Source organism: Nocardioides albertanoniae, assembly GCF_006716315.1.
Lineage (GTDB): Bacteria > Actinomycetota > Actinomycetes > Propionibacteriales > Nocardioidaceae > Nocardioides > Nocardioides albertanoniae.
This window is the reverse complement of record NZ_VFOV01000001.1, coordinates 2,825,539-2,880,815: the sequence shown is the minus strand read 5'-3', so window position 1 is coordinate 2,880,815 and position 55,277 is coordinate 2,825,539. Positions and strand designations below refer to the sequence as shown.

Annotated in this window: 58 protein-coding genes and 1 pseudogene (2 of these 59 only partly in view); 21 read left to right on the top strand and 38 right to left on the bottom strand. The window is 66.8% G+C overall.

The genetic code is table 11. From position 1 onward, the window contains the following. The 3 genes in view from FB381_RS13825 to FB381_RS13815 are tightly spaced (at most 11 nt apart) and all read right to left on the bottom strand, a layout consistent with a single transcriptional unit that may run on beyond the window. Window positions 1-689, bottom strand: the 5' portion of a protein-coding gene (locus FB381_RS13825; RefSeq protein ID WP_246088107.1) for a HAMP domain-containing sensor histidine kinase. The gene continues 445 nt to the left of window position 1, outside the view; the window shows 689 of its 1,134 coding nt (coding positions 1-689); the start codon lies at window positions 687-689; the stop codon falls past the left edge of the window. Between the two features lie 11 nt (window positions 690-700). Continuing rightward, window positions 701-1,426, bottom strand: coding sequence for a response regulator transcription factor (locus FB381_RS13820; RefSeq protein WP_141780812.1), 726 nt, complete (start codon window positions 1,424-1,426; stop codon window positions 701-703). A 3-nt stretch (window positions 1,427-1,429) separates the two neighbouring features. Next, window positions 1,430-3,940 (bottom strand): heavy metal translocating P-type ATPase, encoded by a 2,511-nt coding sequence (locus FB381_RS13815; RefSeq protein ID WP_141780811.1) that lies wholly within the window; start codon window positions 3,938-3,940, stop codon window positions 1,430-1,432. Window positions 3,941-4,063: 123 nt separating this feature from the next. Here FB381_RS13815 and FB381_RS13810 point away from each other — a divergent pair, with 123 nt between their 5' ends. The 6 genes from FB381_RS13810 (at window position 4,064) to FB381_RS13785 (ending at window position 7,710) form a co-directional block, all read left to right on the top strand. After that, a complete protein-coding gene (locus FB381_RS13810; RefSeq protein ID WP_141780810.1) occupies window positions 4,064-4,273 on the top strand; it encodes a hypothetical protein in 210 nt (69 codons plus the stop codon). Then, window positions 4,270-5,793, top strand: coding sequence for a multicopper oxidase family protein (locus tag FB381_RS13805; protein WP_141780809.1), 1,524 nt, complete (start codon window positions 4,270-4,272; stop codon window positions 5,791-5,793). The genes FB381_RS13810 and FB381_RS13805 overlap by 4 nt, the downstream gene beginning before the upstream one ends. 64 nt (window positions 5,794-5,857) lie before the next feature. After that, window positions 5,858-6,427: a DUF305 domain-containing protein gene (locus FB381_RS13800; RefSeq protein ID WP_246088106.1), complete on the top strand. Its 570-nt coding sequence runs from the start codon at window positions 5,858-5,860 to the stop codon at window positions 6,425-6,427. Next, entirely contained in the window at window positions 6,427-7,017 is a 591-nt protein-coding gene (locus tag FB381_RS13795) for a class I SAM-dependent methyltransferase (RefSeq protein WP_141780807.1), read from the top strand. Before FB381_RS13800 ends, FB381_RS13795 begins: the two co-directional genes overlap by 1 nt. A 3-nt stretch (window positions 7,018-7,020) precedes the next feature. Continuing rightward, window positions 7,021-7,179 carry a DUF1059 domain-containing protein gene (locus FB381_RS24625; RefSeq protein WP_141780806.1) on the top strand — a complete coding sequence of 53 codons (159 nt, stop codon included), beginning with the start codon at window positions 7,021-7,023 and terminating at the stop codon, window positions 7,177-7,179. A 75-nt stretch (window positions 7,180-7,254) separates the two neighbouring features. Beyond that, the gene (locus FB381_RS13785; RefSeq protein WP_141780805.1) at window positions 7,255-7,710 is read left to right on the top strand and encodes a hypothetical protein; all 456 of its coding nucleotides are present in this window, start codon (window positions 7,255-7,257) and stop codon (window positions 7,708-7,710) included. Window positions 7,711-7,733: 23 nt separating this feature from the next. Here the strand turns inward: FB381_RS13785 and FB381_RS13780 are convergent, their stop codons facing one another. Genes FB381_RS13780 through FB381_RS13770 form a run of 3 tightly spaced genes read right to left on the bottom strand, consistent with a single transcriptional unit; the run spans window position 7,734 to window position 10,962 of the window. Then, window positions 7,734-9,443 carry a type IV secretory system conjugative DNA transfer family protein gene (locus tag FB381_RS13780; RefSeq protein WP_141780804.1) on the bottom strand — a complete coding sequence of 570 codons (1,710 nt, stop codon included), beginning with the start codon at window positions 9,441-9,443 and terminating at the stop codon, window positions 7,734-7,736. Continuing rightward, window positions 9,443-9,895: a hypothetical protein gene (locus FB381_RS13775; RefSeq protein WP_141780803.1), complete on the bottom strand. Its 453-nt coding sequence runs from the start codon at window positions 9,893-9,895 to the stop codon at window positions 9,443-9,445. Before FB381_RS13775 ends, FB381_RS13780 begins: the two co-directional genes overlap by 1 nt. Beyond that, window positions 9,892-10,962 carry an ArdC family protein gene (locus FB381_RS13770; RefSeq protein ID WP_141780802.1) on the bottom strand — a complete coding sequence of 357 codons (1,071 nt, stop codon included), beginning with the start codon at window positions 10,960-10,962 and terminating at the stop codon, window positions 9,892-9,894. The genes FB381_RS13775 and FB381_RS13770 overlap by 4 nt, the downstream gene beginning before the upstream one ends. 536 nt (window positions 10,963-11,498) lie before the next feature. Here FB381_RS13770 and FB381_RS13765 point away from each other — a divergent pair. Then, window positions 11,499-12,365 carry a hypothetical protein gene (locus tag FB381_RS13765; protein ID WP_141780801.1) on the top strand — a complete coding sequence of 289 codons (867 nt, stop codon included), beginning with the start codon at window positions 11,499-11,501 and terminating at the stop codon, window positions 12,363-12,365. On the opposite strand, the gene FB381_RS13760 is transcribed toward FB381_RS13765, so the two are convergent. From FB381_RS13760 to FB381_RS13750, 3 genes are all read right to left on the bottom strand, one after another. After that, complete coding sequence (locus FB381_RS13760) at window positions 12,310-12,909, bottom strand: YciI family protein (protein ID WP_141780800.1); 600 nt, start codon at window positions 12,907-12,909, stop codon at window positions 12,310-12,312. The two genes, FB381_RS13765 and FB381_RS13760, sit on opposite strands and share 56 nt — an antisense overlap. Window positions 12,910-13,049: 140 nt before the next feature. Next, window positions 13,050-14,519 carry an ATP-binding protein gene (locus tag FB381_RS13755; RefSeq protein WP_141780799.1) on the bottom strand — a complete coding sequence of 490 codons (1,470 nt, stop codon included), beginning with the start codon at window positions 14,517-14,519 and terminating at the stop codon, window positions 13,050-13,052. Next, window positions 14,516-14,923, bottom strand: a complete 408-nt coding sequence (locus FB381_RS13750) for a hypothetical protein (protein WP_141780798.1) — start codon at window positions 14,921-14,923, stop codon at window positions 14,516-14,518. The genes FB381_RS13755 and FB381_RS13750 overlap by 4 nt, the downstream gene beginning before the upstream one ends. 311 nt (window positions 14,924-15,234) lie before the next feature. Between FB381_RS13750 and FB381_RS13745 the strand changes: the two genes are divergently transcribed. Continuing rightward, the gene (locus FB381_RS13745) at window positions 15,235-16,305 is read left to right on the top strand and encodes a DUF3644 domain-containing protein (protein ID WP_141780797.1); all 1,071 of its coding nucleotides are present in this window, start codon (window positions 15,235-15,237) and stop codon (window positions 16,303-16,305) included. A gap of 106 nt (window positions 16,306-16,411) precedes the next feature. Here FB381_RS13745 and FB381_RS13740 read toward each other — a convergent pair whose 3' ends face one another. From FB381_RS13740 to FB381_RS13730, 3 genes are all read right to left on the bottom strand, one after another. Then, window positions 16,412-17,854, bottom strand: coding sequence for an SCO6880 family protein (locus FB381_RS13740; protein WP_141780796.1), 1,443 nt, complete (start codon window positions 17,852-17,854; stop codon window positions 16,412-16,414). Further along, window positions 17,851-19,005 (bottom strand): conjugal transfer protein TrbL, encoded by a 1,155-nt coding sequence (locus tag FB381_RS13735; protein ID WP_246088105.1) that lies wholly within the window; start codon window positions 19,003-19,005, stop codon window positions 17,851-17,853. Before FB381_RS13735 ends, FB381_RS13740 begins: the two co-directional genes overlap by 4 nt. Window positions 19,006-19,165: 160 nt before the next feature. Beyond that, window positions 19,166-19,474 carry a DUF6112 family protein gene (locus FB381_RS13730; protein ID WP_179657653.1) on the bottom strand — a complete coding sequence of 103 codons (309 nt, stop codon included), beginning with the start codon at window positions 19,472-19,474 and terminating at the stop codon, window positions 19,166-19,168. A gap of 234 nt (window positions 19,475-19,708) precedes the next feature. Between FB381_RS13730 and FB381_RS13725 the strand changes: the two genes are divergently transcribed. Next, the gene (locus FB381_RS13725; RefSeq protein WP_211352429.1) at window positions 19,709-20,197 is read left to right on the top strand and encodes a DUF6933 domain-containing protein; all 489 of its coding nucleotides are present in this window, start codon (window positions 19,709-19,711) and stop codon (window positions 20,195-20,197) included. A gap of 3 nt (window positions 20,198-20,200) precedes the next feature. Here the strand turns inward: FB381_RS13725 and FB381_RS24280 are convergent, their stop codons facing one another. The 7 genes from FB381_RS24280 to FB381_RS13690 form a co-directional block, all read right to left on the bottom strand. Next, window positions 20,201-20,488 carry a DUF6112 family protein gene (locus FB381_RS24280; RefSeq protein ID WP_141780794.1) on the bottom strand — a complete coding sequence of 96 codons (288 nt, stop codon included), beginning with the start codon at window positions 20,486-20,488 and terminating at the stop codon, window positions 20,201-20,203. A gap of 100 nt (window positions 20,489-20,588) precedes the next feature. After that, window positions 20,589-21,746: a M23 family metallopeptidase gene (locus FB381_RS13715; protein ID WP_141780793.1), complete on the bottom strand. Its 1,158-nt coding sequence runs from the start codon at window positions 21,744-21,746 to the stop codon at window positions 20,589-20,591. 13 nt (window positions 21,747-21,759) lie between these two features. Beyond that, window positions 21,760-22,185: a hypothetical protein gene (locus FB381_RS13710; protein ID WP_141780792.1), complete on the bottom strand. Its 426-nt coding sequence runs from the start codon at window positions 22,183-22,185 to the stop codon at window positions 21,760-21,762. A gap of 293 nt (window positions 22,186-22,478) precedes the next feature. Continuing rightward, window positions 22,479-22,913 (bottom strand): hypothetical protein, encoded by a 435-nt coding sequence (locus FB381_RS13705; RefSeq protein ID WP_141780791.1) that lies wholly within the window; start codon window positions 22,911-22,913, stop codon window positions 22,479-22,481. Window positions 22,914-22,952: 39 nt separating this feature from the next. Further along, window positions 22,953-23,291, bottom strand: coding sequence for a hypothetical protein (locus FB381_RS13700; protein WP_141780790.1), 339 nt, complete (start codon window positions 23,289-23,291; stop codon window positions 22,953-22,955). 113 nt (window positions 23,292-23,404) lie between these two features. Next, window positions 23,405-24,382 carry a ParB N-terminal domain-containing protein gene (locus tag FB381_RS13695; protein ID WP_141780789.1) on the bottom strand — a complete coding sequence of 326 codons (978 nt, stop codon included), beginning with the start codon at window positions 24,380-24,382 and terminating at the stop codon, window positions 23,405-23,407. After that, window positions 24,375-25,334: a serine/arginine repetitive matrix protein 2 gene (locus FB381_RS13690; RefSeq protein ID WP_141780788.1), complete on the bottom strand. Its 960-nt coding sequence runs from the start codon at window positions 25,332-25,334 to the stop codon at window positions 24,375-24,377. The genes FB381_RS13695 and FB381_RS13690 overlap by 8 nt, the downstream gene beginning before the upstream one ends. Before the next feature lie 147 nt (window positions 25,335-25,481). On the opposite strand from FB381_RS13690, the gene FB381_RS23910 reads away from it, so the two are divergent. Beyond that, window positions 25,482-25,649, top strand: coding sequence for a hypothetical protein (locus FB381_RS23910; RefSeq protein ID WP_179657656.1), 168 nt, complete (start codon window positions 25,482-25,484; stop codon window positions 25,647-25,649). Between the two features lie 22 nt (window positions 25,650-25,671). Here FB381_RS23910 and FB381_RS13685 read toward each other — a convergent pair whose 3' ends face one another. The 4 genes from FB381_RS13685 to FB381_RS13670 all read right to left on the bottom strand — a co-directional run bounded on the left by FB381_RS13685 (window position 25,672) and on the right by FB381_RS13670 (window position 28,516). Continuing rightward, window positions 25,672-26,589, bottom strand: coding sequence for a bifunctional DNA primase/polymerase (locus tag FB381_RS13685; protein ID WP_141780787.1), 918 nt, complete (start codon window positions 26,587-26,589; stop codon window positions 25,672-25,674). Between the two features lie 257 nt (window positions 26,590-26,846). Beyond that, window positions 26,847-27,713: a helix-turn-helix domain-containing protein gene (locus FB381_RS13680; RefSeq protein ID WP_141780786.1), complete on the bottom strand. Its 867-nt coding sequence runs from the start codon at window positions 27,711-27,713 to the stop codon at window positions 26,847-26,849. Between the two features lie 51 nt (window positions 27,714-27,764). Further along, a complete protein-coding gene (locus FB381_RS13675; RefSeq protein WP_141780785.1) occupies window positions 27,765-28,292 on the bottom strand; it encodes a DUF6879 family protein in 528 nt (175 codons plus the stop codon). A gap of 5 nt (window positions 28,293-28,297) precedes the next feature. Next, window positions 28,298-28,516, bottom strand: a complete 219-nt coding sequence (locus tag FB381_RS13670; protein WP_141780784.1) for a hypothetical protein — start codon at window positions 28,514-28,516, stop codon at window positions 28,298-28,300. 229 nt (window positions 28,517-28,745) lie between these two features. On the opposite strand from FB381_RS13670, the gene FB381_RS13665 reads away from it, so the two are divergent. After that, a complete protein-coding gene (locus tag FB381_RS13665; RefSeq protein ID WP_141780783.1) occupies window positions 28,746-29,465 on the top strand; it encodes a TetR/AcrR family transcriptional regulator in 720 nt (239 codons plus the stop codon). Between the two features lie 74 nt (window positions 29,466-29,539). On the opposite strand, the gene FB381_RS13660 is transcribed toward FB381_RS13665, so the two are convergent. Next, complete coding sequence (locus tag FB381_RS13660) at window positions 29,540-29,929, bottom strand: heavy metal-responsive transcriptional regulator (RefSeq protein ID WP_006246584.1); 390 nt, start codon at window positions 29,927-29,929, stop codon at window positions 29,540-29,542. A gap of 106 nt (window positions 29,930-30,035) precedes the next feature. On the opposite strand from FB381_RS13660, the gene merA reads away from it, so the two are divergent. The 5 genes from merA to FB381_RS13635 are packed head-to-tail and all read left to right on the top strand — an operon-like array spanning window position 30,036 to window position 33,895. Beyond that, complete coding sequence (gene merA / locus FB381_RS13655; RefSeq protein ID WP_141780782.1) at window positions 30,036-31,460, top strand: mercury(II) reductase; 1,425 nt, start codon at window positions 30,036-30,038, stop codon at window positions 31,458-31,460. A gap of 47 nt (window positions 31,461-31,507) precedes the next feature. Continuing rightward, on the top strand, window positions 31,508-32,167 hold the full coding sequence (gene merB / locus FB381_RS13650; RefSeq protein WP_141780781.1) for an organomercurial lyase MerB: 660 nt from the start codon (window positions 31,508-31,510) through the stop codon (window positions 32,165-32,167). 19 nt (window positions 32,168-32,186) lie between these two features. Continuing rightward, window positions 32,187-32,492, top strand: a complete 306-nt coding sequence (locus FB381_RS13645; protein ID WP_246088104.1) for a hypothetical protein — start codon at window positions 32,187-32,189, stop codon at window positions 32,490-32,492. Beyond that, window positions 32,489-33,013 (top strand): TlpA family protein disulfide reductase, encoded by a 525-nt coding sequence (locus tag FB381_RS13640; RefSeq protein WP_141780780.1) that lies wholly within the window; start codon window positions 32,489-32,491, stop codon window positions 33,011-33,013. The genes FB381_RS13645 and FB381_RS13640 overlap by 4 nt, the downstream gene beginning before the upstream one ends. Before the next feature lie 3 nt (window positions 33,014-33,016). Next, window positions 33,017-33,895 (top strand): cytochrome c biogenesis CcdA family protein, encoded by an 879-nt coding sequence (locus FB381_RS13635; protein WP_141780779.1) that lies wholly within the window; start codon window positions 33,017-33,019, stop codon window positions 33,893-33,895. Between the two features lie 48 nt (window positions 33,896-33,943). On the opposite strand, the gene istB is transcribed toward FB381_RS13635, so the two are convergent. The 14 genes and pseudogenes from istB to FB381_RS13565 form a co-directional block, all read right to left on the bottom strand. Then, window positions 33,944-34,753: an IS21-like element helper ATPase IstB gene (istB, locus tag FB381_RS13630; protein ID WP_141780778.1), complete on the bottom strand. Its 810-nt coding sequence runs from the start codon at window positions 34,751-34,753 to the stop codon at window positions 33,944-33,946. Then, window positions 34,750-36,467 (bottom strand): annotated as a pseudogene (gene istA / locus FB381_RS13625) (IS21 family transposase). Before istA ends, istB begins: the two are co-directional and overlap by 4 nt. A gap of 302 nt (window positions 36,468-36,769) precedes the next feature. Beyond that, window positions 36,770-39,946: a LysM peptidoglycan-binding domain-containing protein gene (locus FB381_RS13620; protein ID WP_141780777.1), complete on the bottom strand. Its 3,177-nt coding sequence runs from the start codon at window positions 39,944-39,946 to the stop codon at window positions 36,770-36,772. Beyond that, window positions 39,943-40,365, bottom strand: coding sequence for a TadE/TadG family type IV pilus assembly protein (locus tag FB381_RS13615; RefSeq protein WP_141780776.1), 423 nt, complete (start codon window positions 40,363-40,365; stop codon window positions 39,943-39,945). Before FB381_RS13615 ends, FB381_RS13620 begins: the two co-directional genes overlap by 4 nt. Continuing rightward, window positions 40,362-40,799 carry a TadE/TadG family type IV pilus assembly protein gene (locus tag FB381_RS13610; RefSeq protein WP_141780775.1) on the bottom strand — a complete coding sequence of 146 codons (438 nt, stop codon included), beginning with the start codon at window positions 40,797-40,799 and terminating at the stop codon, window positions 40,362-40,364. The genes FB381_RS13615 and FB381_RS13610 overlap by 4 nt, the downstream gene beginning before the upstream one ends. After that, on the bottom strand, window positions 40,796-41,200 hold the full coding sequence (locus FB381_RS13605) for a TadE family protein (protein ID WP_141780774.1): 405 nt from the start codon (window positions 41,198-41,200) through the stop codon (window positions 40,796-40,798). Before FB381_RS13605 ends, FB381_RS13610 begins: the two co-directional genes overlap by 4 nt. Continuing rightward, on the bottom strand, window positions 41,178-41,387 hold the full coding sequence (locus FB381_RS13600; RefSeq protein ID WP_218861830.1) for a hypothetical protein: 210 nt from the start codon (window positions 41,385-41,387) through the stop codon (window positions 41,178-41,180). The genes FB381_RS13605 and FB381_RS13600 overlap by 23 nt, the downstream gene beginning before the upstream one ends. Window positions 41,388-41,432: 45 nt before the next feature. Beyond that, entirely contained in the window at window positions 41,433-42,329 is an 897-nt protein-coding gene (locus FB381_RS13595) for a type II secretion system F family protein (protein WP_141780773.1), read from the bottom strand. After that, window positions 42,326-43,042: a type II secretion system F family protein gene (locus tag FB381_RS13590; protein ID WP_246088102.1), complete on the bottom strand. Its 717-nt coding sequence runs from the start codon at window positions 43,040-43,042 to the stop codon at window positions 42,326-42,328. Before FB381_RS13590 ends, FB381_RS13595 begins: the two co-directional genes overlap by 4 nt. 152 nt (window positions 43,043-43,194) lie before the next feature. Beyond that, entirely contained in the window at window positions 43,195-44,712 is a 1,518-nt protein-coding gene (locus FB381_RS13585; protein WP_141780771.1) for a TadA family conjugal transfer-associated ATPase, read from the bottom strand. Then, entirely contained in the window at window positions 44,709-45,254 is a 546-nt protein-coding gene (locus tag FB381_RS13580; protein WP_246088101.1) for a hypothetical protein, read from the bottom strand. Before FB381_RS13580 ends, FB381_RS13585 begins: the two co-directional genes overlap by 4 nt. A 221-nt stretch (window positions 45,255-45,475) precedes the next feature. Then, window positions 45,476-46,135: an SAF domain-containing protein gene (locus tag FB381_RS13575; RefSeq protein WP_141780769.1), complete on the bottom strand. Its 660-nt coding sequence runs from the start codon at window positions 46,133-46,135 to the stop codon at window positions 45,476-45,478. Between the two features lie 27 nt (window positions 46,136-46,162). Next, window positions 46,163-46,630, bottom strand: coding sequence for a hypothetical protein (locus FB381_RS24275; RefSeq protein WP_246088100.1), 468 nt, complete (start codon window positions 46,628-46,630; stop codon window positions 46,163-46,165). A 500-nt stretch (window positions 46,631-47,130) separates the two neighbouring features. Continuing rightward, window positions 47,131-47,745, bottom strand: a complete 615-nt coding sequence (locus FB381_RS13565) for a hypothetical protein (protein ID WP_141780767.1) — start codon at window positions 47,743-47,745, stop codon at window positions 47,131-47,133. A gap of 318 nt (window positions 47,746-48,063) precedes the next feature. On the opposite strand from FB381_RS13565, the gene mobF reads away from it, so the two are divergent. The 5 genes from mobF to FB381_RS13540 all read left to right on the top strand — a co-directional run. Further along, a complete protein-coding gene (mobF, locus tag FB381_RS13560) occupies window positions 48,064-51,603 on the top strand; it encodes a MobF family relaxase (protein ID WP_246088099.1) in 3,540 nt (1,179 codons plus the stop codon). A gap of 94 nt (window positions 51,604-51,697) precedes the next feature. After that, the gene (locus tag FB381_RS13555) at window positions 51,698-52,036 is read left to right on the top strand and encodes a hypothetical protein (protein ID WP_141780766.1); all 339 of its coding nucleotides are present in this window, start codon (window positions 51,698-51,700) and stop codon (window positions 52,034-52,036) included. Window positions 52,037-52,421: 385 nt separating this feature from the next. Further along, window positions 52,422-52,637 carry an AAA family ATPase gene (locus tag FB381_RS24590; RefSeq protein WP_425465458.1) on the top strand — a complete coding sequence of 72 codons (216 nt, stop codon included), beginning with the start codon at window positions 52,422-52,424 and terminating at the stop codon, window positions 52,635-52,637. 4 nt (window positions 52,638-52,641) lie between these two features. Further along, window positions 52,642-54,330, top strand: coding sequence for an ATP-dependent nuclease (locus tag FB381_RS13545; protein ID WP_141780765.1), 1,689 nt, complete (start codon window positions 52,642-52,644; stop codon window positions 54,328-54,330). After that, a protein-coding gene (locus FB381_RS13540; RefSeq protein WP_141780764.1) for a UvrD-helicase domain-containing protein crosses the window boundary here: on the top strand, window positions 54,327-55,277 show its 5' portion. Its footprint extends 810 nt past the window's final position; only the first 951 of its 1,761 coding nucleotides appear in the window; the start codon lies at window positions 54,327-54,329; the stop codon falls past the right edge of the window. The genes FB381_RS13545 and FB381_RS13540 overlap by 4 nt, the downstream gene beginning before the upstream one ends.

Sequence of the window (55,277 nt, the reverse complement as noted above, 5' to 3'; positions counted from 1 at the left end):
TCGAACCGCCCGGCGACCGTGTCCCGTGCGGCCGCGATCAGCTCTGCTGGGATGGCCGGCTCCAGGGTCAGCCGCAGGTGGCCCTCCTCGGCTCGGGAGACCGCGTCGAGGTCCGTGGCGAGGCGTGCCAGGCGTGTCACCTGCTCACCCAGGACGCTGCGCGTGGTCTGGTCCCAATGTCTGACGCCGTCGTCCAGGCCTTCTAGGTAGGCCTGCAGGGTCGCGATCGGCGTACGGAGTTCGTGCGCCAGATCGGACAGGAGACGCCGACGGGTGTCCTCGGTGCTGGCAAGTTGAGTGCCGAGGGTGTTGAACGACTCCGCCAGCGCGTCGAGCTCAGGCCCGGCGTCACCGACGGGGACACGGGTCGCATAGCGGCCGGCGGCCACCTCTGCGGCGGCGCGCTGCAGCCGAGTCAACGGTTCCTGGAACCGTCGGCTCAGGAACCAGCTGACCGCCAACGCCAGGGCCGCGGCGGCGACGATGGCGATACCCAGGGAGATGATGCTCGCCGTCTGGAATGCACGTTCGACGTGCTCGAGTTCGGACGGGTCGGGCGCGTGGTCTGCCTGGAGCATGTGCTCATGGAACAGGGGCGGCCCCACAACAGCGGCGATAACTCCGGCGGTAACAATCGCAGCGAGCAGGACCAACGCCTGCGCCAGGACGAGCCGGGTTCCGATCCGCAATTGCCGTAGCCTCATCGGCTCTGCACTGTCTTGATCTGATCCGTCTTGAACCGGTAGCCGACCCCGCGGACGGTGTCAATGAAGAGGGGCTCGGTGGCGGCCTCGCCCAGTTTGCTGCGCAGGTGAGCGATGTGGACGTCGACGATGTGCTCGTCACCGCCCCATCCTTCGCCCCAGACGGCATCGACGAGTTGGCGTCGGGAGAAGACCCGCCGAGGAGCCTGCGCGAGGGCAACGAGTAGATCGAACTCGGTCCGGGTCAGGTGCACAGGCCCGTCGCTGAGGCTGACTTCACGGGCCGCGAGGTCGAGGGTGAGTCCGTTGAAGCGGAGCAGGTCGCCGGTCTGCGGTGTTGTGAGCTTGCTGAGCCGTGGGCGTCGTACCGCCGCCTGGGCTCGAGCTACGACTTCGCGTGGGGAGAACGGCTTGGTGATGTAATCGTCGGCTCCCACGCCCAAACCGATGAGCTTGTCGATCTCGTCCTCGCGGGCGGTGAGCATGATGATGTAACAGTCAGAGAATGTGCGGATGATGCGGCACACCTCTACGCCGTCCAGTCCAGGTAGACCCAGGTCCAAGAGGATCAGGTCGGGGTCTTGAGTGCGGGCGAGATCGACCGCGTCGGGGCCGTTGTGTACCTGGGTGACGACGAATCCGCCCTTGGTCAGGTAGTCGGCCACGATCTGGGCGAGGGGACGCTCATCTTCGACCACCAGGACCGGGATGGGTGCTGTCATAGGTCAGCTCTCGCTCGTCGCCTGGTGCGGTCTTGTGCCCGATCGGCCGAGGTGCACGCCACGCAGCCGCAAGGCGTTGCTGATCACGCTGACGGAAGACAGGGCCATCGCGGCGGCGGCGATGATCGGGGACAGCAGGAGGCCAGTGACGGGGTACAGGACGCCAGCGGCGATCGGGATGCCGGCGACGTTGTAGACGAAGGCGAACAGCAAGTTCTGCTTGATGTTGCGCATCGTCTTGTCCGAGAGCCGTCGTGCGAGAGCGATGCCCATCAGATCGCCGTTGAGCAGGGTCACACCTGCGGACTCCATCGCCACGTCGGTGCCCGAACTCATCGCGAGCCCGACATCGGCCGCGGCCAGGGCGGGGGCGTCGTTGACACCGTCTCCTGCCATCGCGACCACCTTGCCTTCGGACTGGAGCTTCTGCACGACCTCGGCCTTGCGGTCGGGTAGGACCTCGGCCTCGATCCGGGTGATTCCCAGACTGCTGGCGACGGCCTCAGCGGTGACGCGGTTGTCGCCGGTCAACATGACCACCTCGACGCCCTGTTCCTTGAGGTCGGCGAGCGCCTCGGCCGTGGTCGGCTTGACGGTGTCTGCGATCGCGAACACGGCAACGGGCCGCTGATCGGTGCCCATGAGAATCGCAGTCGCTCCCGTGGACCTGAGCCGATCGGCGACGGCCACCAGAGGCATGGGGTCGATGCCCTCGTCGGCGAGGAAGCGGGCACTGCCCAGTACGACCCGCCTGCCCTCCACGGTGCCAGCGACGCCGCGGCCGACGGGAGAATCGAAGTCGGCCACATCCGCCAGGCCCAACTCGCGCTCCTTAGCAGCATCGAGGATCGCTTGCCCCAAGGGATGCTCCGACGCACGCTCGACCGAGGCGGCAAGGCGCAGTGCGTCGTTGACGTCTCCGTCCCTGTCGGCCAGTTCAATCGTGGTGACTGAGGGCTTCCCTTCGGTCAGGGTGCCGGTCTTGTCGACCACGACCGTATCGACCCTCTCCATTCGCTCCAGCGCCTCGGCGTTCCTGATCAGGACGCCATGCTCGGCTCCACGACCTACGCCGACCTTGATGCTGATCGGGGTGGCCAAGCCGAGCGCACACGGGCAGGCGATGATGAGCACGGCGACCGCGACGACCAGACCGTGGGCCATCCGGGGCTCCGGACCAACCACCGCCCAGACGACGAACGCCAGCACGGCGATCCCGATCACGACGGGTACGAACACGCCGGCGACTCGGTCCGCGGTGCGCTGGATCGGGGCGCGGGAGCGCTGAGCGTCGGCAACCATCGCCACGATCCGCGCCAGCATCGTGTCCCGCCCGACACGTTCGGCACGCACCAACAGGCCACCGGTGGTGTTGATGGTGCCTCCGATCACGTGGTCACCCTCGGACTTGGACACCGGCATCGATTCACCGGTCACCATCGCCTCATCGACCGACGACCTGCCTTCCGTCACTACCGCATCCACAGGGATCTGGTCACCAGGACGTACGCGGAGTCGGTCCCCGACGATGACGTCGTCCAGGCCGATCTCCTCGTCGGTGCCGTCGGCACGCACACGGCGGGCGGTCTTCGGAGCGAGATCGAGCAGAGCGCGAATAGCCCCCGAGGTCTGCTCGCGGGCTCGCAACTCCAACACCTGCCCCAACAGCACGAGAACGGTGATGACGGACGCTGCCTCGAAGTAGACATCGACCGCCCCAGATCCCATGCCGTCGGCCATGTCAGCAGACGAACGGAAGGAGTCGGGGAAGATCTCTGGTGACACCGTCGCGACGACGCTGTAGAGCCATGCCACCCCGGTGCCCATCGCGATCAGCGTGAACATGTTCAGATTGCGGGTTCGAACTGACGCCCACCCCCGCACGAAGAACGGCCACCCGGCCCACAACACCACGGGTGTGGCAAGAACGAGCTGAATCCAGTTCGACACCGACTGCGGGATGGCCTCGCCAATCGCGTCGACAAAATGACCACCCATCTCCAAGACCACTACCGGTACGGCCAGAGCGACACCGACCCAGAACCGGCGAGTCATATCCCGCAGCTCGGGACTTGGGCCCTCCTCGACGCTCGCTATCAGTGGCTCCAACGCCATCCCGCAGATCGGGCAGGCGCCCGGACCGGGACGGCGGATCTCTGGATGCATCGGGCACGTCCACTCAGTGGCAGGCGGCGCGGAAGCCTCCGCGGGTTGGGCCGACGCCTCCGCATGAGGGTGGTGCTCCTCGTGATGGTGTTGGTCGTGATCCGCGTGTGCGTGCCGGTCAGGCGTCTGGTGGCCGTAGCTGGCGTTGTGGTCGTGGTCGGCGGGGGGCGTAGCGTCCCCGGCGTAGGTGACCGGATCGGCCATGAACCGTTGTCGGCAGCCGGCGGAGCAAAAGAAATAGCGCTCGCCGCGGTAGGTCACCGAGTGCGGCGTGTTCGCTGGGTCGACACTCATCCCGCACACGGGGTCAGCGGCATGCGGCGGCGGCTCGTGGGCGTGGCTGCTCATGACCCCATTCTGACTGCCGTCGACGACGATCGCGACCGGCTCAGGTCCTCCGCGAGCCGACCTTCGTCAAACCTTCATGAAATCTGCGAGCCAATCACAAAGGTCGACCTCCAGGCTGGAGCCATGACGGACGGTGCATGGGACGTGACCTGGATCTGGGTGGTTCTCGGGCTCGCGGCCGTGTGGGCTGTGGTCGTCCTCGTCTGTCGCGCGATCATCGGCTCGCGCACCCGAGACGCTGGCCATGATCTGCGGGGCACGCTCGACCACAGGTTCGCAAGCGGCGAGCTTGACCTTGATCCGGACTTCAGCGACGAAGAGCGGCTTTCATGAGGCTCTCGCGCCGTTCGCTCCTGCTCGGCGCTGCGGGCAGCGCCAGCAGCGGCCTGCTCGCCGCCTGCTCGGGCAACCCCGCGATGCAGCCGTCGGGCCTCGCTCTGCCCACCCAGTCACCGATGACTCAGCCTGCGGGGAAACGGGTGGTTGAGCGCACCTTGACACCGCGGGCCACGACGATCGACCTCGGTGGCACGACCATGAACACATGGGCGTACGGCGACACGGTCCCTGGGCCGCTGGTCCGGGCGACCGCGGGAGACCTGGTGCGGATCACCGTTGACAACCAGCTCCCGACCGACACCAGCATCCACTGGCACGGCATCGCGCTACGCAACGCTGCCGACGGTGTGCCCGGCCTCACCCAAGATCCGATCACGCCGCAGTCGCGATTCGTCTACGAGTTTGTCGCCCCCGATCCGGGGACGTACTTCTACCATCCACACGTCGGGGTACAGCTCGACCGCGGTCTGTATGCCCCGATCGTGATCGACGACCCCGCCGAACCGGGCGACTACGACGACGAGTGGATCGTCATTCTCGACGACTGGATCGACGGCACCGGCACGACTCCCGACGACGTCCTCGCCGGCTTGGTCGCCACCAGTTCCGGTTCTGCCGGTCCCATGGGTGGAATGGATGGCATGGACATGGGGTCCGGTTCCTCGATGCCTGGGATGGACGGTATGGACGGTATGGACGGAATGTCGATGGGGTCTCCGGAGTCACCTTTCGGCGACGCCGGTGACGTCGACTACCCCCACTACCTGATCAACGGACGAGTCGGCTCGAGCCCGGACGTCCTGCGCGCCAAGCCCGGTCAGCGGGTGCGGCTGAGGTTCATCAACGCCGCAGCCGACACGATCTTCGCCGTCGCCGTCGGCGACCACACGTTGTCACTCACCCACACGGATGGCTTCCCCGTCCGACCGCAACAAGCCGGTGCGTTCTATATCGGCATGGGGGAGAGGTACGACGCGGTCGTCACCCTCAGGGAGGGTGTCTTCCCGCTCATCGCGAAGCCCATCGGTAAGACCGGGCAGGGATTCGCGCTCATCCGCACGGCCACTGGTGCGGCCCCTACACCAGGCGATGCTGTCGCCGAACTCAACGGTGCGATCCTGATCGGCTCCGACCTGACCCCGGAAGAATCGGCACGCCTACCAGAACGAGACATCGAGCAAGAGCTCACCTTGACCCTGACCGGGCAGATGAGCCCATACGCCTGGGCGGTCAACGGAGCCGCGTACCCCGAGAACCAGCCGCTGACGATCCAGCCAGGCAAACGTATCCAGGTCCAACTTTCGAACATGACGATGATGACGCACCCGATGCACTTGCACGGCCACACCTTCGCGCTGCCAAACGGGCTACGCAAAGACACCGTTCTGCTCAAGCCGATGCAGAAACTAAACATCCAGTTCCAAGCCGACAACCCCGGCAACTGGATGGCGCACTGCCACAACATCTACCACGCCGAGGCCGGAATGATGGCCGCGCTCGTGTACCAGTCCTAGAACCAACGCCAACCAGGGAAAGAGACCAACCTTGCGTACTAAACCACTCGCAGCCGCAGCCTTCGTGGTCATCGGCGGCCTTACCCTGGCCGCGTGCGGCGACAGCGACAATTCGATGCCAGGCATGTCGGGCATGGATTCCTCGACGCCCGCCGAGCCAACCGATTCGAGCCTCAGCATCAACGATGCCGACGTGTCGTTCGCGACCGAGATGATTCCCCATCACCGTCAGGCGGTTGAGATGGCCGGGCTGGCAAAGTCCCGGGCGAAGAACCCCGAGGTCAGGGAGCTCGCCGCGGAGATTAAGGGTGCGCAGGATCCTGAGATCCAGACGATGTCGGAATGGCTGACGTCCTGGGGCGAGCCGGTGCCCGAGGACATGACTGGCATGGACATGTCTTCGTCGATGCCCGGCATGATGAGCAGCGACGACATGGACAAGTTGGCGAACGCCACCGGTAACGAGTTCGACCAGATGTTCCTCACGATGATGATCGAGCATCACGAGGGGGCCATCGAGATGGCCAAGTCCGAGCAGGCCAACGGCTCCTACCCCGACGCGGTCGCCTTGGCCAAGCAGATCGAGGCCGCTCAGACCAACGAGATCACCACGATGAAGGGGCTGTTGGGCTGATGCCGGTGATGTCCGCCATCGAAGGCGCGTTCTGTCGTAGTGATCCGTGGCGGTACCTCGCCAGACGTTGGGTCCTACCTTGGGCGCTCAACGGCCTCGAGCTTCGCGGCGATGTCCTGGAGATCGGTGGTGGTAGCGGTGCCATGGCCGACGGGGTCGCCCGCAGGTTCCCCGGCGTCCGGCTCATCGTCACAGACGTGGACGACGCCATGGTGAGCGCCGCCAGCCGCCGGCTCCAGGATCGCTCCAACGTCAAGGTCGAACAAGCCGACGTCACATCGTTGCCGTACGCCACCGGATCGTTCGACATTGTGACGACCTACTTGATGTTGCATCACGTCGTCGACTGGACCGATGCGCTTCACGAGGCCGCCCGCGTGCTTCGCCCCGGCGGGATCCTCATCGGCTACGACCTCACAGACACCAACCTGGCTCGGCTGACACACCGGCTCGACGGCTCACCACACCGCATGATCGCCCACGACGAGTTGGCGGAGGGCCTAGCTGAAGCCGGATTCAGTGACATCGACGTTGTGCTGTCTGCACGCCGCCATCTCATGCGGTTCCGCGCGACGACGAACGGGCGATGATCGGTGCCCCTCGAACTGGCCTGTGATGCCTGCGACGTCGTTCTCGCCGCCGACACGGACGATGAGTTGGCCGAGCTCGCGACCAGACATGCTCAGAGCATCCATGGGAGCACCCCGACGTGGGATCACGTTCTCGCGCGCATCTACCTGCAAAACGAATGAACGACCGTGGCGCCCGATCCGGAGTGTCCGACTACGTTGACGATCTACGCTGATGAGTATTGGAGGAGTTCAGACATGCTGCTGGCACGCCGACTGGCGATCGGTGGGGTCGCCGCGATTGCAACCGCGCTCGTGGTCGGGATCCCGACAGGGATCATCCAGACGCCCTGGTATCAGCGCATGACCCCAGTCCTCTGGTGGAACTATCCGGTCTGGGCGGCTTCGGCGCTCCTTACGGGTGCGCTCGTTGCAACCTACGTCCGCGATCCGGCGCTTCCCGTTCCTGCTACCCAGGGAGGCAAGACCTTCTTGGGCAGCGTGCTCTCGTTGTTCGCGGTGGGATGTCCCGTCTGCAACAAGCTCGTCGTCATGGCCATCGGGGTCAGCGGGGCTCTCAACTGGTTCGCCCCTATCCAGCCGCTTCTGGCGATCGGATCGCTCGGTCTTCTTGTTTATGCCCTATGGGCGCGACGGCGCGCCGCCCTTGCATGCCGAGTCGGCCCACAACCGACCGCGTCTAATGCTCGTTGAAGTGGACCGCTGTGGGCTGGCGATTAACGGAGCCATCGGGGTGGGCCGGCGCGATCGGTCCAGCGCCGGAGTTCGGTGACGATCGGGGGTGTGCTGCGGAGCAGGACAAGGCCCTTGCCAAAGGGCAGCGTTCGGATCGTTTCTGGGGGCATGACCGGGAGGCGGCGCACGGATCGTTGGAGCGAGCGGGAGCCGTGGTCGCCGACGATGAGGGTGTCGGTGTGTTCGTCGCGTTCGCCGATGAGGGCGGAAAGGTCTTGGAGGTCTTTGGTGGCGGAGGCGCCGCCGAGGATGACCTTGACGATGGCGGCGTCCCAGATGGCGTTGGCGGCGTGGTCGCCCCATTTGTCGCGTGCCTGGGCGAGGGATTGGAGGACGGGCATGGTGGTGATGCCGGTGCCGCCGCCTTCGGCCATGAGCACGGGCATGGAGGGCAAGGGGGAGAGGTTGCCGATCTCATCGAGGGCGAGCAGGAGGGGTGGGTCGAGCCGGGCGCCGGGGGCGGCTGCGGCGAGATGGCGGGCGGTTTCGACGAGGTCTTCGATGAACGCGGCGACCAGGGGCCAGGCGGCTCCGGCTCCGGCGCCGGTGGCGAGTAGGTAGAGGGTGCCGTTGTCGGTGAGGAACTCGGTGGGGTCGAAGGCTTCACCGTTTCGTGGGGTGACTGTGTCGAGAACGCGAGGGTCGGCGAGGGAGGAGAGTGCAAGGGAGACGCCCATCCAGATCGAGTCGCGGGTGCGTGGGTCGGCGCTGATCATGGCCTCGAGCGAGTCGCCCCACCCATCCGCGGCTCCGGTGGAGCTGCGCAGGATCGCGACGGCGTCGTTGGCGAGCGAGGGGTTGAGAGTCCAGGCGTAGAGGTCGGCTGCCGTGCGTTGGTCGAGGGCGGCGGCGTGGAGGAGGGCTTGGAGGGCGGTGCGGGTTTTGCCTTCCCAGAACCCGCCGCTTTCGACGCCGCCGGAGGAGAGGCCCGTAGTGGAGGCCAGCCCGGTGGCGCGGATCATCGCGGTGAGGGGGTCCTCGCAACCGCGTACGGGAGACCAGCGCAACCCCGAGGGGGTGCCCTCGGCCAGGCGCTGGGGGTCGAAGACCGCGACTGGTCCGCGTTCGGCACGGTGATCGATGGTGGCATTGAGGTTGTCTGGTCGGGTGGAGGTGGTTACCACGGGGCCGGGGGCGTCGAGGATCGCGTTGATGACGAGGTGGAGTCCTTTGCCCGAGCGAGGTGGACCGAGGATCAGCATCGAGTCCTCGGCGGAGCTCCACACCTGGTGGTTCCGGGACCTGCCGAGCAGGTAGCCGACATCCTCGGGCCGTGGCTCCGCGAGGCTGGGCCGAAGATTCGCGGCTCGTCGGAGGAGAGCTCGACGGGACGCCGCGGCGCGTACGTCCCGGCTGGTCGCGATGCCCGCGAGACGCCGCGGGTCACGGGCGGTCCGGTGGTGGGTAAGTCCGATCAGGCGCCACGCGAACCAGGCCAGGACACCGAGGACCGCGACGATGGCGGTGGCGATCAGCCAGTACGCGACGGGCTGCTGCCCGGCGGGAAACAACGGATCATTCAGCACGTCGAGGCCGGTGGCCAGACCCTTTCCACGTACCCGCGCGCCGGTGAGGTGACTGGTCACCTCTGCCGCCATCCAGAGGATCGCGAAGAGGCCCGCCAGCGCGGCGATGAGGCCGAGTCCCAGGTTGACCAACGCGTCATCGATGGGCCGGGCGTTCGGGTTCATCAGTCGGCTCCGAGGAAGGTAAGGGTGCCTGAGGAACGGCCCAGCAGCATCACGGTGCCGCCGCGGCGGGCGAGCACGGCCGCCGGTAGACGTACGTGGGTCGTTCCGTCGTCGGAGGCGGGGTGTTCGCTGATGATCACCGCGACGGCGACTGGCTCGCCCGGCAGGAACCCTGACGCGTACGTATCAGGCTCGTCGCTCGTCGAGCCGGATGCCTCCGTCACGTCGTCGGGGCCGAGCACGTCGCTGTAGATGCTGCCGTCTGCCTCGATGATCTCGACCCGGACGGCGCCGAGATCCGTGCGAACGGCGTCGAGGACGCCGCGTACGGACTCGCGGCCTGCCAGTTGAGGGCCGCCAGGGGGTGTGTAGGTGTCGCCGTTGAGCGTGAAGGACGGAGCACCAGCCTCATTGATGTGGATTCGCAGGTGAGGGTGACGCCAGGAGGTCATAGCCCGATCGCCTCACTCGGCTTCACGTGCTGCACGGTGCGTTCGGCCTGCGGTGCTTTGGCGGTCGGCACGCGAGGTTCGAGTCCGGGCGGTGCCCCGGTAGCGGTCTGGTGTGTGTCGAGTCGGTCGAGGATCCCGAGCGCTGCACGGCGTACCCGCTCGGCAGTGGCTTGGACGACCTCGACAGGGTTCGTCTCGGGCACGGTGTTCGCCCAGGTCGTGACGTAGGGGACGGTGTAGGCGGAGGTGTCCATGCTGTGCGCGGCACCGACCATGAGCGCGACACTTTCGGCCTCGACCTCGGCAATCCCGCGATGGAACGGTGCATCCGGGCTATCGGGATCGGTCAGCAGAACATGCCCGAGCTCGTGGCACAGCGACTTGACCTGGGCACTGTCGTCCATGTCGATGCGGACTGAGACCTCCCGGGTCTGGAAGTCGGTCAGCCCGTTGGCGCCGCCGATCGCCGTGGCGTTCGAGACCAGTCGCAGTTCGTATCCCTCCTCGGTGATGAGGTCTGCCAACCCATCCCAGAGCCCTTCGGGTGCCTCGCCTTTCAGAATCTGCGGTGCGGGAGTAGTCGGCAGATCGTCTCCTTCGGTCAAGGAGATGTCCCAGACGTACGCCAAGCGGACCCCGGTCATCCGGGTCCGGACTGTCTCGCCCGGCTGTGCCTTCTCGTTGGTTGCCAGGCGCCGCCACGACGACGGGTCGGACGGAGTGGACGTGGCGAACCGTGCCGTCTTCGGCGAGAGGATCTGGTAGCCGGCCTCTCCTTTGCGAACCTGACGACCGAGGGTGAGCCATTGCTTGTAGCCTGCGACGTAGGTCGGGAACGGGGTCGGAACGCGACCCTGCTCGTATGCCTCGGCATGCTGGACCGCGATGAGCATCGAGTTCCGAAAGCTGCGGCTCCGAAACTTTGCCGAGAACTCCAGCGCGCGGCGCCAGTCGTCGCCGGTCACCAGTTGCTCTACCGCGGTCGTCAGCCGTTGCTGGACCGCTTCCAACTTCGCTTCGCGCTCGGCTTGCTTGCGTGCCTGTCGCTCGGTGAGTGTCGTCGACATCGTCGCCTCCAGCTGTCGTGTCGAACAGCAGGTGCTCCCGCGGGTCCGCGTCAGCGGGTTCGATGCCTTACCGGCACCGAAGAACGCATCTACAACATCGACCTGGAACGGCAGCCTGCGCCTGACGCCCTCGAAACCGGGGACGTCTGAGTGGGAAGGACCTGCGCATGCTGCGCGCACGTCAGGCACGTTCGAGTTGGTGACACGCGTATCCGAACCAGCGTGAGGCGGCATGGTCGGTCTTGTACTGTGGGGACAGGCAAGGAGTTCGGGAAAGCACCTGAACCACCACCGTCGGTCTCGCGGCACGGGGCGTTGGATTGCGCCTGCGCTACCGCCGCCTTCTCGTTTCGTTACTTCAGGCTGTCGCGCACACTGTGTGTGCGATGGCCGCAAGGGAGCCACCTGTAATGACCATCTATTCGCACCATGCCCACCGCGGCAAGGTCCAGATCCTGGCGACGTTCCGTGGACGGTCCTGACTCGCGTCGTCGACCGTCACGAGCGTGGAGTCTGTCGCTCTCGCGGAGCCGATCGTGGACGCACTCAACCGGGTCTCCGCAAGCGCGACCACGCCAGTAAGCACCTGGGACACACGATTCGAACCTGCAGACGACTATCCGCGTGACCACCTCGATGTGCTGTCCAATCCGAAGGAACGCTCGCAGCTTCTCGACTGTGCCCACAGCCTCTGGTACGTCCTGGCAATGTGGCAGTTGCACGACGCCCTCGCCGATCTCGACCAGGAGTTGACGACGGTGCCACCGCCGGTGCGCACGGCCGTTGAGGCCGAGTTGGCGACCGAAGCAAAGTGGCTCCGGGTCGCCCTCGCGGAGGAGGAGGGAGCCGACGTGTCAGAGGAACCTGGCCAGCGCCTTTGGGAACGCGACGAGCCGTTCGTCTACACCGAGGATCTCGGGCTCAAGGAGCGCGACCGTGAGTATCTCGATCAGCACGACGACTACGACACCGACGCGGATCGCCAGGTCGCCGCTGACGATCTCCGCATGATGCTCGACGCCTACACGCGATGCTCACCGGACGCATTCGTATCCATCAGTCTGGAGGGCCTCGACTTCTTCATCGATCCGTTCGACGACGACTCCGGAAACCACGACTTCTATCTCGAGGTCGGGCCCAAGATGTCGGTGAACCCGCTTGGCCTGCCTGGGTGGGGAATCTCGATCGGCCGGTGGGAAGTCGATGAGGTCGATGACGACGGCGAGGCGATCGGAGCGACGGGCTCGACGTTCCTCGATGCCTCGTTCTCGGACCGCCCACGAACCGCCGATCTCACCGCGCTGCTCGAAGCCAGCCACAGCCAGATCGCATCGTGGGCGACGGCTGCTATCGGAGACACACTCGACGGAACGACGCTCGTTGTGACCGCGCGCATGAGGTAGAAGCAACTGGACCGGTCAGCGTCGCCAGATCGCGCGCGACGCTGACGGTGTCCAGTTCCGACAAACCCGTTGTAGATCGATTGGGTCGCTGGAACGCACGTCTTGCTCGACGATGGCTGTCTGATCGCCCGTACGCTGCTGCTACTCGACCGGCATGAGTAATGCGCTGTACATTCGTGGTCCGGTATTGCGACCTGCGGAACCTACAGACTGGCCCGCGGACTTCTTGTGGCCAGCCGCACCCCTCCGCGAGTCGGCCGGCCCAGTACTTGGCGGTCTCGACGTCGGGTACGTCGATGACGACGAAGCCGCCGATGTGCTCTTTGGTCTCGACGTAGGGGCCGTCGGTGACCACGGCGGTGCCGCTGGTGGCGTCGGCGCTGTGGACGGTGTGGCCGTCTGCCAGGCCACCGCCGAACACCCAGACGCCGGCGTCCATCATCTCGCGGCTGACGGCGCTGGACGGCTCCACTCTGCTCTGGAACCACTCTTCGGTGTGGTCGCCGCACCATGGGGCGTTGAAGTAGATGATGTAGTTCGCCATGTCGACTCCTCGAAGGGCAGGGCGGACTGGATGTCCGCTCTCTACTGTTCCACGAACGGGCGCGGCTAGATTCGACAGTCGGGCGACCTCAGTTTCGGGAACGGCACGTTGGTTGGAATGGCAGGTGCAGTCGTAACCAGTTAGCGGCGATCGCGCATGCGCCCAGCGGTGTCGAAGAGGGATAGTTCGGCGGGATGGAGCTGGTGCTGGCAGACGAAGGATCGTTCCTTGATCCGCCACAGCCCCCGACCCGTGCTTAGCGTTGGAAGCAGGCTTTGCTCGGTCGAGGTGAGTCCGAGCGCCGCTGCGGTGTTGCCGAGTTGGTCGGCTTCCTGCCGGTAGATGATCCGGGTTTCGGCGTTGGAGAGCAGGGATGAGGCGAGGGCGCGCATGGCGGTGCCGGAGTCGCCGACGTTGTCGAGGTCGCTCAGCTTGTGGAAGATCAGCATGTTGGCGATCCCATAGTGGCGGGCGAGTCGCCAGTGGGCGTCCATCCGGCGGAGCAGGGCGGGGTGGGACATGAGGCGCCAGGCTTCGTCGTACACGACCCACCGCTGCCCGCCGTCGGGGTCCAGGAGCGCGGATTCCATCCAGGCTGAGGCGCAGGTCATCAGCACGGAGATCAGCATGGCGTTCTCGGTGACGCGGGACAGGTCCAGCGAGATCATGGGCAGCGTGGGGTCGAACCGTACGGTTGAGGGTCCGTCGAAAAGTCCGGCGAGGTCACCCGCAACGAGTCGGCGGAGGGCATGGGCGGCGAGGCGGCCATCGTCGGTGAGCCGGTGGTCCGGGTCGTCGGCGGGGTCGGGGGAAAGAAGCCGGTCGACGACGAGGGGGAGGATCGGGACCTCGTACGACCGGACGACTGCGCCCAGCGCGACGTCGATCGCAGTGTGCTCGAGTGGTGTGAGGGCCCTGTCGAGGACGGTTTCGGCGAGAGCTCCGAGGAGGTCGCGGCGGCGTGCGGTGACCTGAGCGGCCCACTGGACGTCGTCGAGCCCCGCCGGGCGGTGACCCTCGTCGAGGGGGTTGAGGCGGTTGGGCATGCCGTGGCCGAGGGCGATGGCGCGTCCGCCGACGGCTTCGGCCACAGGGGTGTGTTCGCCTTTGGGGTCGCCGGGGACGTACACACGTCTCCCGAACGGGATGGACCGGCTATAGAGGCTCTTGGCCAGTGATGACTTCCCGGAGCCGACGATTCCGGCGAGGACGACGTTGGGGGCGGTGATCTGTCCGCGGGCGTAGAGGACCCAGGGGTCGTAGACGAACGAGCTGCCGGAGTAGAGGTCCTGGCCGACGAAGATGCCGTCGGCGCCGAGTCCGCCCTCGGCGAGGAAGGGGTACGCGCCGCCCCAAGTTGCGGAGGTGTCTTGGTGCTTCGGAAGGCGGAGTCGTCCATGCGTACGCAGCATGGCCGGTCCGGCCTCACCTGCTGGACCGATCATCGGCGGCTCGTGCTCGACATCCGAGGCAAGGTCGGCGGCCCGGTTCCGTGCGTGCCAGTCGGAGAGCAGTTGGGCGGTGGCACGGCGTCGCTTCTTGCGGTCTCGCCGACGCTCGTGGGCAGGAGAAACAAGCGTGGCAGCGTGGAGCCGTTCCTCTCGGGTCACAGTGTGATCCCGTTGCCGGGGATGCTGGTGGTTCGGGCGGTCTGTTCGACGGGACGTGAGTATGCGATTCTGGCCTCGATCTCGTGGGCGTGGTCGACGACTTTGGCAATCTGGCGGGTCATCTCGGCGGCCCGGTGGAGTTCCCACGACACCTGATAGGAGGCGCTGTACCCAGTCCGCGAGCTGTCGGCCACGACGGGCCGGATGTCGTGCCGTTTCAGGGTGTCGTGGAAGCCACCGATCTGGTTGAGCGTCTGCCCCATCGAGGTGATCGCTTGGGAGAGGGCACCCAGCAGGTCGTAGACCACCGAGGGGTCCTCGAGGTTCCTGGTCGCGTGCGCGAGGCCGCGCAGTGCTTGGCGGGCTTCCTCTGCGTCCTTGGTCGGGTCGTTGAAGGTCGGCATCGTGTCCTCCTGCTTTGAAAGGGTGATCAGCAGGCAGGTGCGACCTTGACTCCAGCAGGGACGCCGCGCGGGTCAGACTTGGTCGGTGACGAGATGAGTTCGGCGAAAGCCTCCCGTTCGCCCTCGGCATCGCTCGCGCTGGTCGTCTCGCGGGGATACGTCGCGCGATGAGATCACACCGTGTGTCAGCAGCTCAGTCGATCAAGTCCATCATTTCTGGCTATGTGGCCGCTAAACGCAGAAACCTGATCGCGTGGAAGGCCGTATAAGGGCAAGATCATGTGTGTAGATGAAGATCAGGAGAAGATGCAATGGCGAAGCGACCCGCCTGGTGGCACACCATGCAGGAGGCGCGTCGGCAGGCGTGCCTGGCCGTGGACTTCTACAACCGACCGGGCGACCGCGCGAGCTACCTAGACTTCGTGGTGCACATGCACCTCGCCTGGCAGGACCTGCTCCACGCTGATCTGACGCGACGCGGCGTGAACTTGCACTACCGGCAGAAGGGCAGCCGTCGCTACGAGCGTTTGCCGAATGGCGACAAGAAGTCTTGGGATCTCGCGAAGTGTCTGAAGGAGGAGTTCTCCGCGAGCGACCCCACCCGCGCCAACATCGAGTTCTTCATCGGACTGCGCAACAAGATCGAGCACAGGTTTCAGACCGCGACGATGATCGAGACCGCGCCGCACGCGCACGCATTGGTCATCAACTTCGAGGCCGAGTTAGTCCGGCGTTTCGGTTCCGTGTACAGCCTGGGGTCTGAGCTCCGTTTCCCGGTCTTCGTTCAATCGCTGACGCCTGAAGGGCTCAAGCAGCAGAAGGCGCTGCGCCGCGGTGTTCCCGCAGCGACCAAGTCGTACGTGACTAAGTTCGAGGCGAGTCTCGATCCCGCTGTCTTGGCCGATGAGCGATTCGTGTACAGAGTCATGATGACCCCGATCAAGGGGCCTAAGACCGAGGCTGACATGGCGCTGAGATTCGTGCGCATGGAAGATCTCTCGGCCGAGGACCAGCGCGTGATGATCGAGAGCGAGGGCCGCGCGGTCATCATCGAGAAGCTGCGTGATGTAGCGCTGAAGGATGAGCTTCTGCCAGCCGCGGCGGCGCGGGCAGTGGAGTGCCTGATCCCGTTCAAGTTCAGCACCAACGACTTCACGGCAGCACGCCATCATCTCGGCGTGGGGCCGGACAAGGGTGGCAAAGGACGGCTGCCGAAGAGCACGAGCGAACTGTGCGTTTGGATCGAGTCCACGAAGCAGTGGGTCTACACGCAGAAGTTCATTCGCCAGGTTGCCGACCTCGTTGCGACCGCGGATGGCTACCGAGCGGCTATCGGACGGGGGCCGGTGGTGAAGCCCGCTACAGCAGTTCCTGCGGCTTGAGCGGGTGGCCAAACCCGATCGGCTATGACAATGAGGCCGTGGGCCTCACTCGCCAGGGCATGTCGGACTCGTCTTGGCGAACACGATTTGGGCGACGTCGGATCATCTACGAAAGCCGCCGACTGAGCGGTAGCGCTGTGGCGAAGCTCCGGGCCTGTTGGCCCCAGAGTCGGCGGGTCTCGCAGCATGACTGGATCGCCGCCTGCTCAACGGTGGCGATGGCCTTCTCTAGTTCGTGATCGTCGGGGGCGCTGATGGTGATGAGGCCGGTGGTGCGGAGGATGCCGTGGCCGGCGGTGAGTTCTGCTTCTTGCTGGAGGACATCGCGGTATTCGGCGCTTTGCTGAGCGTCTTCGATCTGGCCGAGTTTTGCGCGTTGGGTGGCGTCGGAGACGTATTCGGTCTTCTTTCTCCGGATGTCGCGGGCGGCGGTGTCGGTGCGGAGCGGTTGGTAATAGAGGGTGAGGGCGCGGCGTATGCCCGAGGTGAGTAGGAGGGGTGCGAGGAAGCCGGGGTAGACCTGGGAGCGTGGCCACTCGCTGATCCAGAGGACGGCGTGGTGGGCGGAGTCGGAGCGCAGCGATCCCCAACTTTCGGAGACTGCGATCGGGCCGGCTTGGGTGAGGTCGCGGCCGAGGTCGGGGTGGCGCTCGCGAGCGGGTGCGGCGTCAAGGTCGTAGGCGGAGCGTAGGACGACGGCGAGGTCGGCCGGGGTAAGCCAGCCCTCAGGGTTTAGCTCGGCCGAGCGCAGCGCCGCGGTGAGGGCGCTCATCTCTTGGCGGAGCACAGCGGCGGCGCCTTTGCGGCCTCCGCCGGCGGCTCGGATTACTCGGGAGGCGGCGCGCATGTCGAGGGCGATGGAGATGGTGGTGGCGTGGCGTTCGGAGGCGGGACCGGCTCGGTCGATGAGCTCGGCGTAGGTGCGGGCGGCCCAGGTGTCGTCGTCGGTGCCGTGGGTCTCCCACCATTCGGTGAGGCTCTTGCCGGAGTCGGGCAGCGTACGTTCGGTGACCTGGACGGCGGCAAGGCGTCCGGAGCGGCAGGCGGTGGCGAGTACGCGGCCCCAGCCGGTGACGCGGCGCTGTTGTTCCGCCGGGTCGAGGAGCACGAAGGCCGGGTGGGTGACCGCGACGATCGCGGTGAGGGTGGCGGCGTGAGGGTCGTGGACCATGACGGCGCCGGTCTCGGCGTCCTCCCACTGCTGGAGGCGGGCGGCGTCGCCGGGGAGGGCGAGGGTTCCGGCCTGACGCGGGCGGGTGAAGTTGCGGCGGTAGTCGAGCTGCCCGGTCATCGAGCGCCGGAGCCACACAGTGCCGATCGGTAGCCAGGCAACCACGGGCCGTCCGGCGACCTTCAGGAACGAAAGGGCCGTGCAGGCGCCGATGATTGGGACTGCGCCGGCGAGGGCGGAGGTGCCGCCAGCGTAGAGGGCGATGACCAGCGTGACCGCCGCGATGCCGACTGTGGCAAGTTGACTGGGGGAGAGGCCGAGGAGTACGCCGCGGCGGGACAGGCGGGAGAACTTGACCGGTGCGAGGTCGGTGGTCATCGCTGGTCACCCGGGGTTGGGTCGGCGGTGTGGGGCATGGGCACGCGAGGTGGTGGAGCGCCGTCACCGGCGGCCGCCTGTTCCTCTGTGGCACCGCCGATGGTCTGGCCAGTCCGCTGGCCGGCGGTTGATGACGACTTCACGAGTTCGGCGCCCGCCACGGCGGCAGCGGCTGGACCCGCGACGGCTGTGGATGTCTCCGGCGCCGCCGCTTCGGGCGTCATGGGGGCTATCTCCGTGGTTGGCCCCTCCACGACGGTCGAACTCGAGCCTGGCTTCGGCGAGTGGGTTGCTGGCGGCGTACCAGCCGATTCTTCTCCGCCACCTTCATCGAGGACCTTGCGAGGCTGGATCCCGGGCGAGCGGGCGGAAAGGGGGACGGGGCGGTTGAGGGCGTTCTTGGCTTCTTGTTCGGCGGACATGGCGTGGTACATGTCGAAGCCGATGAAGCTGATCGCCTTATAGGCGATGTAGGGCGCAAACCCGGCCACGAGCAGGAGCACGATGCCGGAGAGGGGTTCGCTCAGCGACTTCAGATCGGCATCGATCGGTGCAGAGACCTGGGTGCTGGCGATGAGGAAGATGACCACGACGACGAGCTTGGACAGGATCAACGCGATCACGAACGAAGCCCATCGTCCGGCCCACGCGCGGGCGTGGTCCCACGAGGAGCCGGCGAGGGCGACGGGGGCGAAGACGATCGCGACGAGCAGGAGGGCTTTGCGTACGAGCAGGCTGATCCAGATGAAGAAGGTCGCTCCGACGGCGAGGCTGGTGAGGAACACGCTCGCCAGGCTTGCGGCGCCGGGGTTGGCGACGCCGGCGACGGTGCCGACCGCGACCAGGACGGCGATCCGGTCGCCGAGCTCGCTCATGTTCGTGCCGGCGGCGTGGACGATGCCGATGCAGAGCCGGTCGGTGACTTCCAGTGCAGTGCCGACCAGGGCGAGGGCGAGGAAGGAGCCGAGGATCGACTTGCCCAGGCCGAGCGCGGCTCGACTCAGGCCGGCCGGTTCGCGGCGGATCATCGCGGCCATGACCTGGAGCAGGAAGAACCCGATCATGATCAAGAGCGCGATGCCGAAGATCAGGTTGTAGACGCGTGTGTAGCCGCTGGAGGTGACGTCGACATACGTCGTGTCGTCGAGCACCTTCCAGGTCATCTCGAACACCGCCTTGGCCAGTTCACCCATCGCTGTCGCGAGCCAGGTGAAGGAGCCTTCGACGGCGCTGGTGGTGGCCTCCGTGGCTTGGTTGCAGACCTCGTTGGCGCCGGGTACGTCGCACAGACCCATCGCTCGCTCCTCGTCTTCAGACGGCCTGGCCGACGTTCCAGAAGAAGTTGACCAGGCTGACTGAGGCGCCGCAGACGATCGCTGCGCCGAGGGCGATCAGGACACCGAGCTTGCCGCGGCCGGCGAGGTGAGGGTTGGAGGTGTTCGACCCCAGGGCCCACACAACTGCGGAGATGATCAGGGCGAGGACGGCGAGGATCAGGCCGATCGTCATCGTCGCGCCGACGATCTCGCGTAGCTCGGCGATGCCGGGCAAGCCGCTGGAGTTCGGACTGATGTCGATCTGAGCCGCAGGACCCTTATAGGTCGGCGGGTGAATGCTCACGGGTAGCTCCACGAGTGAGAAGGGGCTGGATGCCCAGCAGGTGGGTTGGCTTTCCCGTGATGCTCACGAATCGCCGGTGAAGCCACTTCCGGGCGTGCTGTCACTACGTCGTGCGGTCCGGGCGGTCTCCTACTGGAGCCCCGCCCGGTACTGACGACGGCTGGGTCGTATGTCAGCGGTAGGGGATCGTGGCGTCGCCTCTGGACTCAGACGACGATTGGAGATGATTGCTCCATGCTCGTTCTGCGTGCGACCAAGAAGCTGCGCGATCGCATCGGCGGTCTGCCGCCAGTGGACGGGGAGACGTCGACGACATTGCTCGGTGACTGGTACGCGAATTTTCTGCCGTGGCGTCCCCAGACCGCGATCCTGGTCAACGCGCGCACGCTGCTCCCGGTCCTGACCCCGCTTGCTCCTGCCAAAGGCCTGCCGGGCCGCATCGCGGAGGTGATCGCTGAGGCTCTGATCGACCAGAACGTGCCGCCGGAGATCATCGATGCCGAGATCGAGCAGATGAAAGAGGTACGAGTCGGTCCGACCGTTGATCGGAGCGTGGTCGGGTCAATGAAGGACTTCATCTTCCTCGCCGACCATCGTCGCGATGGTGTCCCCGACCTGCCTCAAGTGTCGAAGGAGCTGGCCCGCGTTCCGTGCGGACCGCTCTTCAAGCGTCACGTACGGCCCGAGGCTGAGCTGGCGGCGTTGATCGCGGCTCAGCGCTGATGCTCACAGGCGAGCTCCTATCCCGACAAGCCAGTTCGCCCAGGCGAGCGTTCCTCCTGCGAGGACCGCGCCACCGAGAGCCACGAGCACACCCACCTTCGCCCGAGAGGCGCCATGCCAGCTTCCCGCCCCAGATGCGATAGCCCACGTGATTGCGCTGATGATCAGCATCGCGACCGAGAGCAGCAAACCGTAGGTGAGAAGTGCTCCCACGATGTCGCGCAGATCCCCAGTCCCGGAGATCGCGCCGAGGTCTGGGTGGACCTGTCCGCGGGGGAGGGTGGGACTCATGGCCAGCAGGTGGGCGTCTGTGCCCGGGAAGGAGGAACCCCGCTGGCGTCTCGGGTCACCAGCGAGGCAAGAGGATGATGGATCATACCCCCAGGCGTTGTCAGCAACTTTCAGAAAGTTCCTCGGACGTGGAATTTGAGCGGCTGGCCGCGCCGTGTTCGGTGAGCCAGTTGTTGGCGTCGACGGGGGAGGCGTACGCGCCTCCGGGCCGAATCTCGAAGTGGAGGTGTGGGCCGGTGGACTTGCCGTCGGTGCCGACGTCGGCGATGTGCTGACCGGCGGTCACACGCTGTCCTTTGCGGACATGGATGCCGGCGGCGTACATGTGGGCGTAACCGGAGTGGACCGTGGCGGAGTTGACGGTGTGCTTGATGAGGATGAGGTGGCCGTAGCCTGAGGTCACGTCGCCGGCGAAGACCACGATGCCGTCGGCGGCGGCGAGGACGGGAGTGCCCTTGGGTGCGGCGTAGTCGGAGCCGGTGTGCAGAGTGTGGGCGCCGGTGACCGGGTCGGTGCGCATCCCGAATGGGCTGGTCGCGGTCCAGGTTCGGGCGGGGAGTGGGAACACGACTTGCCCGGTCTCGGGGACCTGGGGGGAGTTGGCGCCGCGGTCCGCGCGGACGGTCAGTGCGTCGAGGATCTGCTCAGCGACCGGTTCGAAGCGGGCGTAGCGGTCCGGGAAGGCCGAGACCTCCACGGCTTGCGCCGCGGCGCCTTTGGGGAGGCTACGCCAGCCGGGGATGTCGCGCAGGCCGCGGGGTGAGCCATGGTTGGGCCCGTCTTGGCCGCCGAAGAAGGCGCGTGCTTGGTAGGTGGAGTTCATGAGCTCGGCCATGGTTCCCCACCCGGCGCGGGGTCGCATCTGAAAGAGGCCGAGCGAGTCGTGGTCGCCACCGTTCCCGTCGTTGGGAAAACTCGCGGACTGCGGCCAGGCGCTGGTGTTGGCGAGCATCCGGAGGCTGGACTCGGTCAGCGCGGCCATCAACGCGACGAGCACGCCGTCACGTCCGACTCCGGGCGTACGTCCACCGACCTCCACGATGGTCGCGGCGTGGGTGAGCTGAGACCGATCCAGACGGATCTTCACCCCGTCTGCCGCTGTGGCGGTGAGGCTGTTGGGGACAGGTCCGGTCTCCCCGAGGCGGCAGCTCCAGGTGGGCTTGGCAGCGAAAGTCACGGCGAGCGTGAAGGCGCTTGCCTGGGCAGCCGGAGCGATCAGGACCAGGAAGACCACGACCACGATGAGCACCTTCCGCATCTCACCGATCCTTCTAAAGCAGCGGGTGGTCGAGCCGGGAGAGCCGGAGCAGGTAACAGGATGGTTCGCGCGGCACGCAGAGGATGAAGACGGTGAAGCTAACCCGGTGGCGGCTGGTGACCGGTTCGCCGTTCCAGGTGCCGGCGCGGTGGCGGATCCCCGTGATCGTGTACGCGGTCGTGCCACGCTCGAGCCCGTACGCCTCGCCTTCGCGAGCGGTTGCCTCCCAGGTGGAGGGCACCATGGCGGAGGTGATCTCGAGCCACTGACGGGTCTCGTACGCCCGCAGTTCGCGCCACGCCTCCGGGTTCGGCAGGTAGATGTTCAGGTCAGCCACCAGCCCGTCCGACTCGACTCCGCCTGGGTCGGCGATCGCGACGAGACGTGCGAAGTAGCCGTCGGTGTTCGAGGAGGTGGTCGTGTCCCAGTCGAAGACCATTTGTGCCGCTTCGATCGCGAACGCCCGAGCCTCATCGTGACCTGCGCTTGATGGTTCACCCGAGGGCGGAGATGTCAGCGGTTCCGGGGCCTGGCTCGGGCGCTGGTTCGGGGCGTGTGCGCCGTCGGTGGTCGCGATCAGAATGCCGCTGAGAATGAAGAGCACGGCGGTGAGGCCGCCGACAAGGACAGCTGCACGGAGGAGTCGCCGACGTCGGGCGGTGTAGGTCCGGGTTCGCATCATTTCTCCTGAATGAGTGGGTTGCAGGAGAGGTGCGCCGTGACCCCCGAGGTTTACAGGGTCGGCGTGTCCGGCCGAGGTGTCGACCGCGTGTTGGCTTGAGCGGATCGCGTGGAGAGTCGTTCCAGGTCCATCGCGAGGACCTGGAGCTCATCAGAGTTCATGTACGCCGCCTCAGCGATACCTCGGCGGAACAGATGCTGATTCTCCGACTGTCCGCCACGCATCGTGTGGCCGTAAGCCTCACCAGCGGCGGAGACGAACGCAACGAGGGTGGCCAACGCGGCCCGGGCGTCGACGGGAGCGCCGACTCCGGAGTACAGGTCCGTGCCGACGACGGGACCGTCGGGGGAGCCGGTGTCGTCGATCTGGTAGCGGTAGCTGCGGCGGAATCCACCGTCCTCCTCGGGGCTATCGCCGACGTAGCGGACCTGAAGGTGAAGGGACCCGGCGGTGCCTGAGGCACGTTCGTTCGTGGGAGTGTTCATGGGGGCAAGGTGCCCGCAGGCGCCGGCTTCATCGCCTCGTTAATCCAGATCGTGCGAGCCGGCGTTCGCCTCCTTCACGAGGTCGGCGAGCTCACGGCGGGTGCGGTGACGATCGGCGCGGCGCTCAGCGCGAAGGCCAGCGGCGTCGTGGCACATTCCGCAACAGCACGCCATGGTGGTGGTGCCGGTGAAGCGCATGGCCCAGTAGCAGGAGCCGCGAGAGAAGCGACCTCCATCGGTGGCGTACTGGGCGAGGTCGTCGAGATAGGTTGCAGGAAGATCACAGGCGCCGTCGCTGTGGTCGTGAACAGGGACGCGGGTGAGAGTGCCATCCCACAGACGGACGCGGAAGGGCTGGGTCTTGTCGGTACGGGACACGTGACGCTCCGGATTCCTGCGACGGCGTCCATCCCGCGGGATTGCAGGTAGGTCACCGCCGCCTGGGTATGAACCCGGCGTCACGTGGTCTGCACAGCAACATGCTCAGAATTCTAGGACGCAGCCGTGCCCGCTGGCACCTTGGATTCGCGAGCCCGGCGAGCGGCTTCGACGAACGCATCGAGCTCGCCGTATATCCGCTCGAGGAGCTCCCAGTCGCCGTCGTTGAGGTCGGCGCCGATCTCAGCGGCGTCATAGTGGGTCCACCAGCCGTCCAGGTCGGTCCACATCAGGACGAAGGATCGCGTTGACCACTCTGACTTGCGCGGGGTGCCGGACGGGTTCGTACGTCGCGTACGTGGCGCGGAGATGCGCTTGAGTGCTTCTTCGGCGAGGGCGTCGAGGTCGGGGAGGGAAGGGTCGGCGTCGGCTTGGCGGGCGAGGTCCATAACTCGCTCGTACGTCGAGGACACCGGTGCGCCGTGGTCGATCTGGTCGAGCGCTTCGCTAGCGACCTGGCGTACATGCGCCGGTCGAGTGGGGTCGTCAGCGATGTCTTTGATGCGGCCGATGCGTTCGAGACGCTGGTGGGAGTTGGCTCCGGTGACGAGCGTGGCCGCCTGATTGCGGGTGTAACCAGCCCCTGACGGTGCTGATGATTCATCAGCACCGTCTTCCGCCCCGACGCCGGCAGTGGGGTCGGCGCCGAAACGCGTCGCCTCCTGACGTCGCGCGGCGTCCTCGGCGAGCACCTTCTTGAGTTCCCGGTAGAGCGTCTCGGCCTCGGTGGGGGAGAACGGCTTGTGGAGCAGGTTCTCGTCTTGGAGCGCCATCAGCCCCTTGAGTTCGTCGGAGATCCCGGAGCGTACCCAGACGCGCACGGTCCGCCAGCCGATTTCCTTGACCGCCTCCAGCCGTCGGCGTCCGCACAGGAGTGTGCCGTCGGGAGTGACGGTGATGGGCTGGAGCAGGCCGAGGCTCTCGATGGACTCTTTCAGGGTCGCCAGGTCGCCGAGGTCCTTGCGGTGGCGTACGCCGATGGCGATCGAGTCAAGGGTCCGCTCGAGCTCGAAGTGGCCGAGGTCAGACATGGGACCTCCTGCGACGTACGTAGCGGGCTGAGGTCACCAGCGCCCGGCGCAGGGAGGTGTCGGCGAGGACCTGCTCGGTCTCGTGGCCCTTGCAGAACCTCCACCACATGCCCTTGCCAGTGAGGGTCTTGGCTCGGTCGGGGTCCGGTGAGCCCAGAACCGCGCGCAGGAGCGTCCCCCAGACTTCCAGGTCGAGGTCGAACCGGAGCCATGGCTGGCGTTCGCGGCGCAGGCGTTCGTACGCCGCCTGCCTGGTGCCCGACATCATCAGCCGCGATCCGATGTACTCCATCGCCGCGCGTGCGGTCTGCTCCGGCCAGCCGAACTCGACGAGAATCTCGACAATCTGGTCGAGCGCGAAGAACGCGTTCGGGGCTTCCTTCTCGGGCTTATCCTCGACCGGCTCATCGACGTTTCCGACGGCGTCTGCGTCAGGTTCCTCGCCGCCGTCGTGGGCCTCGTGATCTCGGTGAGCCTTGGCTGCGTTCTCCTTCTCCTGTTCCCTCTTCGCCCGCTCGGCATCAGCGAGAAGGATGGCGAGATCGTGGGCGGGCGCCACTTGGAAGGCTGGGTGGTAGTCGGCCAGGGAGTGCTCGCGGTCGCTGAGTCGCTGGGCATCGTGGAACCCAGCCAGGTCAGCCTTCCGCACGCGAGCCTCCGCACAGAGCAGTCCGGCCGCGCGGTCCTCGGCGCTCATCGTGAGCTGAACCGCGTGGGTGACCACGGCCCACGGATCCTCGGCTTTCCGCACGGGACGGGTCCGAAGTACCTCGTAGGCCGCGGCGGCCGCGTCTGCGGGCTCGAACCCGTGGCGGCGGGCCAGAGCGCCGTACTTCTCCATCGTGTACGCCATCAGTTCGGCTACCTCGGGATCATCACGCCAGGCGTCGGGGCCGGCGCCGTAGAGCCGGAAGAGCAGGGACCGCAGTCCCTCGGAGTCGACGAAGCTCATTGCCCGATCCCTCCCAGTCGGTCTGGCGCAGTGTTGCTCGCGGTTTGCGTTCTCGCGATGCGCACACGCGCTATCGCACGCCGTGGTAGCTGGCGCGCCTGCCGCACAGCAGCCTCGTTCGAGGCCACGAGGCGGCGTACATAGCGGTTGGCGACCATCGTGGGCAGCTCGCTGGGCCGCACCCATCGCACCGCGTTCTGGTCCCGCTCGGGTGCGGGCTCGCTTGTCTGCTGGGAGGGGTCGCCGTGGATGGCGAGTTTGGAGACCTCGGCCGGGGGAATGTCGACCGGCTTCTGGCGTGGCGGCATCGCGTGACGCCGGTAGAAGACTCCGCTGTTCACAACGCCACCGCCTCACTGCTCGCTGTCGCCGTGCGGGCCTGGGTAGGGCCCAAGCGGCTCCCCGGACCGAGTCGGGACGCGATCCGGTAGGCCGACCGGATCGTCGACTCCACCTCGTGCTCACCCAGCCCCGCCGACCGGGCGGCATCGCCGAGGACCGAGAGCGTGGCGTCGTAGCGCTGCCCGTCTTCAACCATCCGGCACGCTGCCCAGAACAGGCTGCTGTTCCTGGTGCCCTCGGGGCGGTTGGCCATCCACGCGACCAGCCGGTCAGGGCGTGCCCCGCGAGCGGGCATCCCAACCGGTTCACGCACCTGACGTGGTGGGACGAGGAAGTCTCGGAGTCGGTCGGCGTCGAGCGCCTTGTCGCCATGCTGGGCAATCGCGATCAGTTCGTACGACCGTGTGTTGTCGCCCGGGCCGCGGATCTGTGAGGGCGGTATGACGACGTATCCTCCCTCGCCGCGGAAGTCGACGTGGGTCCCGTTGGCCTGCCAGTTACGTTGGTCTTCGCCAGCGGGGGTGAAGTAGGCGTGAATGCCACCCGAGGGCGTACGGACCAGGAACGACCACTGAGAGGTGATCCCGGCACGCTCGGTCCGCGCGAAGGCGCTGAACCCGTTGCCGGTGGCGTGAACATCGACGTCGACCACGACGACGCCGGAGGTGGTGCCGGTCGGCATCCCGATGTTCGCGGAGGGGGAGCGCAGCCACCAACGCCCGACTTGGCGAGGATCAGTGGTGGCGGCAAGGAATCCGCTGCGGGTCAGCGGCTGCTTGCCATACGGGGCACACGGGAAGACCGGTACGCCGGCATGAGCCAGGATCAGCGCGGCATCACGCAGCTGCTGGTTCTGCGCTCTCCGCATCGCCTCGGCGACCCGTCTCGCGGTGGGCGTGGATTGGACGTTCATGCCTTCCACGATGGACATCCCCCATCACCCGATTCATACCCTCAGGCAGGGGGGATGTTGGGGGAATCTCAGCGTCTCCGCAGGTCAGATGACATTCCCCAAGAAATTCACCGCAGGGTTTTGGAGGCGTTGGCCAGCGGCCTCCGGGCCCATCTTTGTGATGTCTGAAGACATCACTGAGGTCGACGACGTTGCCACTCTTGTGCCGGGTCGGGGTCGATGTGGACCGGGGGACGAGACTCAAGGTTGTATCCCTGCTAGTCGGTGCTGCTTACGTCTCGGGCTGCGAGTTCAACGCATTTGCGTGCGGCGTCGGAGCCGGTGAGTGCGACTGAGGTCAGTGCCTCAGCCCATCGCTGGTACTGCGCAACCTCGATGGGGTCAGCGATCTCGAGATCGCCGGCGGTGGTCTCGATCGTGACGACTTGGTCACGCTGGTCCCAGGCTTGCCCGACCAAGACCGGGAACTGGTCGAGCGGCACGATCCCGACCACCGCCTTCGCGCGGGTCGCCAGACCAGCGAGGTGCTCGAGCTGGGTTCGCATCACGTCTGGGCCACCGATCCGTGGGTACAGCGCGGTCTCGGCGACGAGGACGGTGACGTCGCGCCCGGGTTCGTACAGGATGGCGCTGCGCCGCGTCCGGGCGGCGACCATGTGGGCGATGTCGTCTTCGGATGCGCCGTGCTCGACCGGGCCGCCGATCAGTTTGAGCAGCGCGGCGGCGTAGTCGGCGGTTTGGCACAGGCCGGGGATGACGGTCGGGTGGAAGCTGAACACCGTTGAAGCAGCCCTTTCGGCTGCCTCGTAGGCGCGCTGCACGGCGGCTGGGCCGTCGTCCTGCCCGAAGGTGTCGCGGAACACCGAGTATTCCCAGGATGCGCGTTCCTGGATGGCCAGGAGTCGTTCTGGGTCAGCGCCAACAGCATCCGCCCAGGCGCGGACCTCGTCCTCTGTGGGCATCTGGCGACCGGCCTCGATCTTGGAGACCTTGGACTGTGACCAGGTCTGGCCGGACTGCTGGAGTTGCGCGGCGAGGGCGATGCCGGTGATCCCGGCCTCTCGCCTGGCAGTTCTCAGTGCGTCACCGAGCGCCTCTCGTGCTCGCCGTGTCGCGCTACCCATGGTGGGTTCCTCCTGGTCGTCTTGCCTGACTATTCGTCTTGGTCGTGCAAATTATGCGTCCTTGCGACGATAGCCATTCAACGGCACGGAGAGGCCAAGGGCGGTGTCGCGCCACTTTCGGTAGGTGTCGATCAAGTCAGGGTCCTGGACCTCCTTGACGCCCAGAAAGCGACCCTCGTTGTCGTAGTCCATTGCCCACGCCGACTGACTGGGCTGGCCGTCGTCGAGCAGCCAGAAGTCTGTGCCCTGGGGGAGGTCCTCTGGCCAGTCGCCGGCTGGAACCGACAGTAGGCGGATGTCTTCTCCGGCCTCGTGGTTGCGGACGTACTCGGCGATCTCGTAGCGAACGTAGTCGGTGAGCGGCACCTCGACGACGTGGACCCGTTGCAGAGACCGGCCGGCGGCCACATGCCCGGCGATCATCTCCCGCCACCCAACATCACCGGGCGAGTCGAGCCGCCCGGTGCGCAGGAACTCGGCGAAGGACTCGTGCTCTTCCTTGACGTCGTAGGCCTGGAGCGTCTCCAGGCGGAACCACGAGGTGGTCAGGTTCTGGAACGCGGATCCGAGGTCTGCCACGCCGATCAGGCCCTCCCCTCGAGGGCTCGAGCCGCCTGGAGGATCACCTCGGTCGGGATGGTGACGGCGTCCTCATGGTCGGGCATGCCGACAAGCTCGGTGCGGGTGGCGTCCTCGAGCTTGATGCCCTGGACGACAACGACCGAAGGGTCGTCGGTCGTGTGGACCGAGGGGCAGTTGCCACCGTTGCAGTCGTTACTGACAGCGATACGTGTGAGAGCCATGCCGAGTGCCTCCGTTGTTGTGTGCCCGCCCGAGGTGCTTCGGGGTGGCGTTGGGCTATCCATCATGGTCGCAAGACATGCGTGTTCGCAAGGGTTCCTTGAACGTAATGCGTGCAAGGTCCTTGTAATAGAATGAATATTATTGAAGACTGGGAGAACCCGGGGTCCCGAATGGTTGGCTCCGATCGGTGGCCCCGGGATCCATCCACCACATCTGCGACGGAGCAACATGAGTTCCGCAGCCTCCAACAATCGCCGTCCGGGCCCGGGCCGTCCCCGACACATTCCGGCCTCCGACACCCACGCAGACCCGCGTGACCAGATCCTCGCCGTCTCCGCTCGCCTGTTCGTCGGCCAGGGCTACGCCGGCACCTCCACCCGCGACATCGCCGAAGCGGTCGGGATCCGACAAGCGAGCCTCTACTACCACTTCGCCGGCAAGCCCGGGATCCTCGCCGAGCTTCTCGAGATGACCGTGCGGCCGGCGCTGGACAGGGTCGGCGACCTGGCCCGGATCGAGAGCCCGGAGGCAGCGCTCTACCTCCTCGCTTTTCACGACGCCGAATCTCTTGCCACGCTCATGCACAACATTGGGATGTTGCCCGCATGCCCCGACGTCTCCCAGACGCCCGAAGCTCGGGAGTACGCCGCTGCGCGTGGCCAACTGCGGGAGGCGTACGGGTCGCTCGGCATCTCGTGTGGATCGCAGGCGGTGACAGACACAGTCGCCATGCTCCAACTGGGTGAGTTGATCCTGAATGCTGTCGAGAGCGTCATCGGCACGCGTGCCTCCGGCGACACGGTGACCAACAAGGAGCTCCACGGCGTTGCGGTCTCCAGCCTCCGTATCTGCGGGGTGCCCCAGGCGCAGATCGAGGTTGCGGCAAAGGTGGCAGTTGCCGCGGTGGGGCAGATGTGGCTGTGTCAACCCGATCTGGGACCACGATGACGGTCTGACTCGGACCCACCTGGCACCGGCTAATCACGCCCTTGGTCTCGGTGGTCACTGCCGATTGGCGAGGGCTATAGGTATCTGCAGACCTGATCGGGGCTACAGGTTTCGGGCTCTGGGAGGGCTGCATCGTCGCGGAGCGCAGCCACGTTGTCGCGAAGTGTTGTGAGGTCGGCGATCTGCGCGTCGATGTCGGCAAGGCGCGCGTCCAGCAGGTCACGTACGTGGCCGCAGGGAGCTTGGCCGTGGTCGCGGATGTCGAGGATCTGCTTGATCTGGGCGAGGGTGAGCCCGGCCGCTTGGCCGCGGTGGACGAAGTCGATCCGGCTGACCGCGTCGGGGGTGTAGTCGCGGTAGCCGGCCGGTGTGCGTTCGGCCGGGGGCAGCAGCCCTTGCTCTTCGTAAAACCGCAGGGTCTTGGTGGTCGTGCCTGCCGCCTCGGCGAGTTCTCCGATCCGCATCCCGGCCTCCATCGTGTCGCAGGTCTCGCTTGACCTTCCCCTGTACTGGAAGGTCCATTGTGGCTGCATCAGAAGCGTTTCCCAACACACTCGGTGAGGAATCGGGATGCAGACCAGGTACGACCTCGCGATCATCGGATCCGGCGGCGGTGCGTTCGCCGCGGCCATTCGCGCGACCACGCTGGGCAAGTCGGTGGTGATGGTCGAGCGCGACACGTTCGGCGGCACGTGTGTGAACACCGGCTGCGTGCCGTCCAAGGCACTGATCGCAGCCGCGGAGGTCCGGCACGTCGCCGCGGACGCGTCGAAGCGGTTCCCGGGCATCGCCGCTGCCGCCGACCCGGTGGACATGCCGGCCCTGATCGGCGGAAAGCAGGATCTCGTCGAGGCCCTGCGGGGTGAGAAGTACGTCGACGTCGCCGACTCCTACGGTTGGGAGATCCGCCGCGGCAACGCCGCGTTCGCCGGCACTCCGGATTCGCCCCTGCTCGAGGTCGCCGCGGCGGATGGCAGCGTCGAGACCATCGCGGCCGAGCACTACCTGGTGGCCACCGGCTCCCGGCCCTGGACCCCGCCGATCGACGGACTGGACGAGGCCGGGTACCTGACCTCGACCACAGCGATGGAGCTCGCCGAGGTCCCCGACTCTCTGCTCGTCCTCGGCGGCGGCTACGTGGCGCTGGAGCAGGCCCAGATGTTCGCCCGGATCGGGTCGAAGGTGACCCTGCTGGTTCGCTCCCGGCTGGCGTCGCAGGAGGAGCCGGAAGTCTCCAAGACACTTCAGGAGGTCTTCGCCGACGAGGGCATCCGGGTGGTCCGCCGCGCGGTCCCGACCCGCGCGACCCGCGACGCGGCCACCGGCCAGGTGGCCGTCACAGCGGACGTCTCCGGTGGCGAGCAGGAGTTCCGCGCCGACCAGCTCCTCGTCGCGCTCGGCCGCCGGCCGGTCACCGACGGGCTCAACCTCAACGCGGTCGAGGTTAAAACTGGCGAGGTCGGTGAGATCGTGGTCACCGACCAGCTGCAGTCCTCCAACCCCCGGATCTGGGCGGCCGGAGACGTGACCGGGCAGCCCGAGTTCGTCTACGTCGCCGCCCACCACGGCACCCTGGTCGCCGAGAACGCCTTCACCGACGCCGAGAAGTCCGTGGACTACATGCGGCTGCCGCGGGTCACGTTCACCAGTCCCGCGATCGGCGCAGTCGGGATGACTGAGGCCCAAGTCCTCGCGGCCGGGATCCGCTGCGACTGCCGCGTGCTACCGCTGGAATACGTGCCCCGGGCGCTGGTCAACCGGGACACGCGCGGCTTCATCAAGATGGTCGCCAACGCAGACACCGGCGAGATCCTCGGCCTGACAGCGGTCGCCAAGGACGCCGGCGAGCTCGCCGCCGCGGGCGTGCACATCCTCGGCAAGACCATCGCCGAGGTCGCCGACGCCTGGGCGCCCTACCTGACCATGGCCGAGGGCATCCGGATCGTTGCCAAGGCCTTCACCACCGACGTCTCGAAGCTGTCCTGCTGCGCCTGACCAGCACCCACACAGCGCCCACCCCACTCCTGAAGGAGGCATCCGCCATGTCGGACCTCAGCACGCAACTACCCCAACGACTCACCCGACCCGAGGAGACCGGCCTCAACGCAGGCCTGCTGGTCCCGCTGCTGCGACTGCTCGTCGACGGCGACCCCGTCGCCGTCGAGCAACTCGCCGCGGCCGCCGGACGTCCGATCGACGAGGTACGGCGTGGGCTCGCCGCGGTGCCGGACACCGAGTACGACGACCAGGGCCGGATCATCGGCCAGGGCCTCACCCTGCGCCCCACCCCGCACCGGTTCATCGTGGCCGGTGAGGAGCTCTACACCTGGTGTGCGCTGGACACCCTGATCTTCCCCGCCCTGCTGGACCGCCCGGCACGCGTGGAGTCGGCCTCCCCGGTCAGCGGCGAGCCGGTTCGGGTCAACGTCGACCCCACACAAGGTGCAACCAGCGTCGATCCGCCCACCGCGGTGGTGTCGCTGGTGAACCCGGAGCAGATCACCTCGATCCGTTCCTCCTTCTGCAGCCAGGTGCACTACTTCACCTCCGCCGAGGACGCCGCGGGCTGGCTGGCCGAGCACCCCGTCGCGGAGGTGGTCCCGGTGGCCGAGGCATACCGGATCGGGGCCGCCCTCACCATCGGCCTGCTCAACCGCCTCCAGGCGCCCGCCGCGGCCGACGACAGCCACAGCTGCTGCTGACCCATACCCACTGAAGGGAATGAGAACACCGATGATGTCCAACCACGACGACCGCCCGGGAGGCAGCGGCCTGCTCCTCGGAGCCGGCGCCGCGCTGCTCATGGTCGCCTGTTGCGCCCTGCCCCCCATCCTCATCGCCGGTGGCGCGATCGCCGGTATCGGCGCGTTCCTCCGCAACCCGTGGGTCATCGGCGCCGGGATCGCCCTGGCGATCCTCGCGCTGATTGCCATCTCCCGCCGCGGCGGCGACACCGCCGGCCACGGCTGCTGCCCGCCCATGCCCACCAACGAAAACGTCGACCCGAAGGACGAGCAGAACCGATGAGAATCACCCGCCGCCACCGCGCCGCGCTCTCGATCGCCGCCGTACTCGCCGCCGGATCGCTTGCCCTGACCGCCTGCGGCAACAGTGCCGACCCCGCGACCGCCGGTTCCGGTTCACCCGCCACCGTGACCAGCGTCGATGGCCAGCAGATCAGCCTGCCCGCAAACGGGAAGCCCACCACGGTGTTCTTCTTCTCCGTCGGGTGCGGCGAATGCGTGAACGGCGTCCGGTCCCTCGGCGAGGCAGCCACCACCGCCGAGAACGCCGGCACCGTGGCAAGCTTCCTCGCCGTCGACATGGACCCCGGCGAATCCAAGGCCCTGATCGGCGACTTCATGGAGTCCGTCGACGCCGAACACGTACCGGCCGCAATCGACGATGGCGCGGCACTCTCCCGGCGATTCGAGGTGGCCGCTCTGTCCACCCTGATCGTCGTCGACGCCGACGGCACGGTGACCTTCCGCGCCACCGACCCCGACGCCGCGACGATCACCGCCGAACTGGCAAAGGCCGGAGCCTGATCCATGGGCGGACTGCTCACCCTCGCCTTCGCGGCCGGCATGGTCGCGCCCGTGAACCCGTGCGGGTTCGCGCTACTCCCGGCCTGGATCACCCACACCCTCGGCGACACCGATGCCTCAACGGTCCCGGTGCGGCTGCTGCGGGCGCTGCGGGCCGGTCTCGTGTTGGCGGTGGGGTTCGCCGGCACCCTCGCGGCAGCTGGCCTGGTAGTCAGCGCCGGCGCCCGAGGGCTGATTCGCGCCGCGCCGTCGCTCGGCCTGGCCGTCGGCATCCTGCTGGTGGTTCTCGGCCTGTGGATGCTAGCCGGACGCTCGGTCTCGGTGCGGGTGCCTCGGATCCCCGGCCGGGCAGCCGCGGGACTCCCACCCACTGCCCGGATGGCTGCGTTTGGGGTCGGCTACGCGCTGGCTTCGCTGTCGTGCACGTTCGGGGTGATCCTCGCGGTCATCGCGCAGGCGCAGGCCACCGCCAGCTATGCCGGGCTCCTGCTCGTCTTCGGTGTCTACGCTGCTGGCTCGGCGACCGTCCTGCTGCTGCTCGCCCTGGCCACCGCCGCGGCAGGCAGCGGACTCACCCGCCACGTCGCGCGATTGGCCCGTCATGGCCCAAGGGTCACCGCTGTCGTCCTGTTGCTCACCGGCGCCTATCTGGCCTGGTACTGGTATCCGGCGGCCACCAGCGACGCCCCGGTCGCCGCGGGTCGTGGTGGCGGACTCACTGACGTCTCCGCGGTGGTCTCCAGCTGGATCCAGACACGGACGACACTCATCGGCGCGCTCGCCGCCGCGTCTGTGCTGGTAGTGCTGGCGCTCGGGGTTCTCCAGCGACGCCGCCGGATCCTTCAGGGGCGCCCGATGACCACGCGGGACAGCACGCAGTGACAGCCCACCGGGTGCGGCGTGCGCACGAAGCAGGCTCGGTTGATTGCGTCACCGCGACGCGTTCCCTGACCGGGTCGACGCCAGCCGGTAGGAGTCGGTACCAGTTTCGATGATGTTGCCGCCGAAGGTGAGGCGGTCGACGATGGCCGCGCACAGGCGCGGGTCCGTGAAGGTCTTGGTCCAGCCGGCGAAGCCCTCGTTGGACGCGATTGCCACGCTGTTCTTCTCCTCTCGCTCGGTGAGGACCTGGAAGAGGAGTTCGGCGCCGCGGCGGTCCAGTTCCATGTAGCCGAGCTCGTCAATGCAGAGCAGGTCGACGCGGCCGTAACGAGCGATCGTGCGGGCCAACTGCTTCTCATCGGCTGCTTCTACAAGCTCGTTCACCAGCCTCGTGGCGAGGGTGTACTTTACCCGGAATCCCTTTTCCGCGGCTGCGGTCCCCAGGCCGATGAGCAGGTGAGACTTGCCGGTGCCGGAATCCCCGATCAGGCACAGCGGCTGGCCCTTCCGCACCCACTCGCCGGTCGCCAACTGGTGGATGGTGGCGGGGATGATGTTCGAGTTGGCGTCGAAGTCGAAGTCCGCGAGGAACTTGCTCCGCGGGAACCCGGCGCCGTTCACGCGCCGGATGGTGGACCGACGGTCGCGGTCGTCGCACTCGGCCAGGAGCAGCTCGGCGAGGAATCCGGTGTAGGTCAACTGGTCCTTGTTCGCCGCCGCGACCGCGTCGCCAAGCAGGGCCCGCATGGTCGGGAGCCGGAGCCTCCGGCAGGCCTGGTCGACCGCCGCTACGGCGGCTTCCTCGGTCAGGCCGCGGCGGCGGCGCAAGGTGGTTGTCACGCTGGTGACTGTGCTCATCGGGGTGCTCCGCTCTCATAGGGACTCATCGGGTCGGGGTGGTGGTCGGTGCCGGTGCGGCGGCCGAGCAGTTGCTGGTATTTCTCCATCGACGGCAGCGGCCGGGTGTCGGGCGGGAGGCCGGCGATGACCGCGGCCGGGTCGAGCAGCAGGCGTTCGGTGAGGGACACGACCTTCCGGCTGCGCTTGGTGTCGACATCTCGTCGTTCGCCATCGCTGCGCTGCGCAACGGGATGACGGTCTGAACTGGCCCCGGTGGGCGCTGCGCGGGTGGTGTGCAGGCGTGCTTCGACCGCGACCACGTCAGCTGAGACTGCACCGACGCTCACTGCGGCGAGCAGCCCGGCTTCGACTTCGTCGGCGGCCATGGCGCGGTGCAGTAGGAGCACGTCGATCAGTTCCCGGGTGCCGACCGCATCCCCGAGCCGCTTGCGGGCGTTCGCCCAGAACGCCTCATGCGCAGGCGTGAACGCCCCCGATTCGCGGGCCTGCGCCAACGCGGTGGAGCCTGGCAATGCGCCCGGCTTACCCTTGAGCACCTCGAGGTAGTGGTCGAGGTTCACCGACTGGCCACCCCTTGTGATGACGCGGGGGTGCCGGGCGATCTGGAGTCGGCCGTCGAACACGACGACTTCGGATGCGCGCAAGGAGACGCGGACGCGGCGGTGGATGAACCGCGCCGGGACGGAGTACCGGGCCATGCGGACGGTGATCATCGCGGAGCGGTCGACCATCGGGTTCAGCATCAGCCCGGGGTCGAACCCCTCGACCGGGAGCGGCGCGAGGTTCTCGCGTTCGGTCGCGAAGTCCTCGCCGACGGTCCGGATCCGCGACGAGATCCGTCGGCGGTCGTCGGCGGCGTCCAAGGCACGGACCTTCTCGTTCAGCTCGTCGAGCGAGTCGACGACGGGCATGGGCACGAGGTGCTGGCGGCGGAACCGGCCGACGTCGCCTTCCACGCCGCCCTTCTCATGTGCCCCGGCGATGCCCGGCTGGCAGTAGAACGCGTCGAACCCGAAGTGGGAGCGGAACAGCACCCAGCGGTCGTTCTCTACCCGCTCACGACCGCGCGCGTTGACGACCCGGGTGACTGCGGCGGTGAGGTTGTCGTACCGGACGTGCCGGGTGGGGATGCCGCCGATCTCGTTGAACGCGGCGATGTGGCCCTCGAGGAACGCCTCTTGGCCTTGGGTGGCGTAGATCCGGTGCACCGCCTTCCCGGAGTAACTCAACCTGAATGTGAAGAGGAAGACCTTCGTCTTCACCCCGGCCAGGATGACGTAGAGCTCGCCGAAGTCGACTTCTGCTTCTGCGCCTGGTGCGTGCTCCTGGGGATCATGACTTCGACCCGGCGGCCAGCTTCGAGGCCGATCTGCGTGCGGCGGATGCGGACGTAGTCGCGAACCGTCGAGTACGACACCTCAATGGCGTCGTGTTCCTCGATGAGGCGGACGTGGATCCGGCGGGCGGTGTGCCGTTGCTTCCGCGGCGCCTCAAGGTCGGCGCGGAGCATGTCGTCGATGGCCGACTTGAACGGATCCAACCGGGGCGAGGAACGCACCGGGGTCTTCCGCGGCGGTGGTTCCGCGGACGTGAGGGCCTGGCGAACGGTGCCGCGTCCGACTTGGTGCTTGCGTGCGAGCGCTCGGATCGACATGCCCTCGACCCGGGCGTCCCGACGGATCGCAGCGAACAGTTCCACACGCACCCTCATCCCGAAACCCACTTCCGGTGCCGCGAGGACCGCTGGATGCGGGTCCTCCTGACGCCACGGAAGTGGGTCCAGATCAAGCCGTCACGACGCCACGCCGAAGCCCGGGTGGGTCCGAATCAGACCGTCACACTGGTCCCGAATCAGACTGTCACCGCCAGAGCAGATGTATCGGGAGCGTTGAGGGTGGCGGCATGAAGGACTATCTGCAAGTTCTTGTTGGGCGGGCTGCCTGCGGCATGAGTGGAGAGCGCCTATTCGAGGCTGATGTTTCGGTGGATGGTTGTGCTGAACTCGCACCCTGGTCAAGAACCGCGCCGGCCGTCCCCGCGGATCCAGCCGGCATCGGTAGCGACTGCCCTCGTTCTGGCGGACTCTTCGATCGGGCCTTGGTGATCATCGGTGCGATTGAAAATCTCCTGCCGCACGATCTCCTCGGCGCCACTGATGTCTCCGATGGCATCTTTGACGCGGGCGAGGTCGAGGCGGCAGATCTCGTCGTAGGGGGACGCCTTGGTGGCGATCTGGACGGTGACGAGAGCGAGGTTGGTGTCGTGCTTCTCCAAGGCGTGGGCGGTGACGATGTGGGCGGTGTCGACGATGGCGCATTGGGCGATGTCGTTGGTGCGTAGGTCGTTGAGCCAGGCCCATCCGGCGGGGCGTAGGTGGGTGAAGGGTTCGCCCGTGACGAGGTCGAGGGCGGCGATGAGGTCTTCGATGCCGTCGGCACCGCGGCGTTGACCGCGGGCGCGGAGTCGTTTGAAGAGATCCCAGTCGGTGAGGACGCCATCGACCCGGTAGAGGGACGAGCCGCGGGAGCCGGTGGCGTCGGTCGTGTCGGCTTTGGGCAGGTGGAGTTCGCCGGTGTCTGGGTTGGTGCCGAGCCACTTGCGTACCTCTGCGATGTCGGTGCGCAGGCGCTGGATCTTGAGGCCGAAGTCTTCGGCCATCTGGGCGCCGGTGACACCCTGCGGGTGGAGGACGAGGTACGTCAGGAGCTCGAGGTAGAACGGGCGTCGCCGGGCCACTGCTTTGTGGTCGCCGTGGGTTCGGGCGGCCAGCGGGCCGAGGAGGGTGAGGCGGGGGTAGGGGCAGTCATCGTCATACCAGGTGTCGACGGTGCCGTTGAGGCTCGCGTCATCGTCTTCGGCGGTGCCTCCGGCACCTTCCTTCTCGGACGCGGCAGCAGGATCCGCAGGCGTGTTCAGATCGGTGGGCTCAGCGTCCGCCGACAGGTCTGGACGTGGGTGGGTCGTGACGGGAGCCAGCTGATCGATGTCGTCGGTCGTGGTGGCCGCGGCTGCGACGTACTGCTTGGTTTCCTTTGGGAGGAGTGAACCGGGTCCTGCTGGTTGGTCGATGGGGCGCGCTTCGGTCTGCTCGGGGACGAGTGCGCCGGCCTCGTCGGTGGTGGCCTTCCGGCCGTTCGCGTTCTTGGAGGTGGGCAACGTGATGTTGTCGGGGACCGGGTCGAGAGCGAAGAGGGTGGCACAGGCGGCTGCTTCGGATTCGGTGAGCCCGGCCGCGGTCAGGTCGAGGTCCAGGACGGTCAGGTGGAGGCGTCCGTCGTGGGTGAGTGCGATGGGGGTGCTTCCTGGTGGGATGGTGTCTGCGAGGAGAAGGACAGTGGCGCCGGATCGGGAGGGGTACGCCGCGATGATCTCGGCCACCTGCTGGGCCAGGTCGGCGTGGTCGCTGGTCGCGATGACGGCGTGGTAGGTGTCGATCTCTGAATGAGCGAACTTGGGGTCGAGCACTTGGGCGAGCTCAGTTACGAAGCGGTCGTCGTGGGCCGGGTGGTGGTTGGCCCCGCCCTGGTCGCCTCCTGAGAGGTCGTCGCACCAGAAGGTGACCTCAGAGGCCACGCCGAAGGTGTCGACGGTGGCGACGATCGACCAGGGGTTGAAGGCGAGCTCGGCGCTCACGTACCTCGCGAACGCCGCCCTCCTGGCAGGCTCACCGGTGACGGCGACGTAGGAGTGTTCCTCGAGATTAAGCAGGACATGGTCGCCGCTGTTGTTGGAGCCGATCCCGACGAGGAGGGGGTAAGGGCAGGAGTACTCGGGATCGGATGGGTTCTCTGGCAGCGGGGCCATCCAGATCTTTCCGTCACCGGTCCAGGGGTCTGGAAGGTGCGCGCTCTCCGTTAGGTGCAGGGTCGCGGTGCGTTTCCCGAGGGCGACCCAGCTCAGCGTTGGCATCGAGTCCTCCGTCTTCTCGAGCGTTTCGAGAAGGTGGTTGAGGCCAAGGATGTTCGGGCCGGTGACGCTGCCGGCGAACTGAGCGGTCTTGGCCACGTCGGTGATCTCTGGGGGAGTGGAGAGGATGTGGCCCGGGCGGCGGAAGCGGAGCGCGGTGCGTCGGTAGGAGCGCAGCGCGAGGAAGACCAGGCCGGCGAGGACCGCGCCGGCACCGGTGAGCCCGGGGAGCACCCAGGCTGGAGTGTGTGAGGCGTTGTCACTCGCGTCGTCGGGTGCTTGTGTTGCCGGGACGGGTGAGGGGGATGTCGAAGGTGACGTCTGTGGTGATGTCTCAGGGGTGGGGGACTTCGATGGGGTCGGCGAGATCGGAGGCGGTGCTGCGGGAGGCCCCCCTTTCCTGACCTGGGGTTTCGTTGTCGTGGGGAGCTGCAGCGTCCAGCCTGGGCGGATCAGGTCGGGATCGGTCAACCGAGCGCCGTCGGGCTGAACCGTGTTGGTGGAGGCGTTGAAGATCTGGGTGTATCTCTCGGCATCCCCCAATTCCTCCTCGGCGATCTCCGAGAGAGTGTCACCCGGTTCAACGACGTAAGTGTCGTCGCCGGCGTCGGTGTTCTCGGCCGGTTTCGCGGGAGCGGGAAGGCGAAGGATGAGACCTGCTTCGAGGTAGTCGGGATTCTTCGAGAGGACGTACGTGTTCAAGGCTGCGATCTCCTTGAACCGCTCGCCGCTGCCCAGGTGCTTTTCGGCGATCCGCCACAGGCTGTCGCCGCGTTTGACGGTGTAGGCCACGGTCTCGCCGGAGGCTGTCGCCTTTGGGGTGGGCTGCGCGGCAGTCGGGTTGCGTGGTTCGGGTGGCTCGTCGCCCGAAGGGTCGCTGACCAGTTGAACCGGCACGTCCTGAGGGACGTATGCATCCGCCGGGGGCGAAGTCATCGTCTGCGTCACTGCGGGTGCGCTGATGAACAGAAGCGCGGCGGAGGCGACGAGATGGTTCGCTGCACCCTGAGGAAGGCTGAGACCCGGCAGGCGAGGGACCCGGATCCCTCGCAGCATCGATGCAATGGACACGAAGACCGAGATAGTGAACAGCGCCCAGCAGACCCAGCACGCGACGTAGATGACCGCGAGCGCCACGGTGCCGTCGTCGCGGTCCTGGAGCCGGTCCCAGGTGAAGGCGCTGAAGTCAGGCAGCGACCGGGCATAGACAAGGAAGATTGGACCGCCCATCACGAAGACCGCGAGGGCGAGGGTGGCGGCGAGTCCGCGGAGCCTGGTGATCATCGCTGGTTACCTCCGAGGCTGCGTACGAGGTGGCCGGTCGCTTCGCCATGGACCGTGACCCTGGTGATACCGATGATCCCGAGGAATTTGGTGCGGTAGGTGTCGCGGGTCTCGACGACGATCCGGTCGCCGTTACTGATCGAGACCGTGCCCCGCATGCCGGCGGCGGAGAGGTACGCCTGGGCTGCCTGGCGTGCGGCACTGGTGTCGATCCGGGCGTACCGGCCCTGGACCGCGGGTGCCGCCTGCACTTCCTGGGCGCCGGTGCGCGCTGCCTGGGCGGCGACATCGTGGGCTCGCTGCTGGGCGTGAACCTGCCCACCGAGGTCGACGGCCAGCCCGACAAGAGTGGCCATGACGAAGGCTCCGGTCGCCATCCAGGCTGTGACCGAACCGCGCTCATCGCGGAGGTGATTCATCGTGAATCACCTCGCTCCCGCCAGGTGTCAACTGGCGAGGACATCGTGGCCCGAATCGTGCGACTCCCTGGCACGGGCGCGGACAGGTCGGTCAGATCCAGGCGACAGGTGACGGTGGCGGCCACCGCGCCCGGCTCTCCGACGGCTGTCTGGAATGCCCGGGTGTCGATTCGAACCGAGACCGTACGACAGTTGATTCCTTGGCTCTTGAGGCTCGCTCGTGCCGCGTCGGTCGCGGTTCGCGTCGCGTCGGAGGAGGACCGGGCGATCGAAGCCGTACGCGCGGCCTCCGCTGCGGCCGACTGCACCGACTCGTGCGCGACGGCCATACGTCCACCGAAGATGATCAGGCCGACGAAGAGACCGAAGGCAGGTACGCCGATGGCTGCCTCGATCGCGGAGGATCCACGCTCATCTCGTCGTCTCGAGGTCATGGCGCAGTGAGCCTTTCGACGGTCACGCTCGCAGACTGCCGAACTCGAGGCTGCCACCCGGGCAATACGCTCAGGCTCCGCCCGGTGACTGTCGCTGTGGCTGTTGTCCCGGTTCGGGTGACGTTGACGCGGCTCGACTTCAGTGCGTCTCCGCCGACGTCGGCGAGATAGGCGCGAGCCGATCGCCTGCCATCGGTTGAGGTCGCGCCCTCTGCGCCGGCCGCTCGGGCACCCTCTTGTGCAGCGGCGATCGCGATCGTGCGGGCGTGGTAATAGAGCGCGGCCTGCATTCCGAGGAACATGACCGCGAACAGGGCGGGTAGCAGAATGACGAGCTCGATCGAGGCGGCGCCTCGTTCGTTGCGAGCCCGGCGGTGCCTATCTGATCTTGTTGGACTCATTGGTGACGAAGGTCCTGATCGCGGCGACGACGATGGCGACGATCGCGATCACGGCGACGGCCCACAGGACGTTCTCGATGGTCACCGAGCCGCGCTCGTCGCGCCGCCGGCGACCCTCGATGGCCACGTCCAGATGGTGCTGGCCGATCAGGATGAGTCCGAGGATGAAGGTGATGAGTCGGTGCATGAGGAGATATCTCGTTTCGTGTGTCGGTGAGCCCTTTCGTACGTCTCAGGTGGGCATGACCATCCGGAGCAGTGATGGAGCCAGGAGCAGCCCCATGAAGACCACCCCGAGCAGTGAGCCGGGGATGGACATACGTTCACCGACGGCGTTGGCCTCGGTGATCTCGTCGTTGAGCATGGCGGTGCGCATCGCCGCGGAGCGGGCGCGCAGGGTCGAGTAGACCGACGCGCCCTCTTCACCGGAGAGACGCATGATGTCGGCGAAGTCATCGAGCTCGGGAAGGCCGAGTTCCTCCGACAACGCGTGGAGCGCTTCCCAGGGTGGTAGGCCGGACCAGCGTGAGCGGGTGAGCTCCTCGGTCAGCCGGGTGAAGACCCACGAGTCGCCGATCTCGGCAGCGGCCTCCATGGCCTGGCGTACACCAGATCCGTTGTTGCGCTCGAGCGCGACCAGCTCGGTATAGGCCCCCAATGCCCGGGTGAACTCGAGCCGCGCTGCACGGGCATCGTCGAGCGCGTTGTAGTTCGGAATGAAGAACATCACCACGGCAAGAGCAACCGAACCGATGGCAGGGATTGCGACGGGGAGCCCGAGGCCGATGAGTGAGAGGAAGACTGCGAACACGGGCGCGATGACCAGCCCGAGTGCCGCGAAGATGATCTTCTCGCCGTAGAACCGAGCCAGCGAGAGCCGTAGGAGCGCGAGCTCGCGTGTTGGCGTACGCACCCAGATCGCCGGCGGGAGAGCGCGGATCGCCCAGGTGCCGAGCCGTTCTGTCCGGTTCGCCGGAGTCGCAACCGCCCTGGTTGGTGCCGCCTTGGCAGTGAGCCGGTCAAGCGCGTCGACCGGATCGGGATGCGCCGGCAGTACGCGGGCCAGGAGCAGCACGATGCCGAGCCCGATCAGCGCGCCGGAGGCCATCATGATCTGCAGACCGGTCATGACAGCTCAGCCTTCGCGAGCTCGCGGCGGTTGCCGAGGATTCGGGGCGGCGGCCTGCCCTCAGCCATCCGGCGCATCCACACCAGCAGCGCGGCGTAGGCAGCGAGCAGGATGGTCAGGATGATTTGGCCGAGCGGGGTGGAGTACGGCTCGACGTAGCCGCCGGAGAGCGCCAGGACCAGCAGCACGGTGGCACTGATGATCGTCACCCACCGCGCGGTCGCGCGCGGCTTGGCGCGGTCGGCCTCGACCTGACGCCGAGCGCGTACGTCGGCAGCGACCGACTCGGCCAGCGAGTCGAGCACGGCCGAGAGACCAGCCCCACGACGCCGGGAACCCAGGATGAGGTTCGCCGCGACCAGGTCGCCGGTGGCGTCATCGAGCTCATCGGCGAAGGCCCGGAGCGCATCCTCAGTGCGCCACCGGGCACGCAGGCGAGCTGCGAGGCGCCCGACCTCGCCGGCGATAGGCGCTGGAGTGGAGCGCAGCGTGGCGATGAGGGCCTGTTCCAGGCCGGCCCCGACGGTGAGTACGCCCGAGAGGGACCTGGACCACTCCTCGAGTGCTTCGAGGCGGGCGATGCGTGCCTTGGCGGGCGAGGTGGCCAAGAGGTAAGGGAGTCCGATGACCGCCGCCGGGCCGATGATGAGAGCTAGCAGCCAGCCGGTCACCAGCCAGCCGAGCACGCCGGCCATGAACCCGCCAGCGAGCAATAGGCGAGTCTGGCGGGGGAGTGACTGAATCCGGTTCAACGACCTCGACCGGGTCGGGACGCGCTCGACGACCGGCGCGCGGCGAAGGCCGGCGGTGAGGCCTATGGCCCCGGCGACGATGAGCGCTCCGGAGATCGCGGGAATGAGCGGCGTCATGAGACACCGTCCGGGCGGTAGGGAGTCTGCGTCGCGAGGTACCCGGCATAGTCGAACCCGTACGCGGCGAGGGCACGATACCTGTCCGGAAGGGTCGTAGGCGTTGCCATCCCGGTGGCGGGGTCTGTGGTGAAGACGGGGGTCGTGGCGTACCCGAGCTCGTGCTCGCCGGGCTCGACCGCGACGATCTCTGCGACTCGGCGGGTGCGCTGCCACTCGCCGTCGGCAATCTGGGTGGTGTGCAGTTCCAGGTGGACGATCAGGCGCAGGGTTGCGGCGAGCTTGGCGGTGGCCAGCGTGTGAGTGACGTGAGGCCCGGCCTCCATGGCGCAGGTGACCAGCTTGCGCAGGGCCGCGACGCCATCGGAGGCGTGAGTGGTCGAGATCGAGCCGGGGCCGGACTCCATCGCTTTGATCATCGGCCAGACCTCCTTGCCTCGGACCTCGCCGACGATCTGGCGCGACAGGTTGAACCGGAAGGAGTCATACAGCGCCTCGTCCAGGGTGAACTCACCAGCCTGGCGTCCGTCGGGGCCGTACTCGCCCGAGCCCGGTCGGGCCTCCCACGGGTAGACGATCGGGTGCTGGGTCTTGAGCTTGTGCAGGTACAGCTCGTACTCGGTCTCGAAGGTGCCGAGCACCTCGCGTGGCGGGATCTCGTTGCACAGCGCACGGACGACGGTTGTCTTGCCAGCTCCCTGGACCCCTGAGACGACGATCGACTCCCGGGCTCTGACGGCGGCGCGGAGGAACGAGGCCGCGACAGGGGTGAGCATCTGCATGTCCACCAAGTCATCGAGGGTGACTTCGACCATGCGGTGCAGGCGGATCACCATGGAGGGTCGAGGCATCCGCCAGGCCACGGCGGCGAGGCGGGCGTACTCACCCAAGGTCAGATGCAACGTCGGTCGCGCCGGCGAGAACGGCCGCGAGGACCCTTCGCCTCGAGAGGAGAGGAACACGAGGAACTCGATCAGCTCCTCATCCGAATCCGCCACTGGTGGTCCGGCGAGGAGGGTCCCGTCGACGAGCTCGAGGAAGACCTCGTCACATCCGGTGACCAGGATGTTCTCGACATCCTCACGCTCTACCAACGGTTGCAGCCTGCCGAGTCGAAAGAGCGAGTCAAGCACCGCCTTGAAGACCGCGCGTTGCTTCGCCGCGGTCCAGGTCGGCGCGCCGACGTCCATGTCGTCCGCCATCGCGGCCTCGATCAGGTCCAGCACGATCGCCTTGGCCAGCTCCTCCTGCGACTCTTTGTCCAGACGTACGCCGTCAGCGGCCACCGCCTGGCTCAGCTGCTCCGAAGCCTGAGCACGGAGCGCAGCGACCAGCGACCAGTCAACCTCGACAGAACCGATACCAGTCTCGGAGGAAGCGAGCGGCCCGGACCCCACCCGGTGACCGTTCCGCGGTGCCGTTGATGTCGGCATGGTCCGTTGCGGCGCGAACAGCGGCAACCGGTTCGGATCTGGCGGCTCGATGTTGCTCGTCCGCGGACGGTGGTCGTTCATCGAGTCACCTCCTCGATCAGCTGGGCGCGACTGCGGGCGACGCACGCCTGGATGACTTCTGTCAGTGCGATCAGTGAGCGGACGTACGTCCCGTTCTCGAACTGCGCTGGAGCATGGGCACCGCGGTAGTAGACCGCCGCGGCCTCCGGCTCGTCCGGTAGAACTCCGATCACTGGTATGCCGATCACCCTGGCGACATCGGCCGCCTTGTAGGGCTGGCCCTCACCGATCAGGAGCGCGCCAGGGTTCCGCCATCCGGAGTCTTGGCGGCGTACCGTCGCCGACCACGTACGCGCCGCGGCCAGGGCCGGAAGCGGCGAGCGCGTCACCATCAAGGTCAGGTCCGCGGCATCGAGCAGCGGTTCCGGGTAACCGGGAAGCCCGAGCCGGCCGCCGTCCACGATCACATCCTGGCCCGTCGACTCCAAGGCAGCCAGCGCCTCGGCGAGCGGAGCCCAGAGATCTCGAAGGCCAGTTGCCTGTGCGTGATCGCGGATGCCAGCGACGATCGAGACCGAGGTGCCCTCCAGTCTCTGCGCCACCGTTGGTAGAGCGTCAGCGACACCGAGGGGACTCAGCGCCAGGTCGATCAAGGACAGCTCGGGTGCCCACGTACCGCGGAAGAATCCCGACAACACCCCGGCGGTTCCGGTCGGATCCGCGTCAACGAGTAAGACCGGGCGTGGCCAGGCCAACGCGAGCCCTAGACTCGTGGTCGTGACTCCAGGTGATCCGCCTGCCGACGCGAGCGCGATGACCGCCATCACTCGACCCCGGAGTCGAGCACGAGCGCCACGTTGCCGCTGGCAGCACGTGCTGCCAGCAGCGTCGCCTCGGCATGCGGCACCATCACGCTGACCACCAGCGTCCCATCCTCGCCGCGGTGGGACTCGACGACTTCCGCCTCGGAGAACTGCGGCGTACCGCTCGGCACCTCCTCGCCGACGGCCGGAGCGACCACGACCCGGACGAGATCCCCACTGCGAAGCGCCACCCCCGGCTCCTGCGCCGGAGTCAGCGCCACCCCGACCACCGACTTCCCCTCACCGGGCACCGGGTCATCCGTCGCAGCCTCAGCAGTGATCAGACCCCCGGACAAGATGTCGTACGCCGCTCGCTTGCCCACCACGTCATCCAGAGCATTCGCCGGAAGGGGAGCAAGAGCTGGGTCGGTGGTGATCCGCACCCGCTCGAGGTCGTCGTGCGTGATCAGCGCACCGCGAGGAATCGTTGTACGCGCCGCCAGCACCTCGACCGTGTCCGTGGTCGCCGCCCAGACCCACGTGCCTCCGAACGCGCCGAGCGCGATCGCGGCTGCGGCGGCGACCGATAGCCACGGCCGGCGGCGCAGCTTTGGCGGCGGCAACGCCTTCGGGCCCTCGGACGGCGTGGCTCGGTCGCTGCGTACTGTGGTGCTGGTCATCGGTGGTCCCTCTCCTGCTCACGGGCCTCAGCTCACGAGCACCTGCGCTTCCCCAACCGTGATGTCGACCGAACGGGCCAGGCCGCCCAGCCGGATCGTTCCGGTCTGTCCCGCGCCGGCCCAGGTGATCACCCAGTCCGAGGTCGCCGTCACGGTGTACTTCTCGCCGCGCTGGTGCGCGCTCGACTTCTCATAAACGTGGCCACAGTCCGGCGACTTCCGCTTCCCGAACCTCGGCTCGTACGGCGTCCCCGCGCTCCGGCACACGACCTGCGTGCCATCTCCCATGTCCCAGGTGATCTCATGCACCCGCGCCGTTGCAGACACCGTGATCCCACCGGCCGACGCTGATGCCGTCGCCGGACCGAACGTGGACGGACCCGGGTCGTTCACCCATAGCCACACCGGCATCCCGACCAGCCCGACGCGGTCCTCGCCGGCCTCCGGGGTGATCCCGATGTCGATGGCTCGAAGGTTCATCTTCTCGATCGCCATCAGCGCGACCTCACGTGGCGATGGTCCGGCCTCCGCAGCCTCTGGAGGTGTCTGGGACCAGAAGGTCACCAGCAGCGACGTCTGCGGCTGGTAGCAGTTGTAGACCGCGCCATCATCGGGTTCGTGTCCCTCCCAAGCAGGGTCACCCGGTGGGGGAGGAGGGTCATACGCCTCCACATAGCAGTTGCGGTCATTGCTCCAGGTGCCATAGGACGATGTGCACGGCACCGGACCAGCCGGTGGCCCGCCAACTCCTTGCTTGGCCGGGTCCCAGTAGCAACTGTTCCCCGAGCCGGAGTCCTTCGGTCCACTGGTCGACCCAGCCGGCTTCCCCTCACCACCCGATCCGCCGGCGCCGCCACCAGGCGATCCGGTCTCAACCCAGAGGATGCACTCGCCGGTCGACTTGTTGGTCTGCTGACATCGAGTGTCGGCCGACGCCGTGCCGGTGCCGAGAAGAGTTGCGCCCGCCGCGAGGAGGACGATGATGAAGACGCGTGTCAGGAAACCTTGCATGACGGTTGCTCGAGGTCTTGGCCGTTGGCGATGCGCCAGCCGCCGCTCGGATTCTTGGACCAGTGGTAGTTGGCCACGGTGAAACGTGTCCAGCCGTCATCCGGTCGATCCGGACTCACCACCGACTTCCCGTTCTTGTCGACGACATCAACGTCGGCGACATCCCAGCAGGCATCCACCGTTACCGTCGGCACCTTCCCGGCTTTCGGGTCGGAGTTGTCCAAGCTCACCGACTGCACCTTCATCTCAGCGACGTCGGTACTGCCGGTCTGATGCTGGCCAGCCTTCCGGAGCTGCTCGATCGACAGCTTCTGGGCATTGAGCTGGACGCCGATCGCAACGTTCGCAAGTCCTTCAAGATCCTTGTCAGGATCCTGCTGAAGCTCATCGACCGTCTTGAAGAATGCCCGCACAGCGTCTTCCGCATCGGCCGAGGCGCGATCCTCCTGAGACTCCGGCGCCGTCGAAATCGGCTCCTTCGACGACGAATCCGGCTTGCTCGTCGGACCCGTCCCGTCCGGTGACTGGGCGCAAGAAGTAGCGACGGCGAACAGTAGAACTGCTGTCGTGGCGCTGAACGTTCTTGCCGTGATCCTCATGATGGGGTACCTGCTTCCTCCGGCTGGAGGACGCAGAATGCGCCCCGCTGGTGCCCAGCGGCGACGCAGACTGGTCCTCAGTCTTCACTGACCTTTACCCAAATTGCAACGCTAATCTTTGTTTGCAACCATTAACGGACAGTCGCCGAGCTTGCTCATCTGCTGCTCTCTCTGGCCCAGCCCGCCTCGCTCCAAGGTGCTCCGACCTTCCCAGGTTCCCCTTGCGCCCCTCACGGCAGCACACGATTGGCAGATCGAGGGCACCTCAGTGGTGAGCGGGGTGCAGACACGCATCCCCGGACCCAGAGGAGGGGCGCCGTGGTGGTGTCGATGCGGGTGATGCACGCGGGCGACGGCTACAAGTATCTCCTGAAGAGTGTGGCCGCCGGCGACGGCAACCGAGCGCTGTCCACGCCGCTGACCCGCTACTACGCCGAAGCGGGCACCCCGCCGGGACGGTGGATGGGATCTGGGCTACCGGGCGTCGGCGGAGGCAGGATCAGGCAGGGCGCCCAGGTGACCGAGACACAGCTCGCGCTCTTGATCGGCGCTGGCCGTGACCCGGTGACCGGCGAGCCGCTCGGCCGGGCGTACCCCGAATACAAGCCGACCGAGGAGCGAATCGCTGACCGTGTACGCCACCTCGACTCCAACCTCAGCGACGACGATCGAGCGACGGAGACGGCGCGGATCGAGGCCGAGGAGGCCGCCCAGTCCGGACGGCGGGCGGTGGCGGCGTACGACTTCACTTTCAGCGTCCCCAAGTCGGTCTCAGTGATGTGGGGCGTGGCCGATGCGAACACCCAGGAACTGCTCCTGGCGGCGCACCATGCGGCGGTCGCCGACGTCATCGACTACATGGAGCGCGAGGTGGCCGCGACAAGGGCCGGGGTTGCCAATGCCGACGGTGCCGTCTCGCAGGTCGGCGTTGAGGGCATCATCGCGGCCGCCTTCGACCATTGGGACTCGCGCGCCGGCGACCCTCAACTTCACACCCACGTGGTCATTTCCAACAAGGTCCAAGCCGCGCTCGACGGTCGGTGGCGCAGCCTCGACAGCCGGCCGATGCACGCCGCGGTCACCGCCGTCTCCGCGCACTACAACGCGGTGCTCGCCGACCGGATCACCGGAACCTTCGGGCTCGCGTGGGAGCAGCGGGGGAGGGACGCTGATCGCAACCCGCAGTGGGAGATTGCCGGCGTCGACGAGGCGCTGATCAAGGAGTTCTCCAACCGGTCCCGCTCCATCGAGGTGGAGAAGAACCGGATGATCGACGAGTACGTCGCCCGCCACGGTCGCCGCCCCAGCAACGCCACCATCGTCGTCTTCCGCGCCCGAGCGACCCTAGCTACCCGTCCCGAGAAGCAGTTGCGGTCACTGCTCGACCTGACTACCGAATGGCGCCTCCGTGCCGGACGGCTTCTTCGTTGCGACGCCATGTCCTGGGCGCGCGGCTTGACGCGGCCTTGCCTCCCGGCGATCGTGAGGGCCGAGCAGATTCCGGCTGAGCTCATCGAAGAGATCGGCCGCAGCGTCGTGGCCGAGGTCGAACGGAAGCGGTCGACCTGGCGCCACTGGAACCTATGGGCAGAAGCCTCCCGCCAAACCATGCATTGGCGCTTCCCCAACGCCGCCGAACGTGAATACGTCGTCAGCAAGATCGTCGAAGCGGCCGAAGCCCACTCGGTCGCGCTCACTCCGCCCGAACTGACCCCGAGCCCGCCTGAGTACCAGATGGAAGACGGCACGTCGGTGTTCCGGCCGCGCCACGCCACCAAATACTCATCAACCGCGGTGATGGCGGCCGAGGGCCGGCTCCTGGAACGCGCCGAGTCCCGCACGGCCCCGAGGCTAGGCCCCGAAACGGTCGCCCGCGCCGTACGCTGCAATTACCAGGGCCGTCGCATCACCCGCAACCAAGCCGACGCCCTCGAATCCATTGCCAACTCCAGCAGACTGGTCGACCTCCTTGTCGGTCCAGCCGGCGCCGGGAAGACCACCGCCATGCACGCCCTCCTCACCGCCTGGCGGCGCGAGCACGGCCGAGGCAGCGTCGTCGGCCTCGCACCCTCCGCAGCCGCAGCCGACGTACTCGCCGGAGACCTCGGCATCCGCTGCGAGAACACCGCGAAATGGCTCCACGAACACACCGCCGGCAACGTGCGCCTCCACCGAGGCCAGCTCGTCATCATCGACGAAGCCACCCTCGCCGACACCACCACCCTCGACCAGATCACCAGCCTCGCCGCCATCGCCGGCGCGAAGGTCCTGCTCGTGGGGGACTGGGCACAACTCCAGTCCGTCGATGCCGGCGGTGCCTTCACCCTGCTCGCCGCCGCCAGAACAGACGTCCCCGAACTCGCCGAGGTCCACCGCTTCCGCAACGAGTGGGAACGCGAAACCAGCCTCGACCTCCGGGCCGGTCGCCTTGAGGCCATAACGGCGTATGCCCGACACGACCGCCTCCGCGATGGCACCACCGACGAGATGCTCGAAGCCGCCTACACCGCCTGGCTGAACGACCAGGCCAACGGCCGAGCGAGCGTTCTCGTCACCGAAACCACCGAAACCGTCCACGCCCTCAACGCCCGCGCAAGAGCAGAACGCATCCTCACCGGCCAGACCCAAGCCTCCCGCGAAGTCACCCTCGCCAGCGGGGAACCCGCCTCAGTCGGTGACATCGTGATCACCCGCCGGAACGACCGCCGCCTCCGTTCCCTGCGTGGCGCTTGGGTCCGCAACGGCGACCGATGGTGCATCGACGACGTCGGCAAAGATGGAACCCTCGTCGTCTCCCGCCGGGCCAACCACGCCGCGACCGTCATCCTTCCCGCCGACTACGTCTCCGAACACGTAGACCTCGGATACGCCATCACCGCCCATCGCGCCCAAGGTATCACCGTCGACACCGCCCACGTCCTCGCATCCTCGAGAACAACCAGAGAGAACCTGTACGTCTCCATGACCCGTGGCCGCGACGCCAACACCGCCTACGTCGCCCTCGACCAGCCCGATGACACCCACGCCGGCCACCCCGACGACGGCGAGACGAACGCCCACACCGTGCTCTGCGGCGTACTCCAACACTCCAGCGCCGAGCTCTCCGCGCATCAGACCATCACGGCCGAACACGAGACCTGGAGCTCCATCGCTCAACTCGCAGCTGAGTACGACACCATCGCCGCCGTCGCCCAACGCGACCGGTGGGCCGACCTCGTCCGCCGCTCCGGTCTGACCGATTCTCAAGCCGACGACGTCGTCGCAGGTGATGCCTTTGGGCCCCTGACCGCGTCGCTGCGCCGCGCCGAAGCCAATGGCCACGCGGTAGACCGACTCCTCCCACGCCTCGTAGCCCAACGCGACCTCACCGACGCAGAGGATGTTGCTGCTGTCCTTCAATACCGACTCCGCCTCGCCACGAACGCGAAGCCGACCCGCAGGGGAGTGGCCTCAGCCCAGCGCTTCATCGCGGGCATGATCCCCGAAGCAATCGGCGAGATGCCCACCGCGATGCGCGAAGCCCTCGACGAGCGCAGGGGCCTGGTCGAAGCACGAGCCAAGGCCCTCGCCGAGACCGCGGTGCTTGAGCGCCCTGCCTGGACCCGTCGGCTGGGCGAACCACCGACATCGCCCGCGGTCCGCCGTGACTGGATCGCCGCGGTCGGAACCATCGCCGCCTACCGCGACCGCTACCAGATCACCAGCGACATCCCACTCGGCCCGGGCGCGCGAAGTGAAGCAGAACGAGCTGATCGGACCCTCGCCCTTATCGCCCAGCGGCGAGCGGAAAGCCTTGCCGTGACCCTGGCCGCAGACCGAGCAAAGCCCGCGGCGTCCTTGCAGTCGGGCCTCAGATAGTCGCCTCAGCGGACGTTTCTCCACAGGCCACGACGCAAACGAGCGACCGGTTGCATCGTGGACTGCAACCCCTGCCCCAACCGGAGGTCGATCTGTGCTCACGATTCTCTTCCTATGCGTCTGGCGAACAGTGGCCACCGTCCACGGCTATGTCAGGGCGTACGCCCCGTCCAACATCGCCATCGACTACCTACGCTCTGAGCCCGGCCTCAAGTTGGCGATTCCAGTGGCCGTGATAGCGGTTCCTGTCTACCTGTTCGTCGCCCGATTGGTGACCACCTTCGTCGACGGGGGAGCAACCGATTGGTTTCTGCTGGTCGCGCTCGTTGCATTCATCGATGCCTTGAAGTTTGCGGCCCTCGCTGCGCTCACGCCGCCGCTGCTGGTTTGGAGACGGCTTGACACGCACCGAGCGACACGCTGCTCCAAGTGACCGGAATCCTGGATTCATCTCTGTAATCAGCCGAACCGAGAACGCAGTCACCGGCTCCAGCGTAAGGAACCTCCAGAGCATTAACAGCCACGAAGGGGTCGTGCAGTTGGCTAGGCGTCCGCGGCCTTGCCACGGTCTGAAATCGGCCGCGGAGTTGGAGCATCCTGCTAGCTGACCCGGCGCCGGACCTAGGGGATTAGAGGGGTGGGATGCAGAGCGAATCCACTGCCTGGTCCAGCGCGCTTCCAGGGTTGCGCCGGCGGAACTGGGCGCCGCGAAGTTGCCCAACATCGGTGAGATCCAGCGGCAAGCGATCGAAGCAGCTTCGCGGACGAACGAACGCCGTTACGTTTCGGGTAAGTCAACCACGTGGGGGGAATTCTCGGTGCACCTGAACCGTCTGAAGCTGCGAAACTTCCGATCCTGCGGGGACACAACACTTGACCTCGACCCGTTGCTTTCGGTGCTGGTCGGCGAGAACGCCTCGGGGAAGAGCGCCATCATCGACGCCATGCGGTTGGTCGCCCCAGCGACCGGGCGCCAGCAGACAGCATGGTTTCGAGCCGACCGAGACCTGACTCGGGGGGGTCGACATCGGTGAGCCGGTGGAGATCGCGGCTCGCTATTCGGGCCTGACCGTGTCCGAAGAGGCGGTATACATGGCGCAGCTTGTCGACACCCACGACGACCTCGTCTACCGCACGACGTTCGCGACCGACCCGGCCGTGCCGCGCCGCCAAGTTCAGACGTGGAGCATCGGTGACGCCGGCGCCGACGATCCTGAGCCAGTAGCACGTAGCCGGATCAGCCACGTCTACCTCCCGCCGCTTCGCGATGCGGTGCGCGACATCGACAGCGGTACCTCGGACCTGCTGCACGACGTGGTGCGCATCCTGCTCAGTGATCCCGATAACGGGATCGACGAAGACGGGTTCGTCGCAACCGCCCAGGAAGCCGTAGGCACGATCGCCAAGCACGAGGTTGCGACCACCACCCGTGACGTCATCCAGGACTACTTCGGGCAGACCACGCCGCCCGATCGAGAACACGACCTTTCGCTCAGCGGGCGGGACCTTCGGCTCAGGCAGATCGTCAGGATGCTCCGCATCCAGCTTTTCGAATCGGGCACCTCCATCGGGGACATCGCCTCCGCTGGCCTGGGCTACGCGAACTTGCTGTACGTCGCCATGATCGTGCTCGAGTTGGTCCGCGCCCGCGAGAACGACTTGACGATCCTGCTCGTCGAGGAGCCGGAGGCTCATCTCCACCCGCAGCTCCAAGTGGTGTTGCTCGGCTTCCTGCGTGACCAGGCGGAAAAGAGCGGAGTCGACTCCGATGGCCTGCATCCCACTGGCAGGGTCCAGGTTGTCGTCACCACCCACTCGCCCAACCTCGCTAGCGAGGTTTCGATCAAGAATGTCGTGGTCGTCGCGCGGGAGAAGTGCGAGTCGACATGGCAGACCCAGGCCATCTCCTTGGCCGGTCTCGGCCTCACGGCGCCAGAGGTACGCAAGATCGATCGCTACCTCAGCGTCACCCGGGCATCCCTGCTGTTCGCCCGGCACGTTGTCCTCGTCGAAGGAACTGCCGAGATGCTTCTGCTTCCGGTGCTAGCGGCACTCCGGCTAAAGCAGGCGGCGCTGCCTTCTAGCGACGAAGCAGCCGCTCGACGGCATCTTCGCGGGCTGACGTTCGTGTCGGTGGAGGGGGTTGACTTTGGTCCGTACCTGAAGCTCTTACTCAATGGTTCACGTCAGCGAGTGGACCGTGTGGTGGTGATAACCGACGGCGACAACGGCCAAGGCGACCGTCGACGGTCTGCGTACGAGGACGCTTTTAAGACCCAGGTAACCGACGGGCGACTGATAGTATGCGTCGGCGGCACCACGCTGGAAGCTGAGCTGTTCGGTGAACAAGCAAACGAGTCTGTCTTGCGCAATGCCTTCCTCAAGTTGCACTCGAAGTCGGCCGCGAAGTGGGACCAAGTCAGCGCAGCGGCCGGCTCTACACCTGACGAACGAGCCGCGATCTTCGCCTGCGCGATCACCAAGCCGAAGAAGCCTGCGCCTCAGGTCGCTACGGGGGACGAGGGCGAGTCCACTGACACCGTCGTCAACACGGTGGCCACGCCGGTAGAGATGCCAACGCTCGACATCTCGAAGGGGGACTTTGCGCATCTCGTCGCAGAGGCGATCGAAGCAGACGACAACGGCAGCTTTGTTGTTCCCACATACCTGCAGGCTGCCCTCGAGGCGATCGCGCCGCTGGCAGAGCAGACGAGTGAGGACGAGTGAACGCTGCGCTGAGCGCTGAGCAGGCGGCGGTCCTTGAGCAGACCGTTCGACATGTCGAGGCCGGCCCCGGCTCCGGGAAGACCCGCGCTGTGGTCGCCCGATTCCAGCAGCAAGCCGAGGCTCGACCAGGCGTTGCGCTGCTCTCCTTCACCAACGCAGCTGTCGACGTGGCGCGGGAGCGGTCGAAAGGCAGTCCACATCTGCTGCGCACGCCCAATTTCGTGGGTACCTTCGATGCCTTCTTCAACCGATATGTCGTTACGCCCAGCGTACGGCGCGCCACTGGGGTCACTCCTCAGTACCTCGCGTCTTGGGACGACCTCCCGACCGAGCTCTCAAGGGTTCGTCCCACGAACGGAGGTCTGGGTATCCGACTCTCCCGCTGGACGCGATCCGGGGACGGGTCGATCGCCCTCGACGTGAGGCGGCTCGGCTACGACGAGCGTCGTGCCTGGGACCAAGTCTCACCGTGGACGCAGCGGGACATTACCGAGAGAGGACGGAGCCTTATCAAGAGTCTGCTGGCGAGGCACGTATACAGCGCCGAGGAATCCCGGCGAGTTGCGTTGAAGTTGCTAGATACACCCGGGTCAATCCTACGAAACCGCCTCGTGACGCGATTCAACGAAGTCATTGTCGATGAGTTCCAAGACTGCGACATCGTAGAGCACAGCATCCTGCGACACCTCCAGCAGGCCGGAACCCATGTGGTGACCGTCGCAGACCCCGATCAGGCAATCTACGAGTTCCGTCAGGTCGGCCCGTCGAACCTCTACGATCAATACCTCGCAGGTTTGGAAGACCACGAGGTGGTCACGCTCACGACCTGTTATCGGTCGAGGCCGGCGATCTGCGCTGCGGTGACGAGCTTGCGAAGCACGCCGAAAGCCATCGAATCGAGTGATCCTCGTGACATGTCGTTCCCGGCCATACATGTAGTCGTCGGA

What these genes read in the sequence shown, in the direction of transcription:
- FB381_RS13820 (WP_141780812.1), bottom strand. Translation starts at nt 1,426, where the DNA reads ATGACAGCACCCATCCCGGTCCTGGTGGTCGAAGATGAGCGTCCCCTC.
- FB381_RS13815 (WP_141780811.1), bottom strand. Translation starts at nt 3,940, where the DNA reads ATGAGCAGCCACGCCCACGAGCCGCCGCCGCATGCCGCTGACCCCGTG.
- FB381_RS13810 (WP_141780810.1), top strand. Translation starts at nt 4,064, where the DNA reads ATGACGGACGGTGCATGGGACGTGACCTGGATCTGGGTGGTTCTCGGG.
- FB381_RS13805 (WP_141780809.1), top strand. Translation starts at nt 4,270, where the DNA reads ATGAGGCTCTCGCGCCGTTCGCTCCTGCTCGGCGCTGCGGGCAGCGCC.
- FB381_RS13795 (WP_141780807.1), top strand. Translation starts at nt 6,427, where the DNA reads ATGCCGGTGATGTCCGCCATCGAAGGCGCGTTCTGTCGTAGTGATCCG.
- FB381_RS13785 (WP_141780805.1), top strand. Translation starts at nt 7,255, where the DNA reads ATGCTGCTGGCACGCCGACTGGCGATCGGTGGGGTCGCCGCGATTGCA.
- FB381_RS13780 (WP_141780804.1), bottom strand. Translation starts at nt 9,443, where the DNA reads ATGAACCCGAACGCCCGGCCCATCGATGACGCGTTGGTCAACCTGGGA.
- FB381_RS13775 (WP_141780803.1), bottom strand. Translation starts at nt 9,895, where the DNA reads ATGACCTCCTGGCGTCACCCTCACCTGCGAATCCACATCAATGAGGCT.
- FB381_RS13770 (WP_141780802.1), bottom strand. Translation starts at nt 10,962, where the DNA reads ATGTCGACGACACTCACCGAGCGACAGGCACGCAAGCAAGCCGAGCGC.
- FB381_RS13760 (WP_141780800.1), bottom strand. Translation starts at nt 12,909, where the DNA reads ATGGCGAACTACATCATCTACTTCAACGCCCCATGGTGCGGCGACCAC.
- FB381_RS13750 (WP_141780798.1), bottom strand. Translation starts at nt 14,923, where the DNA reads ATGCCGACCTTCAACGACCCGACCAAGGACGCAGAGGAAGCCCGCCAA.
- FB381_RS13745 (WP_141780797.1), top strand. Translation starts at nt 15,235, where the DNA reads ATGGCGAAGCGACCCGCCTGGTGGCACACCATGCAGGAGGCGCGTCGG.
- FB381_RS13740 (WP_141780796.1), bottom strand. Translation starts at nt 17,854, where the DNA reads ATGACCACCGACCTCGCACCGGTCAAGTTCTCCCGCCTGTCCCGCCGC.
- FB381_RS13725 (WP_211352429.1), top strand. Translation starts at nt 19,709, where the DNA reads ATGCTCGTTCTGCGTGCGACCAAGAAGCTGCGCGATCGCATCGGCGGT.
- FB381_RS24280 (WP_141780794.1), bottom strand. Translation starts at nt 20,488, where the DNA reads ATGAGTCCCACCCTCCCCCGCGGACAGGTCCACCCAGACCTCGGCGCG.
- FB381_RS13715 (WP_141780793.1), bottom strand. Translation starts at nt 21,746, where the DNA reads ATGCGGAAGGTGCTCATCGTGGTCGTGGTCTTCCTGGTCCTGATCGCT.
- FB381_RS13710 (WP_141780792.1), bottom strand. Translation starts at nt 22,185, where the DNA reads ATGGTCTTCGACTGGGACACGACCACCTCCTCGAACACCGACGGCTAC.
- FB381_RS13705 (WP_141780791.1), bottom strand. Translation starts at nt 22,913, where the DNA reads ATGAACACTCCCACGAACGAACGTGCCTCAGGCACCGCCGGGTCCCTT.
- FB381_RS13695 (WP_141780789.1), bottom strand. Translation starts at nt 24,382, where the DNA reads ATGTCTGACCTCGGCCACTTCGAGCTCGAGCGGACCCTTGACTCGATC.
- FB381_RS13690 (WP_141780788.1), bottom strand. Translation starts at nt 25,334, where the DNA reads ATGAGCTTCGTCGACTCCGAGGGACTGCGGTCCCTGCTCTTCCGGCTC.
- FB381_RS13685 (WP_141780787.1), bottom strand. Translation starts at nt 26,589, where the DNA reads ATGAACGTCCAATCCACGCCCACCGCGAGACGGGTCGCCGAGGCGATG.
- FB381_RS13680 (WP_141780786.1), bottom strand. Translation starts at nt 27,713, where the DNA reads ATGGGTAGCGCGACACGGCGAGCACGAGAGGCGCTCGGTGACGCACTG.
- FB381_RS13670 (WP_141780784.1), bottom strand. Translation starts at nt 28,516, where the DNA reads ATGGCTCTCACACGTATCGCTGTCAGTAACGACTGCAACGGTGGCAAC.
- FB381_RS13665 (WP_141780783.1), top strand. Translation starts at nt 28,746, where the DNA reads ATGAGTTCCGCAGCCTCCAACAATCGCCGTCCGGGCCCGGGCCGTCCC.
- FB381_RS13660 (WP_006246584.1), bottom strand. Translation starts at nt 29,929, where the DNA reads ATGCGGATCGGAGAACTCGCCGAGGCGGCAGGCACGACCACCAAGACC.
- merA (WP_141780782.1), top strand. Translation starts at nt 30,036, where the DNA reads ATGCAGACCAGGTACGACCTCGCGATCATCGGATCCGGCGGCGGTGCG.
- merB (WP_141780781.1), top strand. Translation starts at nt 31,508, where the DNA reads ATGTCGGACCTCAGCACGCAACTACCCCAACGACTCACCCGACCCGAG.
- FB381_RS13645 (WP_246088104.1), top strand. Translation starts at nt 32,187, where the DNA reads ATGAGAACACCGATGATGTCCAACCACGACGACCGCCCGGGAGGCAGC.
- FB381_RS13640 (WP_141780780.1), top strand. Translation starts at nt 32,489, where the DNA reads ATGAGAATCACCCGCCGCCACCGCGCCGCGCTCTCGATCGCCGCCGTA.
- FB381_RS13635 (WP_141780779.1), top strand. Translation starts at nt 33,017, where the DNA reads ATGGGCGGACTGCTCACCCTCGCCTTCGCGGCCGGCATGGTCGCGCCC.
- istB (WP_141780778.1), bottom strand. Translation starts at nt 34,753, where the DNA reads ATGAGCACAGTCACCAGCGTGACAACCACCTTGCGCCGCCGCCGCGGC.
- FB381_RS13620 (WP_141780777.1), bottom strand. Translation starts at nt 39,946, where the DNA reads ATGATCACCAGGCTCCGCGGACTCGCCGCCACCCTCGCCCTCGCGGTC.
- FB381_RS13615 (WP_141780776.1), bottom strand. Translation starts at nt 40,365, where the DNA reads ATGAATCACCTCCGCGATGAGCGCGGTTCGGTCACAGCCTGGATGGCG.
- FB381_RS13610 (WP_141780775.1), bottom strand. Translation starts at nt 40,799, where the DNA reads ATGACCTCGAGACGACGAGATGAGCGTGGATCCTCCGCGATCGAGGCA.
- FB381_RS13605 (WP_141780774.1), bottom strand. Translation starts at nt 41,200, where the DNA reads ATGAGTCCAACAAGATCAGATAGGCACCGCCGGGCTCGCAACGAACGA.
- FB381_RS13600 (WP_218861830.1), bottom strand. Translation starts at nt 41,387, where the DNA reads ATGCACCGACTCATCACCTTCATCCTCGGACTCATCCTGATCGGCCAG.
- FB381_RS13595 (WP_141780773.1), bottom strand. Translation starts at nt 42,329, where the DNA reads ATGACCGGTCTGCAGATCATGATGGCCTCCGGCGCGCTGATCGGGCTC.
- FB381_RS13585 (WP_141780771.1), bottom strand. Translation starts at nt 44,712, where the DNA reads ATGAACGACCACCGTCCGCGGACGAGCAACATCGAGCCGCCAGATCCG.
- FB381_RS13575 (WP_141780769.1), bottom strand. Translation starts at nt 46,135, where the DNA reads ATGACCAGCACCACAGTACGCAGCGACCGAGCCACGCCGTCCGAGGGC.
- FB381_RS24275 (WP_246088100.1), bottom strand. Translation starts at nt 46,630, where the DNA reads ATGGCGATCGAGAAGATGAACCTTCGAGCCATCGACATCGGGATCACC.
- FB381_RS13565 (WP_141780767.1), bottom strand. Translation starts at nt 47,745, where the DNA reads ATGAGGATCACGGCAAGAACGTTCAGCGCCACGACAGCAGTTCTACTG.